The 52,186-nt window shown below is 71.3% G+C and carries 43 protein-coding genes and 2 tRNA genes (1 of these 45 running past the window's edge); 12 read left to right on the plus strand and 33 right to left on the minus strand.

Annotation, left to right across the window (positions count from 1 at the left end; all coding sequences use genetic code 11):
• The 4 genes from P3T41_RS15375 to P3T41_RS15390 form a co-directional block, all read right to left on the minus strand.
• Nucleotides 1–15, minus strand: the beginning of a protein-coding gene (locus P3T41_RS15375) for a DUF4233 domain-containing protein (RefSeq protein WP_280690391.1). 327 nt of this gene lie to the left of the window's left edge; only the first 15 of its 342 coding nucleotides appear in the window; the start codon lies at nucleotides 13–15; its stop codon lies off the left edge, out of view.
• Nucleotides 16–17: 2 nt separating this feature from the next.
• Nucleotides 18–1,421 carry a folylpolyglutamate synthase/dihydrofolate synthase family protein gene (locus P3T41_RS15380; protein WP_280690392.1) on the minus strand — a complete coding sequence of 468 codons (1,404 nt, stop codon included), beginning with the start codon at nucleotides 1,419–1,421 and terminating at the stop codon, nucleotides 18–20.
• 81 nt (nucleotides 1,422–1,502) lie between these two features.
• Nucleotides 1,503–2,009: a hypothetical protein gene (locus P3T41_RS15385; RefSeq protein ID WP_280690393.1), complete on the minus strand. Its 507-nt coding sequence runs from the start codon at nucleotides 2,007–2,009 to the stop codon at nucleotides 1,503–1,505.
• Between the two features lie 252 nt (nucleotides 2,010–2,261).
• Nucleotides 2,262–4,901 (minus strand): valine--tRNA ligase, encoded by a 2,640-nt coding sequence (locus P3T41_RS15390; RefSeq protein WP_280690394.1) that lies wholly within the window; start codon nucleotides 4,899–4,901, stop codon nucleotides 2,262–2,264.
• A gap of 151 nt (nucleotides 4,902–5,052) precedes the next feature.
• Here P3T41_RS15390 and P3T41_RS15395 point away from each other — a divergent pair, with 151 nt between their 5' ends.
• Nucleotides 5,053–5,874 carry a hypothetical protein gene (locus tag P3T41_RS15395; protein WP_280690395.1) on the plus strand — a complete coding sequence of 274 codons (822 nt, stop codon included), beginning with the start codon at nucleotides 5,053–5,055 and terminating at the stop codon, nucleotides 5,872–5,874.
• A gap of 35 nt (nucleotides 5,875–5,909) precedes the next feature.
• Nucleotides 5,910–6,740, plus strand: a complete 831-nt coding sequence (locus P3T41_RS15400; protein ID WP_280690396.1) for a hypothetical protein — start codon at nucleotides 5,910–5,912, stop codon at nucleotides 6,738–6,740.
• A gap of 68 nt (nucleotides 6,741–6,808) precedes the next feature.
• Here the strand turns inward: P3T41_RS15400 and clpX are convergent, their stop codons facing one another.
• From clpX to P3T41_RS15425, 5 genes are all read right to left on the minus strand, one after another.
• Nucleotides 6,809–8,092, minus strand: a complete 1,284-nt coding sequence (clpX, locus tag P3T41_RS15405) for an ATP-dependent Clp protease ATP-binding subunit ClpX (RefSeq protein ID WP_266297768.1) — start codon at nucleotides 8,090–8,092, stop codon at nucleotides 6,809–6,811.
• A gap of 261 nt (nucleotides 8,093–8,353) precedes the next feature.
• Nucleotides 8,354–9,013 (minus strand): ATP-dependent Clp protease proteolytic subunit, encoded by a 660-nt coding sequence (locus P3T41_RS15410; RefSeq protein WP_280690397.1) that lies wholly within the window; start codon nucleotides 9,011–9,013, stop codon nucleotides 8,354–8,356.
• A gap of 56 nt (nucleotides 9,014–9,069) precedes the next feature.
• Nucleotides 9,070–9,681 (minus strand): ATP-dependent Clp protease proteolytic subunit, encoded by a 612-nt coding sequence (locus tag P3T41_RS15415; protein ID WP_280690437.1) that lies wholly within the window; start codon nucleotides 9,679–9,681, stop codon nucleotides 9,070–9,072.
• 316 nt (nucleotides 9,682–9,997) lie between these two features.
• The gene (gene tig / locus P3T41_RS15420; RefSeq protein WP_280690398.1) at nucleotides 9,998–11,395 is read right to left on the minus strand and encodes a trigger factor; all 1,398 of its coding nucleotides are present in this window, start codon (nucleotides 11,393–11,395) and stop codon (nucleotides 9,998–10,000) included.
• A gap of 244 nt (nucleotides 11,396–11,639) precedes the next feature.
• A tRNA-Pro gene (locus tag P3T41_RS15425) sits at nucleotides 11,640–11,716 on the minus strand.
• Between the two features lie 143 nt (nucleotides 11,717–11,859).
• Between P3T41_RS15425 and P3T41_RS15430 the strand changes: the two genes are divergently transcribed.
• Together P3T41_RS15430 and P3T41_RS15435 are read left to right on the plus strand one after the other, a co-directional pair.
• Nucleotides 11,860–11,930: transfer RNA gene (locus P3T41_RS15430), tRNA-Gly, on the plus strand.
• Between the two features lie 88 nt (nucleotides 11,931–12,018).
• Nucleotides 12,019–12,828 carry a DUF6348 family protein gene (locus P3T41_RS15435; RefSeq protein ID WP_280690399.1) on the plus strand — a complete coding sequence of 270 codons (810 nt, stop codon included), beginning with the start codon at nucleotides 12,019–12,021 and terminating at the stop codon, nucleotides 12,826–12,828.
• 39 nt (nucleotides 12,829–12,867) lie between these two features.
• Here P3T41_RS15435 and P3T41_RS15440 read toward each other — a convergent pair whose 3' ends face one another.
• Together P3T41_RS15440 and P3T41_RS15445 are read right to left on the minus strand one after the other, a co-directional pair.
• Nucleotides 12,868–13,062, minus strand: coding sequence for a hypothetical protein (locus tag P3T41_RS15440; protein ID WP_280690400.1), 195 nt, complete (start codon nucleotides 13,060–13,062; stop codon nucleotides 12,868–12,870).
• A gap of 347 nt (nucleotides 13,063–13,409) precedes the next feature.
• Nucleotides 13,410–14,642 carry a PP2C family protein-serine/threonine phosphatase gene (locus P3T41_RS15445; RefSeq protein ID WP_280690401.1) on the minus strand — a complete coding sequence of 411 codons (1,233 nt, stop codon included), beginning with the start codon at nucleotides 14,640–14,642 and terminating at the stop codon, nucleotides 13,410–13,412.
• 255 nt (nucleotides 14,643–14,897) lie between these two features.
• Between P3T41_RS15445 and P3T41_RS15450 the strand changes: the two genes are divergently transcribed.
• Nucleotides 14,898–16,196, plus strand: coding sequence for a GNAT family N-acetyltransferase (locus P3T41_RS15450; protein ID WP_280690402.1), 1,299 nt, complete (start codon nucleotides 14,898–14,900; stop codon nucleotides 16,194–16,196).
• Between the two features lie 27 nt (nucleotides 16,197–16,223).
• Here P3T41_RS15450 and P3T41_RS15455 read toward each other — a convergent pair whose 3' ends face one another.
• Nucleotides 16,224–16,712, minus strand: a complete 489-nt coding sequence (locus P3T41_RS15455) for a ribose-5-phosphate isomerase (protein ID WP_280690403.1) — start codon at nucleotides 16,710–16,712, stop codon at nucleotides 16,224–16,226.
• 300 nt (nucleotides 16,713–17,012) lie between these two features.
• Between P3T41_RS15455 and P3T41_RS15460 the strand changes: the two genes are divergently transcribed.
• Together P3T41_RS15460 and pepN are read left to right on the plus strand one after the other, a co-directional pair.
• Nucleotides 17,013–18,317: an amino acid permease gene (locus P3T41_RS15460; protein WP_280690438.1), complete on the plus strand. Its 1,305-nt coding sequence runs from the start codon at nucleotides 17,013–17,015 to the stop codon at nucleotides 18,315–18,317.
• Nucleotides 18,318–18,477: 160 nt separating this feature from the next.
• Nucleotides 18,478–21,174, plus strand: a complete 2,697-nt coding sequence (pepN, locus tag P3T41_RS15465) for an aminopeptidase N (RefSeq protein ID WP_280690404.1) — start codon at nucleotides 18,478–18,480, stop codon at nucleotides 21,172–21,174.
• A gap of 76 nt (nucleotides 21,175–21,250) precedes the next feature.
• On the opposite strand, the gene P3T41_RS15470 is transcribed toward pepN, so the two are convergent.
• The 5 genes from P3T41_RS15470 to acnA form a co-directional block, all read right to left on the minus strand.
• Nucleotides 21,251–22,201 (minus strand): carbohydrate ABC transporter permease, encoded by a 951-nt coding sequence (locus P3T41_RS15470; RefSeq protein WP_280690405.1) that lies wholly within the window; start codon nucleotides 22,199–22,201, stop codon nucleotides 21,251–21,253.
• Nucleotides 22,202–22,212: 11 nt separating this feature from the next.
• Nucleotides 22,213–23,145, minus strand: a complete 933-nt coding sequence (locus tag P3T41_RS15475; protein WP_280690406.1) for a sugar ABC transporter permease — start codon at nucleotides 23,143–23,145, stop codon at nucleotides 22,213–22,215.
• Nucleotides 23,146–23,309: 164 nt separating this feature from the next.
• Nucleotides 23,310–24,698, minus strand: coding sequence for an N-acetylglucosamine/diacetylchitobiose ABC transporter substrate-binding protein (gene ngcE / locus P3T41_RS15480; RefSeq protein WP_280690407.1), 1,389 nt, complete (start codon nucleotides 24,696–24,698; stop codon nucleotides 23,310–23,312).
• A 503-nt stretch (nucleotides 24,699–25,201) separates the two neighbouring features.
• A complete protein-coding gene (locus P3T41_RS15485) occupies nucleotides 25,202–25,858 on the minus strand; it encodes a maleylpyruvate isomerase family mycothiol-dependent enzyme (protein ID WP_280690408.1) in 657 nt (218 codons plus the stop codon).
• Between the two features lie 84 nt (nucleotides 25,859–25,942).
• Complete coding sequence (acnA, locus tag P3T41_RS15490) at nucleotides 25,943–28,588, minus strand: aconitate hydratase AcnA (protein ID WP_280690409.1); 2,646 nt, start codon at nucleotides 28,586–28,588, stop codon at nucleotides 25,943–25,945.
• A 340-nt stretch (nucleotides 28,589–28,928) separates the two neighbouring features.
• Between acnA and P3T41_RS15495 the strand changes: the two genes are divergently transcribed.
• The gene (locus P3T41_RS15495; protein ID WP_280690410.1) at nucleotides 28,929–29,339 is read left to right on the plus strand and encodes a type II toxin-antitoxin system VapC family toxin; all 411 of its coding nucleotides are present in this window, start codon (nucleotides 28,929–28,931) and stop codon (nucleotides 29,337–29,339) included.
• A 90-nt stretch (nucleotides 29,340–29,429) separates the two neighbouring features.
• On the opposite strand, the gene argF is transcribed toward P3T41_RS15495, so the two are convergent.
• The 3 genes from argF to P3T41_RS15510 form a co-directional block, all read right to left on the minus strand.
• Complete coding sequence (gene argF, locus P3T41_RS15500; protein ID WP_280690411.1) at nucleotides 29,430–30,431, minus strand: ornithine carbamoyltransferase; 1,002 nt, start codon at nucleotides 30,429–30,431, stop codon at nucleotides 29,430–29,432.
• A 226-nt stretch (nucleotides 30,432–30,657) separates the two neighbouring features.
• Entirely contained in the window at nucleotides 30,658–33,339 is a 2,682-nt protein-coding gene (locus P3T41_RS15505; RefSeq protein ID WP_280690412.1) for a polynucleotide kinase-phosphatase, read from the minus strand.
• Nucleotides 33,336–34,994 (minus strand): 3' terminal RNA ribose 2'-O-methyltransferase Hen1, encoded by a 1,659-nt coding sequence (locus P3T41_RS15510; RefSeq protein WP_280690413.1) that lies wholly within the window; start codon nucleotides 34,992–34,994, stop codon nucleotides 33,336–33,338. The genes P3T41_RS15505 and P3T41_RS15510 overlap by 4 nt, the downstream gene beginning before the upstream one ends.
• Nucleotides 34,995–35,132: 138 nt before the next feature.
• Between P3T41_RS15510 and dapD the strand changes: the two genes are divergently transcribed.
• Entirely contained in the window at nucleotides 35,133–36,134 is a 1,002-nt protein-coding gene (dapD, locus tag P3T41_RS15515; RefSeq protein ID WP_280690414.1) for a 2,3,4,5-tetrahydropyridine-2,6-dicarboxylate N-succinyltransferase, read from the plus strand.
• A 191-nt stretch (nucleotides 36,135–36,325) separates the two neighbouring features.
• Here dapD and P3T41_RS15520 read toward each other — a convergent pair whose 3' ends face one another.
• The 7 genes from P3T41_RS15520 to P3T41_RS15550 all read right to left on the minus strand — a co-directional run bounded on the left by P3T41_RS15520 (nucleotide 36,326) and on the right by P3T41_RS15550 (nucleotide 42,177).
• Nucleotides 36,326–37,606, minus strand: a complete 1,281-nt coding sequence (locus tag P3T41_RS15520) for a DUF6099 family protein (RefSeq protein WP_280690415.1) — start codon at nucleotides 37,604–37,606, stop codon at nucleotides 36,326–36,328.
• Between the two features lie 159 nt (nucleotides 37,607–37,765).
• Complete coding sequence (locus tag P3T41_RS15525; protein WP_280690439.1) at nucleotides 37,766–38,095, minus strand: nucleotide pyrophosphohydrolase; 330 nt, start codon at nucleotides 38,093–38,095, stop codon at nucleotides 37,766–37,768.
• Between the two features lie 137 nt (nucleotides 38,096–38,232).
• Nucleotides 38,233–39,570 (minus strand): ATP-binding protein, encoded by a 1,338-nt coding sequence (locus P3T41_RS15530; protein WP_280690416.1) that lies wholly within the window; start codon nucleotides 39,568–39,570, stop codon nucleotides 38,233–38,235.
• Between the two features lie 191 nt (nucleotides 39,571–39,761).
• Entirely contained in the window at nucleotides 39,762–40,619 is an 858-nt protein-coding gene (locus P3T41_RS15535) for a putative RNA methyltransferase (protein WP_280690417.1), read from the minus strand.
• Nucleotides 40,620–40,659: 40 nt separating this feature from the next.
• A complete protein-coding gene (locus tag P3T41_RS15540) occupies nucleotides 40,660–41,091 on the minus strand; it encodes a fic family toxin-antitoxin system, toxin component (protein WP_280690418.1) in 432 nt (143 codons plus the stop codon).
• Nucleotides 41,088–41,333, minus strand: a complete 246-nt coding sequence (locus P3T41_RS15545) for a toxin-antitoxin system HicB family antitoxin (RefSeq protein ID WP_280690419.1) — start codon at nucleotides 41,331–41,333, stop codon at nucleotides 41,088–41,090. The genes P3T41_RS15540 and P3T41_RS15545 overlap by 4 nt, the downstream gene beginning before the upstream one ends.
• 100 nt (nucleotides 41,334–41,433) lie before the next feature.
• Nucleotides 41,434–42,177: a (2Fe-2S)-binding protein gene (locus P3T41_RS15550; protein ID WP_280690420.1), complete on the minus strand. Its 744-nt coding sequence runs from the start codon at nucleotides 42,175–42,177 to the stop codon at nucleotides 41,434–41,436.
• Nucleotides 42,178–42,478: 301 nt separating this feature from the next.
• Here P3T41_RS15550 and P3T41_RS15555 point away from each other — a divergent pair, with 301 nt between their 5' ends.
• A complete protein-coding gene (locus tag P3T41_RS15555; protein ID WP_280690421.1) occupies nucleotides 42,479–43,063 on the plus strand; it encodes a DUF308 domain-containing protein in 585 nt (194 codons plus the stop codon).
• Nucleotides 43,064–43,094: 31 nt separating this feature from the next.
• Here P3T41_RS15555 and P3T41_RS15560 read toward each other — a convergent pair whose 3' ends face one another.
• Nucleotides 43,095–44,441, minus strand: a complete 1,347-nt coding sequence (locus P3T41_RS15560; protein WP_280690440.1) for a class I SAM-dependent RNA methyltransferase — start codon at nucleotides 44,439–44,441, stop codon at nucleotides 43,095–43,097.
• 706 nt (nucleotides 44,442–45,147) lie between these two features.
• On the opposite strand from P3T41_RS15560, the gene P3T41_RS15565 reads away from it, so the two are divergent.
• Nucleotides 45,148–45,813, plus strand: a complete 666-nt coding sequence (locus tag P3T41_RS15565) for a TrkA family potassium uptake protein (RefSeq protein ID WP_280690422.1) — start codon at nucleotides 45,148–45,150, stop codon at nucleotides 45,811–45,813.
• On the plus strand, nucleotides 45,813–46,466 hold the full coding sequence (locus P3T41_RS15570) for a TrkA family potassium uptake protein (protein ID WP_280690423.1): 654 nt from the start codon (nucleotides 45,813–45,815) through the stop codon (nucleotides 46,464–46,466). Before P3T41_RS15565 ends, P3T41_RS15570 begins: the two co-directional genes overlap by 1 nt.
• A 74-nt stretch (nucleotides 46,467–46,540) precedes the next feature.
• On the opposite strand, the gene P3T41_RS15575 is transcribed toward P3T41_RS15570, so the two are convergent.
• The 5 genes from P3T41_RS15575 to P3T41_RS15595 all read right to left on the minus strand — a co-directional run bounded on the left by P3T41_RS15575 (nucleotide 46,541) and on the right by P3T41_RS15595 (nucleotide 51,947).
• Complete coding sequence (locus P3T41_RS15575; RefSeq protein WP_280690424.1) at nucleotides 46,541–47,302, minus strand: DUF3159 domain-containing protein; 762 nt, start codon at nucleotides 47,300–47,302, stop codon at nucleotides 46,541–46,543.
• Nucleotides 47,299–47,706, minus strand: a complete 408-nt coding sequence (locus P3T41_RS15580; protein ID WP_280690425.1) for an OB-fold nucleic acid binding domain-containing protein — start codon at nucleotides 47,704–47,706, stop codon at nucleotides 47,299–47,301. The genes P3T41_RS15575 and P3T41_RS15580 overlap by 4 nt, the downstream gene beginning before the upstream one ends.
• Nucleotides 47,707–47,760: 54 nt before the next feature.
• Nucleotides 47,761–48,441, minus strand: coding sequence for a response regulator (locus P3T41_RS15585; protein ID WP_280690426.1), 681 nt, complete (start codon nucleotides 48,439–48,441; stop codon nucleotides 47,761–47,763).
• Nucleotides 48,438–51,077: a sensor histidine kinase KdpD gene (locus tag P3T41_RS15590; RefSeq protein ID WP_280690427.1), complete on the minus strand. Its 2,640-nt coding sequence runs from the start codon at nucleotides 51,075–51,077 to the stop codon at nucleotides 48,438–48,440. The genes P3T41_RS15585 and P3T41_RS15590 overlap by 4 nt, the downstream gene beginning before the upstream one ends.
• Before the next feature lie 204 nt (nucleotides 51,078–51,281).
• Nucleotides 51,282–51,947: an ABC transporter ATP-binding protein gene (locus P3T41_RS15595; RefSeq protein ID WP_280690441.1), complete on the minus strand. Its 666-nt coding sequence runs from the start codon at nucleotides 51,945–51,947 to the stop codon at nucleotides 51,282–51,284.
• Between the last annotated feature and the right edge of the window lie 239 nt (nucleotides 51,948–52,186).

Consider the following 52,186-nt stretch of genomic DNA (forward strand, 5'->3'; position numbering starts at 1 on the left):
GCAGAGCGTACGCATCGTCACTTCCTTCCGAGCAGCAGACGGGCTTCGCCCACGGTGATCACCGAGCCGGTGATCAGCACCCCGGCGCCGGCCAGGTCGCCCTCCGCCTCGGCGAGGGTGACGGCGGCCTCGATCGCATCGTCCAGCCGGGGCTCGACCTGCACCCGGTCATCGCCGAAGATCTCGACGGCCTGGGCGGCCAGGAGGTCCGCCGACATCGCCCGATGAGTGGAGTTCTGGGTGATCACCACCTCGTCCAGGATCGGCTCGAAGGCCTCCAGCAGGCCGCTCACATCCTTGTCACCGCTGGTGGCGATCACCCCGACCAACCTGGTGAACGCGAAGGCCTCGCCGACGGCGGCGGCCGTGACCTGGGCGCCGGCCGGGTTGTGCGCGGCGTCCAGCACGATGGTGGGGCTGCGCCGGACCACCTCCAGACGACCGGGCGAGCTGACCCCGGTGAAGGCCTGGCGCACCTTGTCGACGTCCAGCTGCCCCTCGCGGGCCGCGCCGATGCCGAAGAAGGCCTCCACCGCGGCCAGCGCCATCGAGGCGTTGTGCGCCTGGTGCTCGCCGTGCAGCGGAATGAAGATGTCCGAGTACTCGCCGCCGCCGAGCCCGCGCAGCGTGATCAGCTGCCCGCCGACCGCGATCTCCCGGCTCAGCACGCCGAACTCCAGGCCCTCGCGGGCCACCGTGGCGTCGACCTCGACGGCGCGCGCCAGGATCACCTGGGCCGCGTCGAGCGGCTGCTGGGAGACCACCGCGAGCGCGCCGGGCTTGACGATGCCGGCCTTCTCGGTGGCGATCTCGCCGGTGGTGCTGCCCAGCTTGTCGGTGTGGTCGAGCGAGATCGGGGTGATCACGGCCACCGCCGCGTCGATCACGTTGGTGGCGTCCCAGCTGCCGCCCATGCCGACCTCGACCACCGCGACGTCCACCGGAGCGTCCGCGAAAGCCGCGTACGCCATGCCGGTGAGCACCTCGAAGAAGGAGAGCGGGATCGGCTGCGCCGCGTCGACCATCCGCACGTACGGCTCGATGTCCTGGTAGGTCTCGACGAACTTGTCGACGCTGATCGGCTGCCCGTCCAGGCTGATCCGCTCGGTCACCGACTCCACGTGCGGGCTGGTGTACCGGCCGGTGCGCAGTTCGAAGGAGTTCAGCAACTGCTCGACCATCCGGGCCGTGGACGTCTTGCCGTTGGTGCCGGTGATGTGGATCGAGGGGTAGGCGCGCTGCGGCTCGCCCAGGATGTCCATCAGCGCGGTGATCCGGTCGAGCGAGGGCTCCAGCTTGTTCTCCGGCCAGCGCTCGGCCAGCTCGGCCTCGACCGCGGCGAGGCCGTCCAGCCGCTCGACGTCGTCGTCCGCACTACTGGGACGGGTGGTGTACGGGTTCGACCCGGCGCTGCTGCTCACCCGCCCAGTCTACGAGCGCTGCCGCCCGCTTCCCGCCGCAGGGGCCGCGAGCGGGGTGCGGCGCGAAGCGGGCGGCAGCGCTCAGGCTCCGACCGGTACCGGACTCTGCCGCAGCCGCAGTTCGGCGAGCACCTCGTCGACCTCGTCCTCGGCGAGCAGCGGCAGCATCATCGCCACGGCCTGGAGCAGCCCGCCGAGCAGGAAGGTGGTGTCCGGGGTGGCTGCCACCAGCTGCCGCACGGCGGCCACCCGACCGCCGCGGACCGCGTCGATCAGCTGGGCGGCGTCCGCCGACTCCTCGTCGACCAGCACCCCGATCTCGTCCTGCGGCGCCCGGCGGGCCAGCGCTCGCAGCACCTTGTCACCGACCTCGGGGGCGTAGGCCTTGCGCACCGCCTCCGCCGCGATCCAGGCGAGCAGGGTGACCACCTCGCGCTCCGCCTGATCCGCCAACAGCCGGTCCAGGGCCGCGTCGAAGGCGACCTGATTGCCGTGCCGGAACGCCAACAACAGCGTCGCGGCTCGCCCCTTCGCCTCCTCGACCCGCTGCGCAGGAAGTTCGCCGGCCAACTTGTGAGCTGCCACCATGCCCTGCCTTCCCTTTCCCGAGTGCCCGTACCCGGAACTGCGGAACACGCTATACGGCACGCCTTCGCAGGTCACCGGACCTGGCCGCAAGAACTGGCGAAAGAACGAAAAAACCCGGTCATGGATTAAAGCAATCGGTAATTCCTCGCCCGGATTCCGAAGCGAAAAGCCACTGGCCGCACCCCGGATCGGGGTGCGGCCAGTGGCGTTTCGAGCCGTCGGCGGCGCCTGGGCTCAGTGGTGCCGAGCTGGTCAGCCCTGCGGCAGTGCCGCCAACTGCGCGGTGATCCTGGCGATGTCGGCCCCGGCCGCCTCCTGGCGGGCCCGGATCTTCACCACCACGTCGTCCGGCGCCTTGGCCAGGAAGCCCTCGTTGCCGAGCTTGGCGGCGGTCTGCGCCTTCTCCTTCTCGGCCGCGGCGAGGTCCTTGGTCAGACGCTTGCGCTCGGCGGCCACGTCGATGGTGCCGGACAGGTCCAGCGCCACCGTGGCGCCCGCCACCGGCAGGGAGGCGGTGGGCGTGAAGCCCTCCTCCGGCAGGGTCAGGCGCAGCAGCGAGCGGATCGCGTCCTCGTGCACGGCCAGCACGGTGCCGGTCAGCTCCAGCGAGGCCGGGACCTTCTGACTGTCCCTCAGGCCCTGGTCGTTGCGGAACCGGCGGACCTCGGTGACCACCTGCCGCAGGGTGGCGATCTCCGCCTCGGCCGCGGCATCGCGGAAGCCGCTGTCCTCGGGCCACTCGGCGATCACCACCGACTCGCCGCCGGTCAGCGTGGTCCACAGCGCCTCGGTGACGAACGGGACGATCGGGTGCAGCAACCGCAGCGTCACTTCCAGCACCTCGCCGAGCACCCGGCGCGCGGCGTCGGCCTGCGGGCCGCCCTTGGCCAGGGTGGTCTTGGAGAGCTCGACGTACCAGTCGAAGACCTCGTCCCAGGCGAAGTGGAAGAGCGCGTCGGAGACCTTGGCGAACTGGTAGTCGTCGTAGAGGGCGTCCGCCTGGGCGACGGTCTCGTTCAGCCGGGACAGGATCCAGCGGTCGGCCGCGGTCATCGCCTCGGGCGCCGGCAGCGGGCCCTCGACGGTGGCGCCGTTCATCAGCGCGAACCGGGTGGCGTTCCAGATCTTGTTGCAGAAGTTGCGCGAGCCCTTGACCCACTCCTCGCCGATCGGCACGTCGGCGCCGGGGTTGGCGCCGCTGGCCAGGGTGAAGCGGACGGCGTCGGCACCGTAGGCGTCCATCCAGTCCAGCGGGTCCACCGCGTTCGGGTTGGACTTGGACATCTTCTTGCCGAACTGGTCGCGGACCAGGCCGGTCAGCGCCACGGTGTGGAACGGCGCCTGGCCGTCCATCGCGTAGAGGCTGAACATCATCATCCGGGCGACCCAGAAGAAGATGATGTCGTGGCCGGTGAGCAGCACGTCGGTGGCGTAGAACTTCTCCAGGTCCGCGGTCCGCTCGGGCCAGCCCAGGGTGGAGAAGGGCCACAGGCCGCTGGAGAACCAGGTGTCCAGCACGTCGTTGTCCTGGGTCCAGCCCTCGCCGGTCGGCGGCTGCTCGTCCGGTCCGACGCAGACCACCTCGCCGTCGGGGCCGTACCAGACCGGGATCCGGTGGCCCCACCAGAGCTGCCGCGAGATGCACCAGTCGTGCATGTTGTCGACCCAGGCGAAGTAGCGGCCTTCCATCTCCTTGGGGTGGATCTGGGTGCGGCCGTCGCGCACGGCGTCACCGGCCGCCTTGGCCAGCGGCTCGACCTTGACCCACCACTGCAGCGACAGGCGCGGCTCGACGATGGTGTGGCAGCGCGAGCAGTGGCCCACCGCGTGCATGTACGGGCGCTTCTCCGCGACGATCCGCCCCTGCTCGCGCAGTTCGCCGACCACGGCCGAGCGGGCCTCCAGCCGGTCCAGGCCGAGGAAGGGGCCGTGCACGGTGATCGCGCCGTGCTCGTCCATCACGGTCAGGCTGGGCAGGTCGTGCCGCTGGCCGATGGCGAAGTCGTTGGGGTCGTGCGCCGGGGTCACCTTGACGGCGCCGGTGCCGAACTCCGGGTCCACGTGCTCGTCGGCGACCACCGGGATCCGGCGGTCGGTGAGCGGCAGCGCGATGGTGCGGCCGATCAGGTGCCGGTAGCGCTCGTCGTCCGGGTGCACCGCGACGGCGGTGTCGCCCAGCATCGTCTCGGCGCGGGTGGTGGCCACCACGATCGAGTCGTCCCCGTCGCCGTAGCGGATCGAGACCAGCTCACCCGGGCTGTCCTCGTGCTCCACCTCGATGTCGGAGAGCGCGGTCAGGCAGCGCGGGCACCAGTTGATGATGCGCTCGGCGCGGTAGATCAGGCCGTCGTCGAAGAGCTTCTTGAAGATGGTCTGGACGGCGCGGGAGAGGCCCTCGTCCATGGTGAAGCGCTCGCGCGACCAGTCCACGCCGTCGCCCAGGCGCCGCATCTGACCCAGGATCTGGCCGCCGTAGTTCTCCTTCCACTCCCAGACCTTCTCGACGAAGGCCTCCCGGCCCAGGTCGTGGCGGGACTGGCCGGAGGCGGCCAGCTGCTGCTCGACCCGGTTCTGGGTGGCGATGCCGGCGTGGTCCATGCCGGGCAGCCAGAGCGCCTCGTAACCCTGCATCCGCTTACGGCGGGTCAGGGCGTCCATCAGGGTGTGCTGGAAGGCGTGGCCCAGGTGCAGGGCGCCGGTCACGTTCGGGGGCGGGATCACGATGGTGTACGGCGGCTTGTCGCTCTTGGCGTCCGCCGTGAAGTAACCGCGCGCTACCCAGCGCTCGTACAGCTCGCCCTCTACCTCGCCGGGAGTGTAGGTGGTCGGGAGGGCTGCTGCATTGTCCGCGGACGCGTGGTCGGCGGGGCGCTGGTTCGTCTTGTCGGTCACGACGCACAGTTTACGGAACCAGAGGTCGTGCCTTGCGCGTGCGCGGCGTACGGTAGCGTGCCCGATGCTCGGACGGGTGGCCGACCGGGCCCGGCCGGGCCGGAGGAGCACGGGCGAGGGCCGCACGGACGCGGCGGGGGAGCGCAGGGGAATGTACGGCCAGGGTCAGCCGCAGTATCCGCCGCCGCAGGGCCAACCACCGTACGGCCAGCCGCCGCAGTACGGCTATCCGCAGCAACCGCCGCAGTACGGACAGCAGCCCTATCCCCCTCAGCCGCAGGCCGGTTGGGGCCAACCCCCGATGCAGCCGATGCAGCCGCAGCCGGTCTGGGGCCAGCCCGGGCCCGCACCGCGCAAGGGCAAGGGCTGCCTCGTGGTCGGCCTGCTGGTCGGCGTGCTGGTGCTGGGCGGTGGCGGCTTCGCGGTCTTCAAGCTGACCGGCGGCGCGGCCGCCAAGGCCGGCAGCTACAAGCTCACCACCCCGCAGATGCTGGCCCTGGGGGCCGACAACGGCTGGGCCCTGAAGGATTCCAAGACCGCCCCGGTGGACCCGGCCAAGGCCACCGACACCGGCACCGACATCACCTCGCTGCAGGCCGACTACACCAACGACGCCGACCGGAACAACGCGATCGCCTTCGCCGGCTACTACGGCAAGCTCAAGAATCCCGCCAAGGCGATGTCCGACTACGCGACTCAGGTCACCGCCGGCGGCGCCACCTGGACCACCCCGCTGACCAGCTACTCCGGCGGCAGCAACAAGGACGGCGCCACGCTCAAGTGCGGGGTCCTCGACTTCAAGGTGGCCGGCGCGCCGGACCCCGGCGGGCAGACCGTCTGCGTCTGGTCCAGCAGTTCGACCTTCGGCAGCGCCAGCTACTTCAAGGCCGGTTCCCAGACCCTGAGCATCACCCCGGCCCAGGCCGCCAAGACGACCGAGCAGCTCCACGACGCCATGGTGGTCGCGAACTAGTGGTCGCGAACTGACCGTTCCGGAAAGGAACGCCGATGTCCGAGCAGAACCCGTACGGTCCGCCCACCCCGCCGCAGGACGGCGGCTACGGGCAGGCACCCGGTTTCGGCCCCGTCCCGCCGCAGGCACCGGGCTACGGTCCGGTTCCGCCGCAGGCACCGGGCTACGGGCCGATCCCGCCGCAGGCACCCGGATACCAGCAGCCGGGACAGCCCGGTCAGCCCTGGCCGGGCGCCTACTACCCGGTCACGCCGGCCAAGCGCTCGCGCCGCGGCCTGTGGGTCACCCTCGGTGTGGTCGGCGGTGCGATCGTGGTGGCCGCCACGGTGCTGGTCTTCACGGTCGCGGACAAGGTCGCGACGACCACCGCCAACCTGGGCACCCAGAAGGTCGTGCTGCCGAAGACCTTCCAGAGCCTGAGCAGCGACCCGACCAACAGCCTGGCCCAGTCGCTGCAACAGAGCATGACCTCGGACCCGGCCTCGGCCAAGGAGCTGACCGCGACCGTCAGCACGGTCTACAACAGCACCTCCTCGGACCGGGCGGTGGTGGTCTACGGCGGCTACGGCAAGATCGTCTCGCCGAGCGCCGAGGAGAGCGCCTTCTGGAGCAGCTTCGAGGGTGCCGCCAAGGACAACAGCGCCACCTTCAGCCCCCGCCAGCACCCCTCCCCCGGCCCCCAGGGCGGGCTGCTGAGCTGCGAGGACGCGATCAGCGCGACCGAGACCGACGCGGTCTGCATGTGGGTGGACAACAGCTCGCTGGTCGTGATGATGCAGACCACCGCCGGCGGCAAGGCCCCCAGCCTGGACAAGGCCGCCCAGGACGCCCGCGACCTGCGCAGCACCGCCGAGGTGCCGAAGTAGCCACGCCCGACGACGAAGAGGCCCGCGACCGGTTCCGGTCGCGGGCCTCTTCGTCGGCTGACGGTGGGTCAGGCGCTCTTGTCGCGCCGCTCGCGCTTGATCATGTCGCGCGGGACCAGGGTCGGGATCGCGTGCTTGGAGACCACGTCTCCGGTGACCACCACGCGGGCGACGTCCTGACGCGAGGGGACCTCGTACATCACGGACATCAGCACCTCCTCCATGATGGCTCGCAGGCCACGCGCGCCGGTGCCGCGCAGGATCGCCTGGTCGGCGATCGCCTCCAGCGCGTCCCGGCTGAACTCCAGCTCCACGCCGTCCAGTTCGAAGAGCTTGCGGTACTGCTTGACCAGCGCGTTCTTCGGCTCGGTGAGGATCTGCAGCAGCGCCTCGCGGTCCAGGTTGTGCACGCTGGTGATCACCGGGAGGCGGCCGATGAACTCGGGGATCATGCCGAACTTGACCAGGTCCTCCGGCATCACCTGGCGGAAGTGGTCGCTGGCGTCGCTCTCCCGCTTGGAGCGGATGTTGGCGCCGAAGCCGATGCCCTTGCCGCCGGCCCGGCCCTCGATGATCCGCTCCAGACCCGCGAAGGCGCCGCCCACGATGAACAGCACGTTCGTGGTGTCGATCTGGATGAACTCCTGGTGGGGGTGCTTGCGGCCGCCCTGCGGCGGGACCGAGGCGGTGGTGCCCTCGAGGATCTTCAGCAGCGCCTGCTGGACGCCCTCGCCGGAGACATCACGGGTGATCGAGGGGTTCTCGCTCTTGCGGGCCACCTTGTCGATCTCGTCGATGTAGATGATCCCGGTCTCGGCCTTCTTGACGTCGTAGTCGGCCGCCTGGATCAGCTTCAGCAGGATGTTCTCGACGTCCTCACCGACGTAACCGGCCTCGGTCAGCGCGGTGGCGTCGGCGATCGCGAACGGCACGTTGAGCATCCGGGCCAGGGTCTGCGCGAGCAGCGTCTTGCCGGAGCCGGTCGGGCCGAGCAGCAGGATGTTGGACTTCGCCAGCTCGATCGCGTCGTCCCGGCCACCGCCGCGGCCGGCCTCGCCGGCCTGCACCCGCTTGTAGTGGTTGTAGACCGCGACCGAGAGCGCCTTCTTGGCGAGGTCCTGGCCGACCACGTACTGGTCCAGGAACTCGTAGATCTCGCGCGGCTTCGGGAGCTCCTCGAAACGCACCTCGGAGGACTCGGCGAGTTCCTCCTCGATGATCTCGTTGCAGAGATCGATGCACTCGTCGCAGATGTACACGCCGGGTCCGGCGATGAGCTTCTTCACCTGCTTCTGCGACTTGCCGCAGAACGAGCACTTGAGCAGGTCGCCACCGTCTCCGATGCGTGCCACGAGGTGCTTCCCCTTCGCCAGGGGCCCCGCGGGGGTTCCGGGGCCTGGTGCTGTGGACCGGGGCCGCCAGCGCGGCGGTCAGGTCTCGGTATCCGACGGTACTCTGCCAACTCGCAGAATCCGCCGACTTCGACAGGTCTGCCCTACGCCCTGGGCGAATTGATACCGAACAGACGCCATCGGGCGGGACTGGTCCTGGTGGGCCTGAGCCCGGCGGGCGGGGTGCGTTCGCGACACCCCGCCCCATCCATGATGCGCGAATCAGTCGGTGAGCGAAGCCTTGCGGGTCGAGATGATCTGGTCGATCAAGCCGTACTCGAGAGCCTCTTCAGCGGTCAGGATCTTGTCGCGCTCGATGTCGTCGCGGACCTGCTCGACCGGCTTCTTGGAGTGCTTGGAGAGCATCTCCTCCAGCTGCTCGCGCATCCGGAAGATCTCCTTGGCCTGGATCTCCAGGTCGGAGACCTGGCCGCGGCCGGTCTCGGTGTACGGCTGGTGGATCAGGATCCGGGCGTTCGGCAGCGCCATCCGCTTGCCGGGGGTGCCGGCCGCCAGCAGGACGGCGGCGGCCGAGGCGGCCTGGCCCATGCAGACGGTCTGGATGTCCGGCTTGACGTACTGCATGGTGTCGTAGATCGCGGTGAGCGCCGTGAAGGAGCCACCGGGCGAGTTGATGTACATCTGGATCTCGCGGTCCGGGTCCATCGACTCCAGGCAGAGCAGCTGGGCCATGATGTCGTTCGCCGACACGTCGTCCACCTGGGAGCCCAGGAAGATGATCCGCTCCTCGAAGAGCTTGGCGTACGGGTCGTACTCGCGGATGCCCTGCGAGGTGCGCTCGACGAAGCGCGGGACGATGTAGCGCCCTTCTGCCCTGGGGGCAGTGAACTCGGCGCGGGCGGAAAGGGGGTTGAGGTTCATCGCTGGTCTGTCCTCCGGCTACGTTCCGACGTGTCTGGGGTGCTGGGCCCGGGCGCTCAGGCGCCGGCGCCGGTGCCGCCGCCGCCGGGGACGTCCGCGGCGCTGTGCATGATGTCGTCGATCAGGCCGTACTCCTTGGCCTGCTCCGCGGTGAACCAGCGGTCGCGGTCGGAGTCCTTGGTGATCTGCTCGAAGGTCTGACCGCTGTGCTGCGCGATGAGCTCGGACATCCGCTTCTTGGTGCGCAGCAGCTGCTCGGCCTGGATCCGGATGTCGGTGGCCGAACCGCCGAGGCCCGCGGAGGGCTGGTGCATCAGGATGTTGGCGTTCGGCAGCGAGAACCGCTTGCCCGGGGTACCGGCGGTGAGCAGGAACTGGCCCATCGAGGCGGCCATGCCCATGGCGATGGTGACCACGTCGTTCTTGATGTACCGCATGGTGTCGTAGATCGCCATGCCGGCCGTGATCGAGCCGCCGGGGGAGTTGATGTAGAGGTAGATGTCCTTGTCCGGCTCGGCGGCGAGGAGGAGCAGCTGGGCGGTGATCTTGTTGGCGATCTCGTCGTCCACCTGCTGGCCGAGGAAGATGATGCGCTCGTTGAGCAGCCGGTTGTAGACCTGGTCGCCGAGGCCACCGAGCACGTCACCACCGGCGGCCTGCGGCGTCATCAGGCCAGGCATCTGCATCTGCGGGAACGTCACTTAGCCACCTGCTCAGTCGATTCGGACGGTCCGTCTGGTTCGACCGTCGCTACGTCACATACGAGGATCGGGGCGGGCGTCCCGGGCACGCGCCCGCATCGGGCCACCCCGCCCGCGCTGTTCAAAGCTTGCTTCCGTCGACCCTAACGCGCAGGCCGGGCCCGACCATCCCCCACGCTGAACTGTTCGCTGTGAGCGCAGGGTGACGCCGCTGGTCGGGAGATGCGGACAGGCCCGGACGCGAGTGCGCGTCCGGGCCTGCTCGAGCGGTACCGCTGGAGGCTCAGGCCTCCTCGGTGGCCTCGGCCTCGACGGCGGGGGTCTCCTCGACGGAGGCCTTGACGGTCTCGGCCGTCTCGTCCTCCTCGTCGAAGTTGATCTCCTCGCCGTTGGTGTCCTTCACCAGCGCGGCCTCGACGACCAGGGCCAGCGCCTTGCCGCGGGCGACCTCGCCGACCAGCAGCGGAACCTGGTTGCCCTGGACGACCTGCTGGGCGAACTGGTCCGGGGTCAGGCCCGAGCCGGCGGCGCGGCGGATCAGGTGCTCGGTGAGCTCCTCCTGGTTGACGCCCACCTCCTCCTTGGCCACGATCTCGTCCAGCACGAACTGGGTCTTGATGCCCTTCTTGGCCTGCTCCTCGGTCTCCGCGTCGAACTCCTCGCGGGTCTTGCCCTGGGTGGCGAGGTAGCTCTCCAGGGTCTGACCGATCGGCTCGAGCTGGTGGTGCTCCAGGTTGTGCCGGCGGGTCTCGATCTCGTCCTTGAGGAGCTTCTCCGGGAAGTCGATCTCGACCTTCTCCAGCAGCGCGTCCAGGACGCGCTCCTGGGCCTGGGTGGCCTGGTCGAACTCCTTCATCCGGCCCAGGCGGCCGCGCGAGTCCTCGCGCAGCGCCTCCAGGGTGTCGAACTCGCTGGCCAGCTGGGCGAACTCGTCGTCCAGCTCGGGCAGCTCCTTCTCCTGGACGGCGGTGACGGTGACGGTCACCTCGGAGCTCTGGCCGGCCTGGGTGCCGCCCTTGAGCTCGGTGGTGAAGGTCTTCGCCTCGCCGGCGGACAGGCCGACGACGGCCTCGTCGATGCCGTCCAGCAGGCGGCCGGAGCCGATCTCGTAGCTCACGCCGGTGGCGGTGCCGTCCTCGGGGACCTCACCGTCGACCTTGGCCTCCAGGTCGACGACCACGATGTCGCCCTCGGCGGCGGCGCGCTCGACGTCCTTGACGGAGGCGAAGCGCTCGCGCAGCTGCTCCAGCGACTTCTCGATGTCCTCGTCGGTGACCTCGATCGGGTCGACCTCCACGGAGATCTCGGAGAACTCCGGCAGGGTGATCTCCGGGCGGACGTCCACCTCGGCGGTGAAGGTCAGGCCGCTGGCGGCGAGGTCCTCCACACCCTTGATGTCGGTGATGTCGGGCTGGCCGAGGACCTCGATCTTGCCCTCGTCGACCGCCTGCGTGTAGAAGCGCGGCAGGGCGTCGTTCACGGCCTCCTCGAGGACCGCGGCACGGCCGAAGCGCTGGTCGATGACCCGGGCCGGAATCTTGCCCTTGCGGAAACCGGGAACCGTGACCTGCTGGTTGATCTTCTTGTACGCCGCGTCGAGGCTGGGCTTGAGCTCCTCGAAGGGCACCTCGACGGTGAGTCGAACCCGGGTCGGGTTCAGAGTCTCGACGGCGCTCTTCACGGTTTGGTCTCCTATGGGGCTTGCGGTCGGCTGGTCTGCCTACGCACCGAGTCCCTCGCGGGCCTTGGGCCGGGCAGACGGGTGATGAGCCACCTGGTGCGGCATCTCCCGTGTGGGGTGGACGGCGAGCGGCCCGGTCCCCGACTGCCGGGGAATGGGCGGTGGCTCTTCCGCCAGCGGCCCATCCTACCGGGTACCACAAAGCCACCTCGCCGATGGCCGTGGCCACCGGCTGTGATGGTGATGGTCGGGGTGACCGGATTCGAACCGACGGCCTTCCGCTCCCAAAGCGGACGCGCTACCAAACTGCGCCACACCCCGCACTTTGCGAGAGGAAGCGTACACGCCGGGCCCGTCCGGCTCGCCGATATTCAGGAGTTGGCAGGCGCGTGCGCGCCGGTCGCCCGACCAGGTACGCTGATCCCCGTCCAGTCCGGCCGAATCAGCCGGGCGCGGACGCCTGTGCGGGCGTAGCTCAATGGTAGAGCCCTAGTCTTCCAAACTAGTCACGCGAGTTCGATTCTCGTCGCCCGCTCTGTCCCCAAAGGCCCCGGCTTTTCCGAGCCGGGGCCTTTGGCATGCCCGGGTGTGGCATGCCCGGGTACGACACAGGAGGAGGGCGGGTGGACCCCGAGCAGCGGCTGGCGGTCATCCAACGCGGCGTGGTGCGCGAAATGGCGCGTTATGGACGGGAGTTCACCGTCGACGGGGCCGTGGTGCGGGGCCCGGGCAGCACCGCGGTGGCCGTGCGCGACCATCCCGGACCGGACGGTGGCCATGTCGACCTCGGCTTCGTGCTGACCCTGGGCAGCGCCGAGGCGCCGGTGCTCTGGGACTGCACCGCGGGGCTGGGCACCACCGAGGAGGAGAAGCTCGACAGCGCGGTGCGGATGTGGGCCGGCACCACGGCGGCCGCGGTGGTGGAGTTCCTGGAACGCGAGGGCCGGCACGGCGACCACCTGCGGCTGCCCGCGCTGCCCGGCTGGCAGGCGGTGCAGGGCCCGGCCACCGTCTTCGGCTTCCAGAGCGCCCGGCTCTCCACCTGGTTGGGCGGGCGCGAGCTGATGGCCGAACTGGCCCCCGCGCTGGCACCGGAGTTGACGGACCCTCGGCTGAACGGCGTGAAGCTCTTCCTCGGCGGCCGGGCGGGCGACGAGGTGGCCGAGGTCCGGGTGAACGGCACGGTGGCGCAGACCGCCTCCCAGGCGCTGGGCAGCCTGGACTGGCCGCGCGGCGAACGGTTCTGCTGGGCGCGGCTGTTCGTGCTGCTGGCGGCGGACCGGCCCGGCCTGGCGGCGGTGCGCGCGGCCGAGACCGAACCGCCGTTGCCGCTGGCATACCCACCGGCGCACGACCCTGCCGCCGCCGGCACGATGGCACGGCGGCGCGAGGCGATCGGACGCTGGTGGCGGACCAGACGCGCCGGGCAGTGAGCCCGGGCGGATCCGCGCCGGACCTACCGGCCGATGTTCCTACTGGCCGATGTTGGACAGCGTCTTGGCCATCGTGCTCAGGAAGTCCTGGATCGGCTTCGCCGCGGTCGACTGGTTCAGCATGAAGCCGAAGAGTGCGGCCAGGATGGCGTGCGGGATCTTGATCTGCTTGTTGCGGATGAAGATGATGAGAATGATGCCGAACAGGACCAGCGCGGAGACGGAGAGTGCCACCCGGACTCACTTCCTCATTGTCGTGGCGGTACGGACCACGGCCTGTCCGACGGTCCAAAGGCGCAACCCGCCGCCACCCCCGTGCCCCCCGAGATCCGGCCAGTCCCGCCCCGACTCAGTGTGGTCGACCGTGCCGACTGCGTAAAGGACTTGCCGCTGACCCGTGCCGAACATCCTGCGATGTGAGACGAGTTTCCGCCGGACGAGACGATAGCCCACGGAAGTTGACGGAGCGTCGGCAGGGGCGCCCAGCTGGGCCGTTCGTCTACCGATCGACCGCCGGACAGGGCAACCGGATTTGGCCGAAGATCACCGTTGATCGTTGACAGCGACGATCAAGGCCTGTTCTAGGTTCGCCAGAGCAGCAGCACGGCCCGGTCGTCGTTGATGTCCTTGGCCACCGTCTCGATCAGCCGCACCGCCGCGCCCGCGCTGTCGCTGCCGAGTTGGGCGCCGGCCACCAGGCGGTCGGCCTCGCCCATCAGCCGGTCCATGCCCTCGGAGAGGTCCCGCCCGGGCGCCTCGACCATGCCGTCGGTGCAGAGCAGCAGCACGTCCCCGGGGCCCAGCCGGCCGCGCACCCCCTCGAACTTGGCGCCGTCGTACAGGCCGAGCAGCGGGCCCTCGGTGGACTCCTTGACCTCCCAGCGCCCCGCACCCGCCAGCCGCTGCATGCCGGGCAGATGGCCGGCCGAGAGCAGCTCGTACTCCCCGGTGTCCAGGTCCAGGGCGAGCTGCACCGCGCTGGCGAAGCCCTCCTCCCAGTCCTGGCGCAGCAGGTAGCCGTTGGCGGCGGGGAGGAACTCGTGCGGCGAGAGCGAGCCGAGCAGCCCGCCGAAGGCACCGGAGAGCAGCAGCGCCCGCGAGCCGGCGTCCATCCCCTTGCCCGAGACGTCGGCCAGCACGACTTCCAGCATCCGGCGCCCGGGCCCGGTGCGGGCCGCGACCACGAAGTCGCCGGAGAAGGACTGCCCGCCCGCCGGACGCAGCGCCATGTCGGCGTGCCAGCCGTCCGGCAGCTTCGGCAGCCGGCTCTGCACCTTCAGCCGCTCGCGCAGGTCGAAGAGCATCGAGCCGCCACCGCGCCAGGGCACCCCGACCCGGCTGCGGAACTGGGCCAGCAACAGTCCGGCCACCCCGACCGCGCCGACCACCAGGGCGGCCCCCGGGGTGACGCCGAAGACGTACTCCTCGGGCCGGCTGCTGGCCGCCCGCTCGCCGGTGTGGATCACCGACTCGGTGGACAGGCCCAGCGCGGCGGTCGCGTAGAGCAGCACCAGCGAGACCGGGCGCAGCAGCAGCGAGCCCACCAGGATCGGCAGCACCAGGGCGGTCGGCGGGACCCAGGCGGGGATCGCGACGTTGAGCGCGACCAGCAGCGGGACCAGCAGGAGCAGCACCGCGAAGGCGAGCCAGTCGGCGGCGTCGCCGCGGAAGTAGTCCACCCCGGTCCGGCGCAGGGTCCGCCGGGCCCGGTAGAGGCGCTTGCGCAACCGGGCCGTGAGGGGATCCGCGGCCGCTTTCGCCGTGGTCCCCGTCGCACTCGTCTGGGGCGGTGTGCCCGGCGTGCTGCCAGCCATGGGGCCCGACCTTATCCAGCGGGGACGTCCCGCGTCGACGGGCGTTCACCGGCAGTCCGCGCGGACGCTCGATTTCGGCCGGGCGGCGCGGGCCGCGCGGGGGTCACCGGGGGCTCACCGGGGGCTCACCTCAGCCGCGCCGGGAAGCGGCGAGGGGCGCGTCATCGCAGCGTGCGCCGGTGTCCGAGCCCTCCGCCGCGCGGGTCGGCCCGCGACCGGCTCGCCCGCGAGCGGCCCGAGTGATAGCTGTGGCATATGACACAGCCTGCCGGCCCCCAGGACGCGTCCGACGACGCGCCCCAGGAGGCACTCAGCCTGCGGCCGCTCGCGGCGGCCGACTGGGACGCCTGGTACGACGCGCTGGAGGTGGCCTTCGGCGAGGTGGAGTCGCCCGAGCGCCGGGCGCTGTGGCGCGCCCTGACCGAGGTGGACCGCGCGCTCGGGGTCTGGGAGGACGCGGTGCCGGTCGGCTCGGCCGCCGCCCACTCGTTCCGGATGGCGGTGCCGGGCGGCGCGGTGCTGCCCACCGCCGCGGTGACCATGGTCGGCGTGGCGCCCACCCACCGCCGGCGCGGGGTGCTCACCGCGCTGATGCGCCATCAGCTGGACGAGATCCACGAGCGCGGCGAGTCGCTTGCGGTGCTGGAGGCCTCCGAGCCGGCCATCTACGGCCGGTACGGCTACGGACTGGGCAGCTGGAAGCTCGCGGTGCGGATCGCCCGGCCCCGGGTGCGGCTGGACCGGCCGGCCCGGCTGCTGGCGGACCAGGAGCGGATCCGGCTGCGGCTGGTCGACCCGGCGCGGGCCGCGGCGGCCTGCGAGCGGCTGTACGCCCGCCAGGTGCCGCTGCGCCCGGGGATGCTGGCCCGCCGGCCCGGCTGGGACCGGCTGGCGCTGCTCGACCCGCCCGCCGAGCGGCAGGGGCAGACCGGACTGCAGTGCGTGCTGGCCGAGGACCGTCGGGACGGCGAACTGCTCGGCTACGCGCGCTACTCGACCAAGGTGGAGTGGCTGCAGGGCGGCGCGGCGGGCGAGGTGCGGGTGCGCGAGGTGACGGCCAACGAGCCCGGGGCGCACGCGGCGCTCTGGGCGTACCTGCTGGACCTGGACCTGACCGACACGGTGGTGGCGGAGAACCTGCCGGCGGACGATCCGCTGCTGCACCTGGTCTCGGACCCGCGCCGGCTCTGCCCGCAGCTCGCCGACTCGCTCTTCGTGCGGCTGGTGGAGGTGGGCGACGCGCTGCGCTCACGGCGCTACGCGGCGCCGGTGGACGTGGTGCTGGAGGTGACGGACGAGTTCTGCCCGTGGAACACCGGGCGCTGGCACCTGCACAGCGCGGGTCCGGCCACCGCCGCGGCCTGCGAGCCCTCCGACGCGCCGGCCGATCTGGCGCTCTCGGTGCGGGAGCTGGGCTCGGCCTATCTCGGCGGCGCCACGCTGGCCGCGCTGGCCCGGGCCGGGCTGGTCGGCGAGCTGCGCCCCGGCGCGCTGGCGGCGGCCTCGCACGCCTTCGCCTGGGATGTGGCGCCCTGGCTGCCGCACGAGTTCTGAAGGCCCGTGCGGCGGCCGGGGTGTGGGTCAGCCCTGCTGCGGGTGGTGGGCCGGGATCGGCGGGAGCTCGCCGGTGATCTCATAGGCCGTCAGCATCTCGATCCGGCGGGTGTGCCGCTCCTCGTTGCTGTACGGGGTGTTGAGGAAGATCTCGACGAACTTGGTCGCCTCCTCCTGGGTGTGCATCCGCCCGCCGACGCTGATCACGTTGGCGTTGTTGTGCTCGCGGCCCAGCGCGGCGGTCTGCTCGCTCCAGGCCAGCACGGCGCGCACGCCCTTGACCTTGTTGGCGGCGATCTGCTCGCCGTTGCCCGAGCCGCCGATCACGACGCCCAGCGCCTCGGGGTCGGCCGCGGTGCGCTCGGCGGCGCGCAGGCAGAACGGCGGGTAGTCGTCCACCGCGTCGTAGACGTGCGGGCCGCAGTCGATCGGCTCGTGGCCGGCCTCCTTGAGCCACTCGACGAGGTGGTTCTTCAGTTCGAATCCGGCATGGTCGGAACCCAGATACACGCGCATGGGGAGAAGTGTGGCACGCGGGTCGGCGCTCATCGTCGAAGGGCGGGCACCACGTCACATCGGCGGCACCGCACACGGACCATTACGTTCGGTCATGGCCCGTTCCGGATGGTGAGCCCAGCGGCCGGCTGCTTGGCGCCCGGTCGCCACCCCCGGATAGTGAGACGGATCGTCCGCTCACCGAACGTCTGGATCACCCCGATGACCACCACCGCCCCGTCGGCGCCCAGCGCCGACCCCGAGGCGACGGCCACCGCCGGCCCGCAGCTCACTCATGGTCTGAAGCAGCGTCACCTCTCGATGATCGCGCTCGGCGGAGTCATCGGGGCCGGCCTCTTCGTCGGCTCCGGCGCGGGCATCGCCGCCGCCGGCCCCGGGGTGATCCTCGCCTTCACGCTCTCCGGCCTGCTGGTCATGCTGATCATGCGGATGCTCGGCGAGATGTCCGCCGCGCACCCCGCCTCCGGCTCCTTCTCGGTGCACGCCGAGCGGGAGATCGGCCCGTGGGCCGGGGTCACCGCGGGCTGGATGTACTGGGTGATGCTCTGCTGCGGAGTGGCCGCCGAGGCCACCGCGGCCGGCTCGATCATGAACTCCTGGCTCCCCGGGGTGCCCGGCTGGGCCTGGGTCGGCGTCTTCATGGCCTTCTTCTGCGCCAGCAACCTGACCGCGGTGAAGAACTTCGGCGAGTTCGAGTTCTGGTTCGCCGCCATCAAGATCACCGCGATCGTGGCCTTCCTGGTGCTGGGCGTGCTGGGCGTCACCGGTGTGCTGGGCAGCGCGCCCGGTACGGCCAACCTGACCGGGCACGGCGGCTTCCTGCCGCACGGCACCAGCGGCCTGATCACCGGCCTGCTCGCCTCGGTCTTCGCCTACGGCGGGCTGGAGACGGTCACCATCGCCGCCGCCGAGTCCGACGACCCGCGCCGCAACGTGGCCAACGCGGTGCGCACGGCGGTCTGGCGGATCGCCGTCTTCTACATCGGCTCGATGGCCCTGGTGGTCACCCTGGTGCCCTGGAACGATCCCGATGTGGTCAAGCTGGGCCCGTATGTGACGGTGCTTCAGTTCCTGCACGTGCCGGGCGCCGCCCAGGTGATGCGGGCCGTGGTGCTGATCGCACTGCTGAGCGCGATGAACGCGAACATCTACGGCTCCTCCCGGATGGCCTTCTCGCTGGTCTCCCGGGGCCAGGGACCGCGCGCGCTGGCGAAGGTGAGCGGCGGCGTGCCGCGCCTGGCGGTGCTGGCCTCCTGCGGCTTCGGCTTCGCCGCCGTGCTGGCCGGCTACTGGTGGCCGGACACCGTGTTCAGCTGGCTGATGAACACCACCGGCGTGGCGATCCTGGTGGTCTGGCTCTTCATCGCGGTGGCCCAGCTGCGGATGCGCCGCCGGCTGGAGCGGGAGGCGCCCGAGCTGCTGACCGTGCGGATGTGGGCCTTCCCGTACCTGACCTGGGTCGCGCTCGCGGCCGTGGTCGGCGTGCTGGCCCTGATGACCACCACGCCCGGCGACCGCGACCAGCTCTACGCGGCCGGTGTGCTGGTCGCCGCGCTGAGCGCCGCCGGCTACTGGCGCCAGCGGCGGGTGGCGGCGCGCGGCTGAGCGGGGCGGGCGGGGCGGGCGGTAGGCCGGTCGGTCGGTAAGCGGCGCGCAGCCAGGTTGCCCGGTACGTCCCGGGGTGCGCGTGAAAGGATGCGCCCCGGGGCAGGACCTGCCCCGACACCTGCACAGCACCGTGCGAGCCGGACAAAGGAGTACCGCAGTGCCGGGCAAAAACCTCAGCCGGGACGAAGCGCAGGCGCGCGCCGGCATCCTCAGCGTGGACGGCTACGAGGTCCACCTCGACGTCACCGGCGCTCCGGACGCCTCGAACGCGACCTTCCGCTCCGTCACCACCATCCGCTTCCGCTGCACCGAGCCCGGCTCCGCGAGCTTCGCCGACCTGCTGGCGCCGAGCGTGCGGGCCGTCACCCTGAACGGCCGCCAGCTGGACCCGGCCACCACCTTCGACGGGACCAGGGTCGCGCTGCCCGAACTGGCCGTCGAGAACGTCCTGGTGGTCGACGCCGACTGCGCCTACAGCCGGACCGGCGAGGGGCTGCACCGGTTCACCGACCCGGCGGACGGTGAGACCTACCTCTACACCCACTACGAACCGGCCGAGGCCCGCCGGGTGTTCGCCAACTTCGAACAGCCGGACCTCAAGGCGCCCTACCGGTTCACCGTGACCGCGCCCGCCGCCTGGGACGTCTACGCCAACGAGGCCGAGGAGAGCGTCGAACAGGACGGCGCGGCGAAGACCTGGCGCTTCCTGGCCACCCAGCCGATCTCCACCTACCTGACCGCCGTGGTGGCCGGCCCGTACCACGTGGCACGCGACCACTGGAGCCGTGAACTGCCCGACGGCAGCACGCTGGAGATCCCGCTCGCGGCCACCTGCCGCAAGTCGCTGGCCCCGTACTTCGACGCCGACGAGATCTTCGAGGTCACCAAGCAGGGCCTGGACTTCTTCCACGACGAGTTCGACTACCCGTACCCGTTCGGCAAGTACGACCAGTGCTTCGTGCCGGAGTACAACATCGGCGCGATGGAGAACCCGGGCTGCGTCACCTTCCGCGAGGAGTACGTCTTCCGCTCGAAGGTCACCGAGGCCGCGTACGAGGCCCGGGCCAACGTCATCCTGCACGAGATGGCGCACATGTGGTTCGGCGACCTGGTCACCATGAAGTGGTGGGACGACCTGTGGCTCAAGGAGTCGTTCGCCGACTTCATGGGCGCGTTCGCGCAGCGCGAGGCGACCAAGTACCAGGCCGCCTGGGTGACTTTCGCCAACCAGCGCAAGGCCTGGGCCTACCGGCAGGACCAGTACCCGACCACCCACCCGATCACCGCGGACATCCGCGACGTCGAGGACGCCAAGCTCAACTTCGACGGCATCACCTACGCCAAGGGCGCCTCGGTGCTCAAGCAGCTGGTCGCCTACGCGGGCCGGGACGCCTTCTTCGAGGGCGCCCGCCGCTACTTCAAGGCGCACGCCTTCGGCAACACCGTGCTCGGCGACCTGCTGGAGGTGCTGGCCGTCACCTCCGGGCGCGGCGAGCAGGCGATGGCCGACTGGTCCAAGGCCTGGCTGCAGACCGCCGGCGTCAACGCGCTCACCCCGCAGCTGACCGTGGACGCCGAGGGCCGGATCACCGAACTCGCGGTCCTGCAGGACGGCGACACCCTGCGCCCGCACCGGATCGCGATCGGCCTCTACGACCGCGAGCCGGACGGCTCGCTGCTGCGCACCGCGCGGGTCGAGCTGGACGTCACCGGCGCCCGCACCGTGGTCCAGGAGCTGGCCGGCCGGCCGCGCCCGGCGCTGGTGCTGGTCAACGACGACGACCTGACGTACTGCAAGATCCGCTTCGACGAGGAGTCGCTGGCCACCCTGCGCGGCTCGCTCGGCTCCATCGAGGACACCCTGGCCCGGGCGCTGGTCTGGTCGGCCTGCTGGAACCTGACCCGGGACGCCCTGCTGCCGGCCCGCGACTACCTGGACCTGGTGCTGCGCTTCGCCGGCCAGGAGTCGGACATCGGCGTGCTGCAGACCCTGCACAGCCAGGCCTTGGCCGCGCTGGACCTGTTCGTCGACCCCGGCTACCGGGCCGAGGGGGCCGCGCTGCTGGCCTCCTGCGCACTGCGCGAACTGCGCGCGGCGGCGCCGGGCAGCGACCACCAGCTGGCCTGGGCCCGCTTCCTGGCCCAGACGGCGGATCAGGACCCGCTCCGAGCCGAAGAGCCCGCCGGTGTCGAAAGCGACGAGCGACAAGCGACCGAGGAACGAGGGAGTGCCGGAGCGAGGAACGTCGACACCGGGTCCGAGGGCCCGGAGGCGAGCGAGCGAATCACAGAACTCGGGTTGCTGGCGGAGCTGCTGGCCGGCACCGCCCGGATCGACGGTCTGGAGGTGGACCAGGACCTGCGCTGGTCGTTCTGGATCGCGCTGGCCGCCGCCGGGCAGGCGACCGTCGAGCAGCTGGATGCCGAGCTGAAGCGGGACCACACCGCCAGCGGCAACCAGAAGGCCACCCAGGCACTGGCCGCCCGGCCCACCGCCGAGGCCAAGGCGGCTGCCTGGTCGGCCGTGGTGGACGACGACTCGCTGCCCAACGCGATGGTCGGCGCGCAGACCGCGGGCTTCGCCCAGGCCGGACAGCGGGAGCTGACCGCGCCGTACACCGCGCGCTACTTCGAGCTGCTGGAGCGTATCTGGGCCGAGCGGAGCATCGAGATCGCGATCCGCTTCGTCAGCGGCTTCTTCCCGCGGCTGCAGACCGACCAGGCGACGCTGGCCGCCGCCGACGCCTGGCTGGACGGGCACCGGCAGGCCGCGCCGGCGCTGCGCCGGCTGGTCCTGGAGTGCCGCGACGAGCTGGCCCGCGCGCTGCGGGCGCAGGCGGCCGACCGGGCCTGACGCCCGGCCTGGTGCCCAGCCGACCATGACGCGGCCCGCCCCGGGTGCACCGGGGCGGGCCGCAGCGTGTCCGGCGCTACTTGAGGGTGGCCGAAGTGAGGCCGGCCTGCACCTGGCGCTGGAAGGAGAGGTAGACCACCAGCACCGGCAGCATGGCGATGGTCATCCCGGCGAACAGCGCCGGGAAGTTGCTCGCGTAACCGGACTGCTGCGCCAGGTTGATCAGGCCCTGGGTCAGCACCGAGTGGTCCGGGTCCCCGCCGTGCTGCTGCTGCATCAGGGTGACCGGCAGCAGGTACTGGTTCCACTGCCCGAGCACGTTGAAGATGCCGACGCTGATCAGCCCGGACTTCGCCATCGGCACCATGACCTGGAAGAACGCCCGGGTGTGCGAGCAACCGTCGATCATCGCCGCCTCGTGCACGGCGGTGGGCAGCGAGCGGAAGAAGGAGTACATGAAGAAGACGGTGAACGGCAGCGAGTAGGCGACGTACACCAGGATCAGGCCCAGGTAGCTGTTCAGGCCCAGCAGCGGGGAGATCTGCCCGAGGTTCTTCACCATGAAGAAGAGCGGCACCAGCGCCAGGTAGACCGGGAACATCGCGCCGGCCACGAAGAAGAAGTAGATGATCCGGTTGCCGGGGAACGCGTAGCGGGCCAGCACGTAGGCCGCCATCGAGCCGAGCAGCATCGTCAGGGTGACCGAACCGACCAGCACGATCAGGGTGTTGGCGAAGTAGTGGGCGATCCCCTGGTGCCAGGCGTAGCTGAAGGCGCTGAAGCCCCAGTGCGCGGGCCAGGCCCAGGCGCTGCCGCCGATCTGCGCGTCGGTCTTGAAGGAGCCGAGCACGATCCAGACCAGCGGGCCGATGATCATCACTGCCCAGAGCGCCAGGAAGCCGTGCGAGAAGACGTTGAGCACCCCTCCCCCGTCGGCGAACCGCTGCTCCCTGGCGGGCTTGCGGGCCGGCGCGGGGTGGTCGCGCGGCGCGGGGACCTCGGTGGTCAGGTCGGCGTTGGTGGTCATCACGGCCCCGCTCAGTACTCGATCCGCTCGCGCCGGGTGACCCGCAGCGAGACGACGGACAGGATCAGCGTGATGAAGAAGATCACCACGCCCATGGCGCAGGCGTAGCCCGCCTTGCCGAAGGTGATGAAGTTGCGCATCAGGTAGGTCGACATGACCTCGGAGTGGTAGTTGGGCCCGCCGCCGTAGTAGGCGCCCTGGGTCATGGTGGAGACCAGGGCGAAGGCGTCCATCGCGGCGATCGCCAGGTAGACCCAGGCGGTCTGCACCGTCTCCCAGAGCAGCGGCAGGGTGATCGTGAAGAAGGTCTGGGTGCGCTTGGCCCCGTCCAGCAGCGCGGCCTCGTAGATGTCCTTCGGGATGGACTGCATCGCGGCCGAGAAGAGCACCAGGTAGAAGCCGACGCCCGACCAGACCAGCACGCCCATCACGCACCAGAGGGCGAGGTTCGGATCGGCCAGCCACTGCCAGGGGTGGTTCGCGTTCTCCAGACCCAGCTTGACCAGCACGCCGTTGAGCAGCCCGCCCTGGTCGGTGCGGTAGACCGCCTGGAAGAGCACCGACAGGATGGCCACCGAGAGCACCTGCGGGAAGAAGAAGATCACCTTGTAGAACCCCGCGCCGCGCACCCCCTGCACACCGCCGGTGCCGCCCCGGCCGCCGACGTTGAGCATGAAGGCGAAGAACAGCGACAGCAGGATGGTGGCGATCGGCAGCAGCACCAGCAGCAGCAGGTTGTGCAGCAGCGCGGTACGGAAGACGCTGTCGCCGAAGAGCTGGGTGTAGTTCCGCAGCCCGACGAAGTGCATCGTCTGCGAGGCCCCGGACCAGTCGGTCAGGGAGTAGCCGAAGGTCTGCAGGTACGGCCAGATGACCAGCACCAGGTAGAGCACGATCGGGATGATGAGGAACCCCACGATGAAGGGGTACTTGCGGTGACGCATGCGCCTGCTCCTGTCCGCCACAGCCTGTGTCCGACAGGCTTGGTACCGCGGTGTCGCCCGAGGGTGGCACCCGAAGGTGCCGCCTGAAGGTGTCGCCCGAACACGCCAGGAGCACCGGGGCCCGTGAGCGGGCCCCGGTGTCCCTCCACTGAGCTGACCGCCGCTCAGACCTTCGAGCTGGTGGCGGCCTTGCCTGCCGCCACCCACTGCTGCGGGGTCATCCGGCTGTTGACCAACTCGTTGGTGGCGTTCTGCAGCGCCAGGTCGTAGGCGGTCTGCAGGTCGCGGTAGGTGTAGTTGAAGGTGGCGGCACCCGCCGCGGTGACCGCCGCCGCCGAGGACTTGGTGCCCGGCTTGAGCGGCACGCTGGGGTCGACCCCGTCCTTGAGCACGGTCAGCGAGTTGGCGGTCGAGGCGAACTTGCCGGAAGCCTCCTTGGTCAGCATGACCCGCAGGAACTCCAGGCCGCCCGCCTGGTTCCTGGCCTTCGTCGGCACGACGAACGGCTCGCCGGCGCCGGCCTGCACCGCGTTCTGCGGCATCTTGGCGCCGGCCAGCACGGGGAACGGCAGGAAGGCCATGTCGAAGTCGGCCGGGGTGATCTTGATCATCTCGTTCTCGAGCCAGGAGCCGCACGGGATGAAGGCGGCCTTGCCCTGGCACCAGGCGGTCTGCGACTCGGTGTGGGTCATGCCGTTGGTGCCGGGCAGCAGGTAGTCCTTCTGCATGATCTCGTAGAAGGCGCTGATCCCCGCGAGCACGGCCGGGTCGTCCCAGGCGGCCGGGTCCAGCGCGTCGATCCGGGCCACCAGGTCGGGGCCGCCCTGCTTGGCGATCATCCCCATGATCATGAAGTTGGCGTAGTACGGGTACTTGCCCTGGTGGCAGAAGGGGGCGATGCCGGCCTGCTTGATCGTGGCGCTGAGCGAGACGAAGTCGTCCCAGGTCTTGGGCGGGGTCCAACCCTTCTCCGTGAAGAGCTTGTTGGAGTACCAGAGGCCGTAGACGGTGTAGACGTAGTTGAGCGAGTACATCTTGCCGGCGATGGTGCCCTGGTCGATGGTGCCCGGCAGCAGCACGTCGCGGATCTTCTTGGACGGGTCGTCGCGGTAGGGCGCGTCGAGCAGCACGGTCAGGTCGGTCAGCTGGCCGGCCTTCTGCAGCACGTCGATCTTCATCTGCTGGGCGCCCGAGTCGTCGATGACGTCCGGCGGGTTGCCCGCGTTGAAGCGCGGCTGGAGCTTGCCGCTGATGTCCTGGGTGGCCAGCTGGCTGATCGTGGAGCCGGCGTAACTCCGCTTGTAGATGTCCTCGATGGGCTTGGCGTAGTCGGCGCCGTAGCCGCCGTCGAAGATCACGACGTCGAGCGGGTCGCTCGACTTCACCCCGAAAGGGTTGTCGGCGGAGCCGGTGGTCGGCGCGCTGCCGCCGCTACCGCTGCCGCCGGAGGCGGCACAGGCCGCGACCAGGGGGCCGCCGGCCGCCGCCATCACGGTCAGGGCGGCGGCGCGCTTGAAGATGTCGCGGCGGTTGTATTCGGTTGCAGAGCCCATGTGTGTGCTGACCCCTCGCTGTCAGGTGGTGCCACGATGCGGTGAACTCCGCTCCCGGGCAGGCTGGTTGCCGGGGCGGGTGACTGAGCAACGGCTCGACGGACGACCAGGCGAACAGCTCTGGTGGATCGTCAATTTGCCTGTCCCCCAAGCACTTTGGCTTTTCGTCAAGACCAAGGTGCTGGTCAGGACGGGGTTTTGTCGATGCGAAAAGGTATAGTCCTCTGTTCACTCGGCGGCAATAGTCTCCCCGTCGCAAGCGGTCCGGAGCACTCAAAGCGTTGCCGGCGGTGCAGCATGTGCAATGTTCAGGGAACCTGCATATTTGCCGGACTCCGCTCGGCTGCCGCCTCGGATGCCCTTTGCGTCGAGACCCTAGCGCGATCCTGATCACTTGGCCATAGAAATGAGCAGCTTCGAGCAGAAGTGGGCATGAAGGCATGAAGGCATGGGGGCATGCGGTGATTGCGGGTCCGGGTCCGGGTCCGGGTCCGGGTCCGCGGTCAGTGCGCGGGCAGCCGCTCGGCCAGGGTGGCCACTCCAGGGCCGGTCAGCTCAGCCAGGCCCGCCCGGCGCCCGGCGATCACCACCAGCAGGTCGAGCAGCGGGCCGCTGACCCCGTTGCCCTCAGCCGGCTCGCCGGCCGACCAGGCGGCGTCGGTCGCGGTCAGCTGAAGCCCGGCGATCCGCTTCTTGCCGCCGATCAGCAGGTTGGAGCCGCGGTAGAAGTCGGCGCAGCGGATCAGCGCCTCCTGGGGGTACTCGTGCGCGATGCCGAGCGGGCGCCGGATGTCCTCCGCGTGCACCACGGTCTCGCCCAGCCAGCTCTCCACCGGGCCCGGCGGGTGGTCGGTCGAGTCGATCTGCGCGGCGAAGGCGTTCACCGTGGTCGCCGGGCGGCCCCGGGTCAGCTCATGGATCTCGCGGTCGGTCATCACGTCGAACCGGAATCGGGCGCGGGCCAGCTTGGCGAAGAACGCCGGGGGCGTCATCCGGGCGGTCGCGGCCAGGTGCGCCAGGGTGTCACGGACCGTGCGTCCCGCACAGAGCGAGAAGACGACCCACTGCTCGGGGGTCAGCTGCTGCACGTCGGCGAGCAGCGCGCGCCGCTCGGCGTGGATCAGCGCCCAGGTCTCGGAGGGATCGGATCGCGTCGCCATGCTTCCGGAATAGCACGGGCCGCGCCCCTCCACAGGAGGAGCGCGGCCCGTGTGTCACCGGCTACTGTCAGCCGCTGTGCTCGATCAGCCGATCAGGCTGCGCAGCACGTACTGCAGGATGCCGCCGTTGCGGTAGTAGTCCGCCTCGCCGGGGGTGTCGATGCGCACCACCGCGTCGAACGTGATGCCACCCGCGGTGACCTTGACGGTCTTCGGCGTGCGGCCCTCGTTCAGCTCGGTCACGCCGGTGATGGCGAAGGTCTCCTCGCCGGTCAGGCCCAGCGAGTCGGCGTTCTGGCCCTCGGGGAACTGCAGCGGCAGCACGCCCATGCCGATCAGGTTCGAGCGGTGGATGCGCTCGTAGGACTCGGCGATGACGGCCTTGACGCCCAGCAGCGCGGTGCCCTTGGCCGCCCAGTCGCGCGACGAGCCGGAGCCGTACTCCTTGCCCGCCAGGACGACCAGCGGGGTGCCGGCGGCCTGGTAGTTCTGCGAGGCGTCGTAGATGAACGCCACTGGCGCGTCGGCCTGGGTGAAGTCGCGGGTGTAGCCGCCCTCGGTGCCCGGCGCGATCTGGTTGCGCAGGCGGATGTTGGCGAAGGTGCCGCGGATCATCACCTCGTGGTTGCCACGGCGCGAGCCGTACGAGTTGAAGTCCCGCTTCTCCACGCCGTGCTCGGTGAGGTACTGGGCGGCGGGCGTACCGGCCTTGATGTTGCCGGCCGGGGAGATGTGGTCGGTGGTGACCGAGTCGCCCAGCTTGGCCAGCACGCGGGCACCGGCGATGTCGTTCACCGGGCTCGGGGTCTTGGCCATGCCCTCGAAGTACGGGGGCTTGCGGACGTAGGTGGACTCGGCGTCCCACTCGAAGGTGTTGCCGGTCGGGATCGGCAGCGACTGCCAACGGTGGTCACCGGCGAAGACGTCGGCGTAGTCCTTGGTGAACATGTCCTGGTCGATCGAGCTGGCGACCACCTCGGCCACCTCCAGCTCGGACGGCCAGATGTCGGCGAGGAAGACGTCGTTGCCGTCGGCGTCCTGACCCAGGGCGGCGCGGGTGATGTCGACGTTCATGTTGCCGGCCAGGGCGTAGGCGACCACCAGCGGCGGGGAGGCCAGGTAGTTCATCTTGACGTCCGGGTTGATCCGGCCCTCGAAGTTGCGGTTGCCGGAGAGCACCGACACCACGGCGAGGTCGGCCTCGTTGACCGCGGCGGAGACCTCCTCGGGCAGCGGGCCCGAGTTGCCGATGCAGGTGACGCAGCCGTAGCCGACCAGGTTGAAGCCCAGCTTCTCCATGTAGGGGAGCAGGCCGGCCTTCTCGTAGTAGTCCATGACGACCTTGGACCCGGGGGCCAGGGTGGTCTTGACCCAGGGCTTGACGTGCAGGCCCTTCTCCACGGCCTTCTTCGCCAGCAGGGCGGCGCCCAGCATGACGGAGGGGTTGGAGGTGTTGGTGCAGGAGGTGATCGAGGCGATCACGACCGCGCCGTTGTCGATCTCGTACGACGAACCGTCAGGAGCGGTGACGGCGGTCGGCTTCGAGGCCTCGGCGGCGTAGGAGGGCAGCGCCTCGGCGAACTTGGCGGCGGCCTCGGCGAGGACCACGCGGTCCTGCGGGCGCTTCGGGCCGGCGATCGACGGCACGACGGTGGCGAGGTCCAGCTCCAGGTACTCGGAGTAGACCGGCTCGACGGACGGGTCGTGCCACAGGCCCTGCTCCTTGGCGTACGCCTCGACCAGGGCGAGCTGCTGCTCGCTGCGGCCGGTCAGGCGCAGGTAGTGCAGGGTCTCGTCGTCGATCGGGAAGATCGCGCAGGTCGAGCCGAACTCCGGCGACATGTTGCCGATGGTGGCGCGGTTGGCCAGCGGGATCGCGGTGACGCCGGCGCCGTAGAACTCGACGAACTTGCCGACCACACCGTGCTTGCGCAGCATCTCGGTGATGGTGAGCACCAGGTCGGTGGCGGTGGCGCCGGCCGGCAGCTGGCCGTTGAGCTTGAAGCCGACCACGCGCGGGATCAGCATGGAGACCGGCTGGCCGAGCATGGCCGCCTCGGCCTCGATGCCGCCGACGCCCCAGCCCAGCACGCCCAGGCCGTTGACCATGGTGGTGTGCGAGTCGGTGCCGACGCAGGTGTCGGGGTAGGCCTGGCCGCCGCGGACCATGATGGTGCGGGCCAGGTGCTCGATGTTCACCTGGTGCACGATGCCGGTGCCCGGCGGGACGACCTTGAACTCGTCGAACGCGGTCTGGCCCCAGCGCAGGAACTGGTAGCGCTCCTTGTTGCGGCCGTACTCGATCTCGACGTTCTGGGTGAAGGCGTCCTTGGTGCCGAACTTGTCGGCGATCACCGAGTGGTCGATGACCAGCTCGGCCGGGGCCAGCGGGTTGATCTTGGCCGGGTCGCCGCCCAGCTCCTTGACGGCCTCACGCATGGTGGCGAGGTCGACCACGCATGGCACGCCGGTGAAGTCCTGCATGATCACGCGGGCCGGCGTGAACTGGATCTCCTCGCTCGGCTGGGCGTTCTGGTCCCAGTTGCCGAGGGCGCGGATGTGGTCGGCGGTGATGTTCGCGCCGTCCTCGGTGCGCAGCAGGTTCTCCAGCAGCACCTTGAGGCTGTACGGCAGCCGCTCGGAACCCTCGACGGCGGAGAGCTTGAAGATCTCGTACGACTCGTCGCCCACCTGCAGCGAGCTGCGGGCGTCGAAGCTGTTCGCGGACACGACTGACTCCTTCTAGGTGCTTCGTGCGGCTACTAGGGCTCGGGTGGGGGCTCGAGTGGACCACACGCTGAAGCCCGGGATCGCCTCTCGGCATTTATCTTGACGTCAAGATAAACCCTAGCGCGGAGTTATCTCGATGTCGAGATAAACCATAGTGCATGGGCAGACGCAGAGTGACCTCAGGCAGCCTGCGGCGCGCCCGCCCGGCCGCCGCCGCGCTCCGGCCGCGTGCCGGCGGTGCTCCGGCGGTGCTCCGGCCGCATGCCGGCCGCGTGCCGGCGGTCGAGTACCGGCCCGGGTCGATGGATTCCGGCCGGTTCCGGGTCGCTAGCGTGGGGGCATGATCGTCGTCGATGCCTCCGCACTCGTACTCGCACTGGCGGACCAGGGCGAGCGTGGAGTGGCGGCCCGGGCCGCGCTCGCGGCCGACCCGGAGTGGGCCGCGCCCGAACACCTGTTGATCGAGGTGATGCAGTCGCTCCGGGGCCGCTACCTCGCCAAGGAGAACACCGCCGAGCAGGTCGCGGCGGTGGCGGCCGAGCTGCCCCGGATCGCGTTCCGCAAGATGGAGCTGGCCCCATTGCTCGGCCGCGTCTGGGAGTTGAAGGACAATCTGACCCCCGACGACGCCGCCTACGTGGCGGTGGCCGAGCTGCTCGATGCGCCACTGGTCACCGCCGACCTGCGGCTCGCCCGGGCCAGCGGGCCACGGTGCGAGATCCGCGGGATCCACGGGGCCGCGAACCGCTGAGGCGGGGCCGCAGGGCAGCAGCGGCCCCGCCTCAGCGCCGCTGCGGGTGCGGGGGTGCGGGGTGCGGGGGTGCGGGGTGCGGGGTGCGGCTCAGCTGCCGAGGGTGGCGACCAGCACGGCCTTGATCGAGTGCAACCGGTTCTCGGCCTGGTCGAAGACGATGGAGTGCGTCGACTCGAAGAGCTCGTCGGTGCACTCCAACTCGGCCATGCCGGTGGCCTCGAACAGCTGCCGGCCGAGCTTGGTGCCCAGGTCGTGGAACGCCGGCAGGCAGTGCAGGAACTTGACCCGCGGATTGCCGGTGGCCCGCACGGTGTCCATCGAGACCTGATAGGGCTTCAGCAGCTCGATCCGCTCGGCCCAGGCCTCCTTGGGCTCCCCCATCGACACCCAGACATCGGTGTAGAGGAAGTCGGCGTCGGCAACGCCCGCGGCAACCTCCTCGGTGAGGGTGATCCGGGCGCCGCTTGCGGCCGCGAGCTGTTCGGCGGCCTTGCGGACCTCCTCGGCCGGCCACAGTTGCTCAGGGGCGACGATCCGGATGTCCATGCCGAGCAGCGCACCGGTGACCAGCAACGAGTTGCCCATGTTGGAGCGGGCATCGCCGAGGTAGGCGAGGGTCACCTCGGTCAGCGGCTTGCGGCAGTGCTCCTGGATGGTGAGCACGTCGGCCAGCATCTGGGTGGGGTGCCACTCATCGGTCAGCCCGTTCCAGACCGGCACCCCGGCGTGCGCCGCCAACTCCTCGATCAGTGCCTGGCCGTGCCCCCGGTACTGGATGCCGTCGAACATCCGGCCGAGCACCCGGGCGGTGTCCTTGACCGACTCCTTGTGACCGATCTGCGAACCGGCCGGGTCCAGGTAGATGGCGTTGGCGCCCTGGTCGGCGGCGGCCACCTCGAAAGCGCAGCGGGTCCGGGTCGAGGTCTTCTCGAAGATCAGCGCGATGTTCTTGCCGCGCAACCGGGGCTGCTCGGTACCCGCGTACTTGGCGGCCTTGAGCTGGGCGGCGAGGTCGATCAGGAAGTGGAACTCCTGAGCCGTGAAGTCGAGCTCCTTGAGGAAGTGCCGATTCCTGAGGTTCAAAGCCATGGCCGGGCTCCTGGGTGGGACGGGGACAGGGGACAACGAAGAGAGGCCAGGCAATAGTATACGAGGACATGAATTTCTATACATCGGGCTGCCAGTGCCGGCCACCCTGGTCACTCCAGGGTGGCCGGGCGCGGTCACCCTGGAGTGACCGCACCGTCGCGCCGGACTGCCACCTGCCAGCCCGCCGGCTCCCCCGCCGGACAGTCCGCCGGCTCGCCGCCGGCCGCTACAGGCGCGGGTCCACCGGCTCCGACTCCAGCGCCAGCACGGCGAACACCGGCTCGTGCACCCGCCAGAGCGGCTCCCCGCCCGCCAGCCGGTCCAGTGCCTCCAGGCCCAGCGCGTACTCGCGCAGCGCGAGCGAGCGCTTGTGGCCGAGCGAACGCTGACGCAGCGCACCGAGGTGCTCGGTGTAGTCGGGGCCGTAGATCAACCGCAGGTACTCCCGGCCGCGGACCTTCAGCCCCGGCTGCACCAGCCCACCGGGCCGCCCCTCCCCCGGTGCGCCCCGCACCAGCGAAGCGAGCGGCTTGACCACCATGCCCTCACCGCCGGCCTCGGTCAGCTCCTCCCACCAGGCGATGCCGGCGGCGATCGAGGCCTCGTCCTCGGTGTCGACCAGCAGACGCCCGGTGGCCCGCAGCAGGGGCTCCGGCTGCTGCTGCGCACCCGGCTCGACGCCCACCGCCGCGGCGTCCTTGACCCACTCCTCATCGGCCGCGACCAGGCGGTCGAGCCAGGCGAGGTGTTCGTCGTGCGGACGCACCGCGAGGTTGGCGCCCTCGGCGGCCAGCAGCTGGAACGGCGCCAGCCGGACCCCGTTCAGCCCCTCGGTGGGCCAGCAGTAGCGACGGTAGGCCGCACTGAACGCCTCGGCGTCGACCGCTCGGCGGCGGTGCCGTTCGGTCAGCTCGGTCAGGCCGTCGATCCCCCGGGCGGCCGCCTGCTCCAGCGCCGCGAGCACCTCGGGCAGCGCGGAGCGGGCCGCCGCCCCCACCGCCGCGTACTGACGGCGCAGCAGCTCCAGCGCCTTGAGCGACCAGGGCAGCAACTCGGCGTCCAGCAGCAGCCAGTCGGTGGCCAACTCGGCGAAGAGCCCGGCACGCTCGGCAGCGACCCGCACCCGTGTGAGCAGTGCCTCGGTCAGCTCCTGGTCACCGAGGAAGGCGCGCCCCGTCCTGGTCCAGATGGCGCCGGGACCGGCCAGGCCGAACCGCTGCTCCAGCGCCTGCGGATCACGCGCCACCAGCAGCACGGCTCGCGAGCCCATGTGCTTCTCCTCGCAGATCACCTGCCGCACGCCGTCGGCGCGGTAGGCGAAGAAGGCCTCCTCGGGGTGCTCCAGGTAGCTCTCGCGCCGGGAGGTGGCGCTCGGGGCCATGGTCGGCGGCAGGTAGGCGAGCAGCCGCGGGTCGAGCGCGAAGCGGCTCATCACCTCCAGTGCGGCGGCCGCGTTCTCCTCGCGGACCGAGACCCGGCCGGCCAGCGAGGTCTCCACCACCCGGCGCCCGGCCACATCGGCGAGGTCCAACGGGCGGCCCTCCCTGGCACCCGGGGCATCGCTGATCATCGGACGCACCGGCGCGTACCACTCCCGCTCGGCCGGGACGCTGACCAGCTCGCGCTCCGGGTAGCGCAGCGCGGTCAGGCTGCCGCCGAAGACGCAGCCGGTGTCCAGGCAGATGGTGTTGTTGAGGAAGCTCGCCACCGGCACCGGCGTGTGGCCGTAGACCACCAGCGCCTTGCCCCGGTACTCCTCGGCCCACGGGTAGCGGACCGGCAGCCCGAACTCGTCGGTCTCGCCGGTGGTGTCCCCGTACAGGGCGTGCGAGCGCACCCGGCCGGAGTTGCGGCCGTGGTACCGCTCCGGCAGGCCGGCGTGGCAGACCACCAGGTCGCCGCCGTCCAGCAGGTAGTGGCTGACCAGGTCGCGCATGAAGGCCCGGACCTCGGTGCGGAACTCCTCCGGCTCGGCGGCCAGCTGGTCCAGCGACTCCCGCAGGCCGTGCGCGACGGTGACCTGACGGCCGCTCAGCGCGCGTCCCAGCTTGTTCTCGTGGTTGCCGGGCACGCAGAGCGCGTGCCCGGCCGCGACCATGCCCATCACCAGGCGCAGCACGCCCGGGGTGTCCGGGCCGCGGTCGACCAGGTCACCGACGAAGACCGCGGTGCGGCCCGCGGGGTGCGCGGCGTCCACCGGGCGGCCCTGGTCGTCACGGGTGAGCTGATAGCCGAGGCGGGTGAGCAGGGTCTCCAGCTCGGCCCGGCAGCCGTGGATGTCGCCGACGAGGTCGAACGGACCGGTGCGCTCGCGCAGGTCGTTCCAGCGCTTCTCCAGGACGATCTCGGCGGCCGCCACCTCGGCCACCCCGCGCAGGTGGTGGACCTTGCGGAAACCCTCACGCTCCAGGCCGTTCAGCGAGCGGCGCAGCTCGCGGTGCTGACGCGGGATCACATGCGCGCCGAACGCGCAATCGGGTCGGCTGCGGTTGCGCTCGGCGCAGACCCCCTGCGGGACGTCCAGCACGATCGCGATCGGCAGCACGTCGTGCGCCCGGGCGAGCGCGACCAGCTGCTTGCGCGCGGCGGGCTGCACATTGGTCGCGTCGACCACGGTGAGCCGCCCGGCCGCCAGTCGCTTGCCGACGATGTAGTGGAGCAGCTCGAAGGCGTCGGCGGAGGCCGACTGGTCGTTCTCGTCGTCCGAGATCAGGCCGCGGCAGTAGTCCGACGAGATCACCTGGGTGGGCGCGAAGTGCCGGCGGGCGAAGCTGGACTTGCCCGAGCCGCTGATGCCGACCAGCACCACGAGGGAGAGGTCGGTGACCGGCAGCCGCCGGGGCGCGGAAGCATCCGGCTCCGTCGGGGTGTGCGGGTCCGTCGGGGTGTGCGGTGTCTGGTCGGTCATCGGGATGCACTCCTCTCGGGGGTGGCGCCGGCGGGTTCGACACCGCGGCGGAACAGGGCGAGCTGGGTGGGCGGGCCGACCTGCGGGTCGTCCTGGCCCACCGGGCGGAAGGCGACGGTGTACCCGTAGTTCGCCGCCACCAGCTCGGCCCAGGAGCGGAACTCGGCCCGGTCCCACTCGAAGCGGTGGTCGGCGTGCCGGTGGTGACCCGCCGGGAGGGTCTCCCACCGCACGTTGTACTCGACGTTGGGCGTGGTGACGATCACGGTCGCCGGGCGCGCGGCACCGAAGACCGCGTGCTCGAGCGCCGGGAGCCTGGGCAGGTCCAGATGCTCGATCACCTCGCAGAGCACCGCCGCGTCGTAGCCCTTGAGCCGGGCGTCGGTGTAGGTCAGCGCCCCCTGCACCAGCCGCACCCGAGCCGCCTGACGCTCCGACAGCCGCTCCAGCCTCAGCTTGCGGGCGGCCGCCGCCAGCGCGCTGGAGGAGACGTCGACGCCGAGGACCTCGGTGATCCGCTTCTCCTTGAGCAGCGCACCGACCAACTCCCCCTGGCCGCAGCCGAGGTCGAGCACCCGGACGGCGCCCACCTCGGCCAGCAGCCCGACGATCGCCTCACGGCGCTGCCGCGCGAGCGGGACTGGCTTGGCAGCATCGGCCTCCAGCGACTCGGGGTCCTGCGGCTCGGGATCCTGCGGTGGCTGCGGTACCTGTGCAGCTGCGGTTGCCTCGGTCGGTGCGATCGGTGGGATCGCTTCGGCGGTCTCCGGCAGCCCCGGCGTCCCGCTGTCCGGCTCCAGAGTGACGGCGTTGTCCAGCTCCTCGGCCTCGCTGTCATCGGCCTCGGCGAGCCGGGCCAGCTCCAGGCGGCGCAGCGCCTCGTTCGCCAGCGACCAGCGGCGGTGCAGGTAGCGGCGGGTGATCAGGGCCCGCTCGGGGTGGTTCGCGAGCCATCCCTCCCCCGCGTCGAGCAACTTGTCGACCTCGTCCGGCGCCACCCAGTAGTGCTTGGCACCGTCCAGCACCGGCAGCAGCACGTAGAGCTGCTGGAGCGCGTCGGACAGCAGCAGGGTGCCGGTGAGCTCCAGGCGCTGGTAACGCGAGTCGCCCCAGGCCGGAAAGGTCTCGTCCAGCGGGATCGCCGAGCTGGTGACCTCCCAGCCGAGCGGCTCGAAGAGCCGGTTGACCAGCGACGGCGCCTCCGACGCCGGGTCGGGCCGGCGACTCTCGCCGCCGCCCACGGCGACCGCAGGCAGCCGCACGGTCAGCGTCCGCGCCTGCTCGGCCAGTCCCGGCCGCTGCTCGCAGACGCCCTTCATCGCCGTCCGGAACACCGTGCGCAGCGCCACCGCGAGCAGTGAGGAGGCCGCGTACGGTCGGTCGTTGACGTACTGGGAGAGTGCGGCGGCGCCCGCGGTCGCGCTCGGGGAGCCGGACCGTCCCTTGCCCCGGCCACGCCGGACCAGCGAGATCGGGTCGACGTCGAGCAACAGCGCGGCTGTGCACCGCTGCTCGCTCGCCTCGGGATAGAAGACGTGGGCATCGCCGTGTGACGTGCTGAAGCGCTGTGCCTTCCCGGGGTGCTTGTGCAGCAGGTAGCCCAGGTCGGTGGCCGGGTGCTCGGCAGTTCCGGTGGTGGAGATCGAAATGAACACCTGCTCGAGTATTCCGGTCGTCCGGTGCCCGAAGCACGTGGTTTTGTCGCGGCCGGGGCTGTCCGTGCGTGGCAGGCAGGTCGCCACACCTGTCCGCTGCATGGGCCGCTTCGGCAGGCCTGGCCGGAATTGGTTACCGTGCACGATGTGACTGCTGAAACGACCTCCGCTCCCGCCCGTGGTGCCATCGCCGCCGGTCTGGCGACCATCGCCGCCGACGGCACCGTTCTCGACACCTGGTTCCCCGCCCCCGTGCTGACCGACGAGCCGGGCCCCACCGGCACCGTCCGGCTGACCGCCGAGCAGGCCGAAGCCGAGCTCGGCGCCGGTGCGGCCGCCGCGCTGCGGACCGACGCCCGGCGCGGTGTCGAGGTCGTCGCCGTGCGAACCGTGATCGGCTCGCTCGACGAGAAGCCGCTGGACGCCCACGACATCTACCTGCGCCTGCACCTGCTGAGCCACCGCCTGGTCCAGCCGCACGGGCAGAACCTCGACGGCATGTTCGGCCTGCTGGCGAACGTGGCCTGGACCAGCATCGGCCCCGTTCCGGTGGAGCTGGTCGAGCAGGCCCGGCTCGCGGTGCGCGCCGAGGGCGGCCAGCTGGCCGTCTACGGGATCGACAAGTTCCCGCGGATGACCGACTACGTCGCGCCGAGCGGCGTGCGGATCGCGCACGCCGACCGGGTCCGGCTGGGCGCTCACCTGGCCGCCGGCACCACGGTGATGCACGAGGGCTTCGTGAACTTCAACGCGGGCACGCTGGGCACCTCCATGGTGGAGGGCCGGATCAGCGCCGGTGTGGTGGTCGGCGACCACAGCGACATCGGCGGCGGCTCCTCGATCATGGGAACCCTGTCCGGCGGCGGCAAGCAGACCATCTCGGTGGGCGAGCGCTGCCTGCTGGGCGCCAACGCGGGCATCGGCATCTCGCTGGGCAGCGACTGCGTGGTCGAGGCCGGCCTCTACGTGACCGCCGGCACCCGGGTCACCCTGCCGGACGGCACGGTCGCCAAGGCGGTCGAGCTCTCCGGTCAGGACAACCTGCTCTTCCGTCGGAACTCGCAGTCCGGCGCAGTCGAGGTGATCGCCCGTTCCGGTTCGTGGGGTGGCTTGAACGCCGATCTGCACGCGCACAACTGACCTCCTCTCAGGTCGAGGCGCTCCGGTGTCCTGATGGCCTGAGCCGCAGCGGGCCCCCGCCGTGCTCCCCAGCACCGGCCGGGGCCCGCTGTCGTGCGGGTGGCGCGAGCAGCGTGGACAGCGCGCGCAGCGTGGCTGGTCCGAGCGGCGCGGGCGCATAGGGCAGTGGGCCGAGGTGGAGCAAGCCCAGGTCACCCGGGGGGCTGAGACACGGAGGCAGGTGGACCGCATCGGGTGGTGCGCGGTGACCGGGCGGAGCGTTGGGTCGTTGGGGTGATGGGGTCACGCGCCCCCACCCGCCGCACCACACCGCACTCCCGAGCTGGAGGGTCCGCCTTCATGTCCGAGCCCAGGTACGAGGCGCCCGTCGCACCGCCGCAGCACCCGGCCAAGAGTCTGCTGGACCAGCTGCAGGAGCTGCTCGCCTCGGTCAACGCGGACCTGGCCGACCTCGCCGGGCTGGGTGCCGAGCTCGGCCCGGCCCGTGGTTCGGCGTCGGGCGTGGAGCTGACCGACGGGGAGCTCTGCGATGAGCTGGAGGCTTCCGGTGCCCGGCGGGCAGCGGACCGCTCCGGCGCCACCGAGACCGGGAACGGCGCCGTCGGCTGGTAGCCCTGCCCGGGCGGCGGGGTGAGGGTGATCACCAACCGCAGCTCGTCCCCGGCAGGATCGACCTCCCGCCCCCGCGCCACGCCGGCGTGACAGACCTCGGCGGGATCACCGTCAGCGGGATCACTGTCGGCGGTCTCTCCCTCGGCCGGCGCGGCAGCCACCGACTCCGCGGCTGCGGGATCCTCCGCTGCCGACGTCTCCTCCATCGGCTCGTCGAAATTCGCCGGGCCCGGCACCCGGCTCGGCGGCCCGCCGGCCCGCCCACCCGCCGACCACGACGCCGGCCCGGGCGGCCCACCCCACCTGGCCGAGCCCCAGCTCGCCTCCCACCTCTCACCACGCGGCGGGCCGCCGTCGGCCGAGTCGGCGTCCAGTTCTTCCAACGGCTCGACGACGGCGCGGCGGCGCAAGGTCCGGAGCAGCTCGATCACCAGCGCACGGCACTCCCCGCTCGCGTCGAGCCCGTCGATGGCGAGCCAGTAGACGCCCTGGGCCGCCGAGTCGGTGGAGTCGGCGATGGCGACCAGTGCCTCGGCGACCTCGGCGAACAGCAGCCGCAGCTGCTCCAGCACCGGCCCGAGCTCGCCGATCCGAGTCAGCCGGTCGGCCCGCCCGAACGTCACCCGGTCACCACCGTCCGGCGGGTCGGCCACCGCCTCCAGCAACCCCACGGCGTGGCCGCCGGCCCGGGCGAGCAGCCGGGCGACCGTGGCCACCTCCTCGGCCGGGTGGCGGCTCAGGCGCTCGGCCAGCACCGCGGTGAGCGAGGCCGACTGCCAGGCCTCGGAGAGCACGTCCGCCACCGTGCGGGCCTCGGCGAGCGCGTGGCGGGTGGTCTTGATCAAACGCAGTGCGTCCATGACGACGTCCTGCCCTTCACTCCTGACGGGGCCTCGGACCGTTCCGCTGAACGGTCCGTCAGAAGTAGAGGGTGCGCCGGGTTCCCGGCCCGCGCGGCGAGCAGCCGGGAATCTGTGGACAACCCCGGGGGTGTGGACAGTCGCGTTCCCTCGAACGGCTCACTCCCGGGGCGCCGCCGGGAACCGCAGCTCGTTCCGATCGATCTTCTCGTCCAACGCCACCAGCGGATCGACCCCGACCGCCGTGCAGAACTGCAGCAGGTACGCGAGCACGTCCGCCACCTCGTCGCGCACCCGGTGCGCGCTCTTCGGATCGTCCATCACCGCGGCGGCCTGCTCCGGGGTGAGCCACTGGAAGATCTCCAGCAACTCGCCCGCCTCGACGGTGAGCGCCGCCGCGAGGTTCTTCGGGGTGTGGAACGGCTGCCAACGGCGCGCGGCGGCGAAGTCGCTCAACCGCCCCGCGAGTTCGCCGAGCGTGGGCGGCACGGCAGCCCGCTCGTGCTGGTCGAACCGGTCAGGTCGGTCGGGCTGGTCCGGCCGGGCGGAGCGGCTGGGCTGGTCCGGCCGGGCGGAGCGGCTGGGCTGGTGCGGCTGGTCCGCGGGGCGCGGAGCTGCGTTCTCGGTCACTCTGCCAGGTCTACCGCATCGCCCGGCCCGCCCGTCGCCGCGCCCACCACGTGCTGGGCCGGCACCCGGGCCGCCGGCGTCAGCACGCTGTGCCCGCTCATCGGATCCCGCCGGCACTCCACCAGCTCGATCCCGTCCACCTGTTGGGCGGCAGCAGGCTCCTGCACCGCGGCCAGCAGCCGCAGGTGCTCCTTGTCGCACATCTCCCTGGCCAGCCGAAGCAGCGAGGCGGTCTGCTCGGCGCCGAGGCCCGCACCCAGGTCCTCGGCGAGCACGGTCAACTGGCGACGGGCCCAGGGCACTTCGACCGCCGGGTCGACGTCCAACACCCCGGCCCCGGTCAGCAGCACGGCGGCGAACGCCAGCAGCCGCAGCATCCCGTCCGAGGCCTGGTCCGCTCCGGTGCGCCCCAGCACTCCCTCATCGAAGACCGCGATCAGGCGCTCCTGGGCCTGCGTGCCGCGCCGCGCGACGTCCAGGCCCAGCAACGGGTGCGGCGCCGCGGCCTGCACCGCCCTGAGCAGGCGGCCGTAGCGGCGGGAGCACTCGCCCTGCAGACGGGCCAGCACCGCGGAGACGTTGGCCGCGGTGGGCAGCAACCGGGCCTGCGGGTCGGGCCCCACCCAGCCGCGCATCAGCGCCGGCACCGGATGCACCGGGAAGACCTCGCGCAGTGCGGTGAGCAGCTGCTCGGTGGCGTCCAGCACCTTGCGCTCGCCCGGCGAGGAGCCGGCCACCCGCAGCGGGATCTGCGTGGTGATCAGGCTGCCGCTGGGGAACGGTGCCCGGATGTCGCCCTGCCGGGTGTCGTTGTGCCAGCTGACGTTGACCCGGCCGCCCGCGACGTCCTGCTCGCCGGTCTCCACCAGCGTCTGCCCGGCGCAGGCGAGCCACTCGCGGGCCACCCGGACCCGCCCGTCGGTGCGGATCACCAGCTCCAGCCGGATCGGACCGGCGCCGGAGCGGACCGTGCAGCCCAGGATGATCGCGTTGCGCCCGTGCGGGACGCAGCCCACCAGCCCGCCGCGCACCGGGGCCGCCAGCGGGCCGGTCGCGCCCCCGATGCCGTCCAGCGACGGCCCGATCTCCTCGCCGATGGCAAGCCGGGAGAGCACGGCGAGGGCGTCCAGCGCGTTCGACTTGCCGACCCCCGAGGGGCCGTGCAGCACGGTGAGCGGGGAGAGCGAAAGACTGGCGCGGCGATAGGACTTGAACGACGTGAGGCGCAGCTCCTCGACGGTCGGCCGGTGCGCCGGGCGGGTCTCGGCGCCGGGCAGGGCCGGCGCGGCTGCGGAGGGGCGTGGAACGACTTCGCTGGTCGCAGAGCTGGTCACCGAGCCGACGCTACTGACGGCCGGTCAGTTCCTCGGCGGCAGAAACGTGCCTGCGCTCGGCGATTCATCCCAACGGGGAGTCAGATCGGATGCGGAAGTCGGCCAGGCTGACGCCTCGCACCGGGATTCGGAACACCGGGATTCGGAACACCGGGATTCGGAACACCGGATTCAGAACACCGGGATGCGGATCAGCCGCCCGGCCGCGCAGCCCGCTGGTACACCGCGACCCGCACCGACCCGGTGACCGCCACCGGCTCGGGCAACGCCGCGAGCGCGTCCGCGATCCGGGCCCGGTCGGTGTGCCAGGCGTTCGGTCCCATGCCCACCACCGCCGCCGCGTCCTGGTGGGACAGCCGCAACTCGAACTCCACCTCACGCGCCGCGACCGGGCTGAGCCAGGGGCTGAGCTTCTCGTCGATCCGCCGCTCCTTCTCCTCGTCGACCGAGAGCAGGCCCAGTGCGTCGACCAGTTCGCGCAGGTGACGTGAGGTGGGCGAGACCAGCAACAGGCTGCCGCCGGGCCGCAGCACCCGGTGGATCTCGGCGCCGTTGCGGGGCGCGAAGACGTTGAGCAGCAGTTCGGCGCAGCCGTCGGCGAGCGGCAACGGGCGCCAGGCGTCGCAGACCACGGCACCCGCCCTCGGGTGTGCCTTGGCCGCCCGGCGCAGCGCGAACTTGGAGATGTCCAGCGCCGCGCCCACCGCGCCGGGCAACGCGTCGAGGACCTGGGCCAGGTAGTAGCCGGTGCCGGCGCCGAGGTCCACCACCAGACCATCGGCGCCGCTCGCGTTGCCCGCCGCCTCGGCGAGCGCCGCGGCGATCGGGTGGTAGTGCCCGGCGGCGAGGAAGTCGGCGCGAGCGGCCACCATCTCGGGTGTGTCACCGGTACCGGTGTGCGCGTCACCGGGCAGCAGGCTGACGTAGCCCTGCTTGGCGAGGTCGAAGGAGTGGCCGCCGGGGCAGCGCAGGGCGCGCCCGGTCGCCTCGAACGCGAGGCCGCGGGCGCAGTGGGGGCAGGTCAGGTACCGCTCGATGTCCCGGAGCACCGCCCCACCCTAACCGCGCTCCGACCAGGCCCGGCACGGCTCATTCCGCGTCGGAGTCGTCCTCCCCGTCGTCGCCCGCGACGCCCTCGCCCTCCGCCTCGTCGACCACCCAGCCGTTCAGCCGTTCGGCCACCCCGTCCACGCCCAGCTTGCCCTCCCGGATCGCGCGGGCCAGGCTGCGGACCTCGCGTGCGGTGGTGGCGACGTTGCAGCCGCTGGCCACCAGGTAGGCATAGGCGACGGCGGTGGCGAAGAGTTCGTTGGTGCGCTCCAGGGCCGGGACCCGGATCAGCTGGTGCATCAGGGCGGCGGCCCGGTCCTGCGGCTCGGGGTAGACGGCGATGTCGAAGATCTCCGCGTGGTGGCGCGCGACGGCCGCGAGCAGCGAGCCGTAGTCGGTCACCTGCGGGTCTCCGGGCGTGTACTGCTCGGCGGTCATGAGCAGCCAGGAGAGGTCGACCTCCAGTTTCAACGACGTCCGCCCTGGCGCTCGTCGGCCGGCACCCGCTCGCCGAACTCGGCGAGGAACTCGCTCTCGTACTCCTTCATGAACTGGGCCGCCGCATCGACGAAACGCAGCCCGGCCTCGCCCATGTCCTGCTGGACGAGCCGCTCGATGTACTGGTTCATGCTGATCCCCTGCTGCTCCGCCCGCTCGCGGGCCATCTCGGCGGTGGTGACGTCCACCCGCACGTTGAGCTGCTTCTTACCCATGCACTCGAAGCTAGCGCGCACTTGCTAGCACCACAAGGGCGCGTGCGGGGCCCAGTCGCACGCCCCCTGTCGCACGGCGGGAAGGACCGGTGGAGGCGACTCAGGTCCGTCCGGAGCGGTCGTGAGCCCTGACGGATGGTGCGAGGACGCAGTCCCCGCAGAGAGCGCCCGCGCGATCCGGGGCGGCCCGGTAGATGAGGCAGCAGCTGCGGCGGAACCCGCCATAGGCACCCGCCGTTGTGCTGGTGCCGCGCAGCGGCGGCTGGTCCAGCAGCAAACCTGCGAACGCACGCGCCGGTCCCGCCAGTGCAGGCGTCGTGCGGGTGATGGCCGACGCCGCGCCGTTGACGGCCGAGGCGACGTTGCCCCAGAGGATGTGCGGCGAGACCGAGTATGCCCGGGTGGCCTCGACCAGCTCGCGGATCGGTCCGTCAAACAGTTCCTTGCCGAGCCGGACCGCGCGTTCGACCGGGTCGGCCACCGGTACAGGCGTACGGTCGGGCAGCGACAGCGGGAATGTCCCGCCGGGTGTCGGCTGCCACCTGAGCTCCCGCAGACCGTACGGGAGCACCGCACCGGCCAGCACCGCCACGGCGAACGACGGAGAGAGCAGGCGCGAGGCCAGACCCAGCTGGGTCACCGAGGCTGCCACCCGCAGCTCGACCGCCTCGGCGGACTGTCCGCCGCCAGCCGCCAGATAGCCGCGCACGGCGGCCACCCGGCCGCCCAACACCGAAGGATCGTCCAGCAGTTCGGCCATGCTCCGCCAGGGCTCTGCGGCCGGGCTCGGCCCGTGGGTCTCGAAGGCGAAGAACGGCCCGAGGGCCGTGATCCTGTCCGGCACCGCGCCCCTCGGTTCCGCTTGCGTCGGGTCCGACCGACGTTCCGGCTCGGTCATACCGCTCCGACCCCTCGGCTGGACAGACTGCTCACAGTTGAGCCTCCTTCAAGGGACCGTGCGTCCCAGCGGTGAGGGCGTCCTACCTGACTCACGGACCGCCGGGGGCGGTTCGATCACAGTGGCGCGACCATGCTGGAGCCGTCAATCCTCCCCGTCCCGCCGAGCGGCTCCCGCGAGGGACGTCCGACGCCCCCTTCGCGCGGCCCGGGTCGCGGGCGGCCGGGGCCGCTCGGAGGGTAGGAGTATGACTTTCTCTCCCAACGATTCCCTCCCCGATCCCTTTCAGCCGCTGGCCCGCGCCGCCTGGCAGGCGCTGCTCGCGGCGGGGATCGCCGCGGCGGTGCTCGGGGTGCTGGTGCTCGCCTGGCCACACGCGACGCTGATCGTCATCGGGGTGCTCTTCGGGCTGTTCCTGCTGGTCAGCGGGCTGGTTCAGCTGGTCTCGGCGTTCGGTACGCACGGCAGCACGGCACTGCGGGTGATGGCGTTCATCAGCGGGGCGCTGTCGATCGTGCTCGGGCTGTTCTGCTTCCGCGGCACCCTGGAGTCGATCCTGCTGCTGGGGCTGTGGATCGGCATCGGGTGGCTGTTCCGCGGGATCACCCAGGTGGTCGCGGCCGCCCATGATCCGGGGACCCCGGTACGCGGCTGGCTGGTCTTCCTCGGGCTGGTCAACGTCGCGGCCGGGATCGTGCTGATCAGCTGGCCGATCAAGTCGGTCACGGTGCTCACGGTGGTCGCGGGCTGCTGGCTGCTCGCCGTCGGCCTGGTCGAGGCGATCGCCGCGCTGCGGCTGCGGCACGCGTCGAAGCGGCTGGGCGGCGTTTGACCGCCCAGCCGCTTCGACGAGCGGCGGGCCGCTACGACCAGGGGTCGGCCGGCTGCTCCTGGGCCACCGGCTCCAGGATCGCCACGCACTCGAAGTGGTGGGTCATCGGGAACAGGTCGAAGGCCCGCAGCGAGACCACGCGGTAGCCGCCCTCACGGAAGAAGGCCAGGTCACGGGCGAGCGCGGCGGGGTCGCAGGCCACGTAGGCGATCCGGCGGGCGGCCAGGCCGGCCAGGTGCCGCACGGTCTCGCGGCCGGCCCCGGCCCGCGGCGGGTCCAGCACGATCAGGTCGGTGGAGGTGATCCCGGTGCGCGGCAGCAGGGTCTCGACCTTGTCGCACTCGATCCGGACGTTCTCCAGCTCGGCCAGGTTGTGCCGGGCGTCCAGCACCGCCTGCTTGGCCGACTCGATGCCCAGCACCGCGCCGTCCTCGCCGACCCGGTCGGCCAGCGCGCCGGCGAAGAGGCCGACCCCGCAGTACAGGTCCAGCGCGTTCTCGCCCCACTGCGGGTCGAGGCCCTCCAGCACCGCGTTCACCAGGGTCTCGGGCGCCTCGGGGTGGATCTGCCAGAAGCCGCCGTTGCTGACCCGCCAGGTCCGCCCGGCCGCCCGCTCGCGGACGAAGGTCCGCCCGTGCACCCGGTGGAACAGCTCCTGCTCGTCGATCCGGGAGATCGACACCGGCTTGTCCAACTCGACCAGCGGCAGCTGCTCGCCCGGCAGCGGACGAAGGATCAGCTGGCGGTCCGAAGAGCCGCTGGAGGCGATCGCCTCGACCGAGGCCAGGCCGGTCCAGTCCCGGGACTCGATGCCCAGTTCGGTCACCTCGTCGGCCGCGATCAGGCAGCGGTCGATCAGCTGGACCTCGTGCGAGCGGTGCTTGCGCAGGCCGACCTGGCCGCTCTCCTGGTCCACGGTGTACTGGACCCGGGTGCGCCAGGCGGGCACCTGACCGGCCGGCAGCTTGCCGCCGACCGGCTCGACGCTGCCGTCCCAACCCGCCTCGGCCGGGGTGAGGCCGGCCAGCTTGGCCAGCTGCTCGGTCAGCACCTGCCCCTTGAGCTTGCGCTGGCCGCCCGGGCTGACGTGCTGCCAGTCGCAGCCGCCGCACTTGCCGGGACCGGCGAACGGGCAGGGCGCCTCGATCCGGTCCTTGGCGGGGGTCAGGATCTCGACGGCGTCGGCGCGCAGGAAGCGCGACTTGGTGGTGCCCTCGGTGACCTGGGCGATCACCCGCTCGCCGGGCAGCGCGTGCCGCACGAAGAGCACCCGGCCCTCGTGCCGGGCCACGCAGTGCCCGCCGCCGTGCGCGACCTCGCCGATCTCGACCTCGTAGCGCTCACCGACCAGCGGCTCGCCACCGGGGCCCTTGGGCACCTGCGGCTTGGCGGGGCGCGGCGCACGAGCCGGGCGCGGGGCCTTGGCGGTCTTGGCGGGCTTCGCCGGGTCCTTGGCCTTGGCGGTGTCCTTGGCCTTGGCCGCGCCCTTGACCTGCTTCGCGGCGCCGGGCCGGACGCCGCCGACCGGTGCCGGTCCCGGCTGCTCGGCGCGCTGCTCGGCCGGGGCCAGCGGCGCGGTCTGCGCGGTGAAGCCGTCGCGGTCGGTGGCGGCCGGGCGGGCCTGCTTGGCGCCCCAGCGCGGCCGGGCCACCTGGCCGGGCTTGCCCGGCTGCCCGGCCTTCCCGGCCTTCCCGGACTGCGCCCCCGAGCGGGACGATCCTGACTTGCCCGAAGAGCGGGGCGGGGTGTTGCGACTCACGAAGCGGTGTCCTTGCTGGGCTCGGCGGGATTCGGCACGACATCGAGTTGCTCGACCGGACCAGGCTTCTCGACGGAACCCGACGGTACCGTGCGCCGCCCCTGATCGCCGCGCCTGACCGGCTTCACTCCGCCGCCCGCCGCGTCCGGTCCGATGAACCGGATAGCGTGTCGGATGATGAACTTGCGGGCAACACTCCGGTTGCCAGGCCGCCCCCCGAGCTGCGGGAGTGGCACCCAGTCGCCCCGGCCAACGGGCACGGAAGGATGATGAGCGGTGTTTGCACAGGTCAGGACCCCAACGGACCGGGTGAGGTAAGAACACCGTGCACATCGTCATCATGGGTTGTGGACGCGTGGGCTCCGCGCTGGCCAGAGCCCTGGAGAAGCAGGGACACTCGGTGGCCGTGGTCGACCAGGACCCGACCGCCTTCCGCCGCCTCGGCGCCGGGTTCAACGGCCGCCGGGTGACCGGCGTCGGTTTCGACCAGGACACGCTGCGCGAGGCCGGTATCGAGGAGGCCGGTGCCTTCGCGGCCGTCAGCAGCGGCGACAACTCGAACATCATCGCGGCCCGGGTGGCTCGGGAGAACTTCGGCGTCGAGCACGTCGTGGCCCGGATCTACGACCCTCGTCGCGCCGAGGTCTACCAGCGGCTGGGCATCCCGACGGTCGCCACCGTCCGGTGGACCGCCGACCAGATGCTGCGCCGGCTGCTGCCGAGCGGCGCCGAGCCGCTCTGGCAGGACCCGAGCGGCACCGTCCAGCTCGCCGAGGTGGCCTTCGCCCCGTCCTGGGTCGGTCATCGGGTCGGCGAGCTGGAGGAGGCCTCCGGCGCCCGGGTGGCGTTCGTCACCCGGCTCGGCGAGGGCGTGCTGCCCAACCCGCAGATGGTGGTGCAGGAAGGCGATCTGGTGCAGGTGATGCTGCGCCGGGCGGATCAGGCGACGGTCGAGGCCGCGTTCGCCAAGGGCCCGGAGGAGGGTCACTGATGCGGGTAGCGATTGCGGGAGCGGGCGCGGTCGGGCGGTCCATCGCCGGCGAGCTGCTGGAGAACGGCCACGAGGTGCTCCTCGTGGACAAGAACCCGAACGCCATCTCGGTGGAGCGGGTCCCGATGGCGGAGTGGCTGCTGGCCGACGCCTGCGAGATCACCTCGCTGGACGAGGCGGCGCTGCAGCACTGCCACGTGGTGATCGCGGCGACCGGCGACGACAAGGTCAACCTGGTGGTCTCGCTGCTGGCGAAGACCGAGTACGGGGTGCCGCGGGTGGTCGCCCGGGTGAACAACCCGAAGAACGAGTGGCTCTTCAACGAGTCCTGGGGCGTGGACGTGGCTGTCTCTACCCCGCGCCTGATGTCGGCGCTGGTCGAGGAGGCGGTGAGCGTCGGCGACCTGGTCCGGCTGATGCGCTTCAGCCAGGGCAACGCCAACCTGGTCGAGCTGACCCTGGCCGAGGACACCACGCTGGTCGGCACCCGGGTCGGGGACGTCAGCTGGCCCACCGACACCGCGCTGGTGACGATCATCCGCGAGGGCCGGGTCCTGGTGCCGAGCCGGGACGACACGCTGGAGGGCGGCGACGAGCTGCTCTTCGTGGCCGCGCAGGAGCGCGAGGAGGAGCTGGAGCAGTTGCTCTCCTGATCCCCGTCCGCCCGCGCGACAGACGACAGGGCCCGCCTCCCGATGCCGGGAGGCGGGCCCTGTCGGTGCCGGAGTCAGTCCTCTTCGGGCTGCTCCGCCTTGATCGGCGCCGGAGCGGTGAGCAGGATCCGCCAGGTCACGTACATCGCCAGCAGCATCGGCGGGATGCCGAGCGCGACCTTGAGCCAGCCGAGCAGGTTGACGTTGCCGGTGAAGTAGAGCGGGAAGAGGATCACCGGCTTGATGCCCATGATCACCACCCAGGCCCAGGTGGCCTTGGTGTAGGCGGCCAGGCGGCCGGGGTTCTGGGTGCGCCAGGTGAACATCTCACCGGTGACCGGGCCCAGCGTCAGGCCGATCAGCGGCCAGCGGACCAGCGCGGAGACGGCCAGCGCCAGCGCGTAGCCGACGTTCCAGAGCAGACCGGGCAGGTAGAAGTCCTGCGCCTTCCCGGTGTGCATCGAGATCCACGCGCCGATCGCCACTCCGAAGACGCCGCTGAACGCGTGCTGGATGGTCTCCCGGCGCAGCAGCCGGACCACCACGAAGACCGCGCTCAGCGCGAGCGCCCCCCACGCGGCGGTGGACACCTGGTGCGTGAGGTTGTACGTGACGATGAAGACCAGACCCGGCAGGGTCATGTCGATCATGCCGCGGACGCCGCCGAACGCCTGGATGATCGAGTCGGCTGCCTCCTTGCGGGCGGCCTCGTCCCGGGCCGCGGCCTCCTCGGCGGACTCCTCGGTGGCCGCGGCGGACTCCTCGGGTTCGGACTGCTGGTTGTCAGTGATCAGTGCGTGCGGGGCGGCGTGCTCGCCGCCGGGCGGATTGGTCACTGGTGTTCGCTCCCATGTCCCACTGGACGCAGCTCGTAGCGAGGGTTGAAGAGCACGCGACGTCCGCGTGCGTGGCTGACCCGGCCGCAGGCGGTCAGCCGGCGGCCCGGCTCTATGCCCGCGATCGAGCGGCGGCCCAGCCAGACCACGTCCAGCGCGTCCGTCCCGTCGAAGAGCTCGGCCTCCAGCGCCGGCACGCCCGCCCTGGGACGGAGCGTCACGGTGCGCAGGGTGCCGGAGACGGTCACCACTTCGCGGTCGCTCGCCTGGGCGATCGGTGTGCAGCCGGAGACCGCGGCATCCTGGCGCAGCTCCTCGGCCTGGAGCTCCTCGGGGCTGGAGGTGAGCCGGGTGAACATCCGGCGCAGCCGGCCCTGAGGCTGGTCGCTGCTGTTACCACTCATGCGGAAAGGCTACCGGCTACAACCCCGTCGGCGGGGTGAACGGCGGTGTCGCCTTCACGGTTCGAAGCGGTACCCCATGCCCGCCTCGGTGATGAAGTGGCGCGGGTGCGAGGGGTCCACCTCCAGCTTGCGGCGCAGCTGGGCCAGGTAGACCCGCAGGTAGTTGGTCTCGGTGCGGTACGCCGGGCCCCACACCTCCTGCAGCAGCTGAGTCTGGCTGACCAGTCGGCCCGCGTTGCGCACCAGCACCTCCAGCAGGTGCCACTCGGTGGGCGTGAGGCGGATGTCGACGCCGTCCCGGTTGACCTTCTTCGCCGCCAGGTCGACGGTGAACGCGTCGGTGGTCACCAGCGAGTCGTCCTCGCCGGCCACCGGCTCCGCCCGGCGGACCGCCGCGCGCATCCGCGCCAGCAGCTCGTCCATGCCGAACGGCTTGGTCACGTAGTCGTCGGCGCCGGCGTCCAGCGCCTCGACCTTCTCGTCCGAGGCGTGCCGGGCCGACAGCACGATGATCGGGACCCGGGTCCAGCCGCGCAGACCCTTGATCACCTCGACGCCGTCCATGTCGGGCAGGCCGAGGTCGAGCACCACCACGTCGGGGTGGCGGGCGGCGGCCAGCTCCAGGGCGCTGGCGCCGTCGTGTGCGGCGTCGACCTCGTACTTACGGGCCTTGAGGTTGATCACCAGGGCGCGGACGATCTGTGGTTCGTCGTCCACGACGAGGACCCGGGTCATGCGAGCTCCGTCTTTCGGGGGGCCTGAGAAGCCGTGGGCAGGGAGGAATCGGCGGTGGGCGCCGGCGCGAGGGCCGTGGCCGGCTCGACGGCGGCGGTGTCCGCTTCGGGCGGGTGGTCGACCGCGGGCAGCGAGACCACCATGGTCAGGCCGCCGCTCGGGGTGTCCTCGGCCCTGATGGTGCCGCCCATCGCCTCGACGAAGCCGCGCGCCACCGCGAGGCCGAGCCCGACCCCCGCGCCGCGCGGCGCGTCGCCGTAGCGCTGGAACGGCGCGAAGATCTTCTCCTTGGCCTCCTCGGGGACCCCGGGTCCGCGGTCGACCACCCGCAGTTCGACCCGGCCCGCACCGGCCGCCGCCTCCAGCGCATCCGCCTTGACCAGCACCTTCACGTCCGGCGGGCTGTACTTGACGGCGTTCTCGATCAGGTTGGCCAGCGCCCGCTCCAGCAGCCCGGCGTCGGCCGGGACCATCGGCAGGTACTCCGGAATGTCCAGGCGCACCGACTCCAGCGGGACGCCGCCGAGCGCGTACGGCACCACCTCGTCCAGGTCCACCGCGCGGATCAGCGGGGTGACGGTGCCGGTCTGCAGGCGGCTCATGTCCAGCAAGTTGTTGATCAGATGATCGAGCCGGTCGGCGCCCGCCTCGATGCCCGCGAGCAGCTCCTGCTCGTCGGCCTCGCTCCACTGGACGTCGTCGGCCCGCAACGAGGTGACATTGGCCTTGATCCCGGCCAGCGGGGTGCGCAGGTCATGCGAGACGGCGGCCAGCAGCGCCGTGCGGATCCGATTGCCCTCGGCCTGACGACGGGCCGCGGCGGCCTCCTTGGCCAGCCGACGGCGTTCCAGCAGGACCGAGGCCTGGGCGGCGAAGGCGCCGAGCAGTCTGCGGTCGGCGGCGGGCAGGACCCGGCCGCTGAGCACCAGCGCCAGGTGCTCACCCACCGGCACGTCGACGTCCCCGTCATCCGGGCGGGTCGGCGGGTTGTCGCCCGCGGAAGCGGTGCAGGACCACGGCGCGTGCTCGTCGGCGCGCTCCAGCAGCGCCACCGCGTCCTGCCCGAAGGTCTCCCTGACCTGCTCCAGCAGCGCGGCCAGGCCCTCGCCGGTGGGCGCCCGCAGCACCGTGCCGGCCAGCGCGCTCAATGTCTGCGCCTCGGTCTGGCTGCGGGCCGCCTCATGGGTACGCCGGGCGGCCACATCGACCAAGGTGGCCACCGCGATGCCGACCGCCGTGAAGATCGCCACCGCCAGGATGTTCTGCGGATCCGAGATGGTCAGCTTGTGGATCGGTGGCGTGAAGTAGTAGTTCAGCGCGGTGGAACCGACCAGCGCCGAGGCGATCGCCGGGAGCAGGCCGCCGACCAGGGCCGCGCAGATCGTCACCGAGAAGAAGAGCAGCATGTCGGTGGGTACCGCGGTGTCGTTCAGCTGGGTGAGCAGCAGCGCGAGCAGCGGCGGTACGCCCACGCCGATCAGCCAGCCGGCGATCGCCCGCGGCCGCCCCAGGTCGGTGATCTTGCGGATCGGCAGCCGACGACGACGGCCGTGCGCCACGTGCTCGTGGGTGACGATGTGCACGTCGATGTCGGCCGAGTCGCGGGCCACTGTGGAGCCGACGCCCGGGCCGTAGATGTACTCCCAGGCCTTGCGGCGGCTGGAGCCGAGGACGATCTGGGTCGCGTTCACACCCCGCGCGAAGTCCAGCAGCGCTTGGGCCGGCTCGTCGCCGAGCACGGTGTGGAAGCTGCCCCCCAGGCTCTCCACCAGCGCCCGCTGTTCGATCAGGGCCTGCGGGGAGCCGCCGTTCGTGAGGCCGTCCGAGCGCGAGATGTGCACCGCGAGCAGCTCGCTGCCCGAGCCCTTGGCGGCGATCCGGGCTGCCCGGCGGATCAGCGTGGCCCCCTCGGGACCACCGGTCAGGCCGACCACGATCCGCTCGCGGGCCTGCCAGGTGCTGTCTATGCCCTGCTCGGCACGGTAGGTCTGCAGGTACTCGTCGACCCGGTCGGCGGTCCAGAGCAGAGCCAGCTCGCGCAACGCGGTCAGGTTGCCGGGGCGGAAGTAGTTGGAGAGCGCGGCGTCGATCTTCTCCGGCGCGTAGACGTTGCCGTGCGCGAGTCGGCGGCGCAGCGCCTGGGGCGACATGTCGACCAGCTCGATCTGGTCGGCTCGGCGGACCACCTCGTCCGGTACCGTCTCGCGCTGGCGCACGCCCGTGATGCCCTCGACCACGTCGCCCAGCGACTCCAGGTGCTGGATGTTGACGGTGGAGATCACGTCGATGCCGGCCGCCAGCAGCTCCTCGACGTCCTGCCAGCGCTTGGCGTTGCGGCAGCCCGGCACGTTGGTGTGGGCCAGCTCGTCGACCAGCGCGACCTGCGGCCGGCGGGCCAGCAGGGCGTCCAGGTCCAGTTCGGTGAACTCCGCGCCCCGATGCTCCATCACCCGGCGCGGCACCGCCTCCAGGCCGTGCAGCAGATCGGCGGTGTTCGAGCGGTTGTGATGCTCGACGAAACCGACCACCACATCCGTGCCGCGCCCCAGCCGCCGGTGCGCCTCGCAGAGCATCGCGTACGTCTTCCCCACCCCGGGGGCCGCCCCGAGGTAGATCCGCAGCCTTCCGCGTGCCATGCGTCCCATTCTTGATCGAGCCCGTCCCGGGGACCACCCCCGGACACCTGTTCGCGCAGACGAGACTACGGGGTGAGCGGACTCTCACCTTCGATCGGGCTGATCACAAGGCAGATTTAGCGCCATCTTGACGGAATTTCCGGGCCTCTGACCAGGCGTTCTCACTCGGCCGCAGTCGCCCGCGGTCACTCCTCGGTGCCGCCGTCACTCCACGATGTGACCGTCCCTGAGCTCCACCACGCGGTCGGCCAGCTCCATCAGCTGCGGGTCGTGGGTGGCCACCAGCACGGTCACGCCCTCACTGCGCACCACCGCGCGCAGCAGCTCCATCACCGAGTGCCCGGTCTCCGAGTCGAGCTGACCGGTCGGCTCGTCCGCGATGATCAGGGCCGGCTCGTTCGCCAGCGCCCGGGCGATCGCGACCCGCTGTTGCTGACCGCCGGACAGCTCGGCGGGCCGCTGCTCGGCATGGTCGGTCAGACCCACCAGGGCGAGCAGGGTCGCCACCCGCTCCTCGCGCTGAGCGCTGGGTACCTTGCGCAGGCGCATCGGGACCCCGACGTTCTCGGCCGCGCTGAGGATCGGGATCAACCCGAAGGACTGGAAGACGAACCCGATCCGCTCGCGCCGCAGCGCCAGGCGTCCCGCCTCGTCCAGCGCGGCCAGATCCGCGCCGTCCAGCGTGATCTGCCCCGAGGTCGGCGCGTCCAGACCGCCGACCAGGTTGAGCAGCGTCGTCTTGCCGGACCCGGAGCGGCCGCGGAGCGCGGTCAGCTCGCCGCGTCGGGCGGTGAACGACACCCCGCGCAGGGCGTGGACGGCGGTCGCCCCGCTGCCGAAGCTGCGCCAGACGTCCGCCACCTCGACCATCGGCGCGAGTGTGCTGGTCGAGGTGCTGCTGCCGATGCTCTGCTGCTGCTCGCTCACTGTGGATCCCCCCGGTTGCCCTGCGTGATTCCTAAACGGCCAGTGGGAAGTACGGTAACGCGAGCCGGGCGCTCGGTGAAGGTGCTGAACGCAGAGAAGCCCCCTTCCCGAAGGAAGAGGGCTTCTCTAGAAGAATTGTTCGGCGGCGTCCTACTCTCCCACAGGGTCCCCCCTGCAGTACC

The sequence above is a fragment of the Kitasatospora sp. GAS204B genome (genome assembly GCF_029892155.1).
Lineage (GTDB): Bacteria > Actinomycetota > Actinomycetes > Streptomycetales > Streptomycetaceae > Kitasatospora.

Bases quoted from the DNA above. Each gene is read 5' to 3' on its own strand.
- P3T41_RS15385 (WP_280690393.1), bottom strand. From the start codon at position 2,009: ATGGTGGCAGCTCACAAGTTGGCCGGCGAACTTCCTGCGCAGCGGGTC.
- P3T41_RS15395 (WP_280690395.1), top strand. From the start codon at position 5,053: ATGTACGGCCAGGGTCAGCCGCAGTATCCGCCGCCGCAGGGCCAACCA.
- P3T41_RS15400 (WP_280690396.1), top strand. From the start codon at position 5,910: ATGTCCGAGCAGAACCCGTACGGTCCGCCCACCCCGCCGCAGGACGGC.
- P3T41_RS15410 (WP_280690397.1), bottom strand. From the start codon at position 9,013: ATGAACCTCAACCCCCTTTCCGCCCGCGCCGAGTTCACTGCCCCCAGG.
- P3T41_RS15415 (WP_280690437.1), bottom strand. From the start codon at position 9,681: ATGACGCCGCAGGCCGCCGGTGGTGACGTGCTCGGTGGCCTCGGCGAC.
- P3T41_RS15445 (WP_280690401.1), bottom strand. From the start codon at position 14,642: ATGGCTGGCAGCACGCCGGGCACACCGCCCCAGACGAGTGCGACGGGG.
- P3T41_RS15450 (WP_280690402.1), top strand. From the start codon at position 14,898: ATGACACAGCCTGCCGGCCCCCAGGACGCGTCCGACGACGCGCCCCAG.
- P3T41_RS15455 (WP_280690403.1), bottom strand. From the start codon at position 16,712: ATGCGCGTGTATCTGGGTTCCGACCATGCCGGATTCGAACTGAAGAAC.
- P3T41_RS15460 (WP_280690438.1), top strand. From the start codon at position 17,013: ATGATCGCGCTCGGCGGAGTCATCGGGGCCGGCCTCTTCGTCGGCTCC.
- P3T41_RS15470 (WP_280690405.1), bottom strand. From the start codon at position 22,201: ATGACCACCAACGCCGACCTGACCACCGAGGTCCCCGCGCCGCGCGAC.
- P3T41_RS15475 (WP_280690406.1), bottom strand. From the start codon at position 23,145: ATGCGTCACCGCAAGTACCCCTTCATCGTGGGGTTCCTCATCATCCCG.
- ngcE (WP_280690407.1), bottom strand. From the start codon at position 24,698: ATGGGCTCTGCAACCGAATACAACCGCCGCGACATCTTCAAGCGCGCC.
- P3T41_RS15485 (WP_280690408.1), bottom strand. From the start codon at position 25,858: ATGGCGACGCGATCCGATCCCTCCGAGACCTGGGCGCTGATCCACGCC.
- P3T41_RS15495 (WP_280690410.1), top strand. From the start codon at position 28,929: ATGATCGTCGTCGATGCCTCCGCACTCGTACTCGCACTGGCGGACCAG.
- argF (WP_280690411.1), bottom strand. From the start codon at position 30,431: ATGGCTTTGAACCTCAGGAATCGGCACTTCCTCAAGGAGCTCGACTTC.
- P3T41_RS15505 (WP_280690412.1), bottom strand. From the start codon at position 33,339: ATGACCGACCAGACACCGCACACCCCGACGGACCCGCACACCCCGACG.
- P3T41_RS15520 (WP_280690415.1), bottom strand. From the start codon at position 37,606: ATGGACGCACTGCGTTTGATCAAGACCACCCGCCACGCGCTCGCCGAG.
- P3T41_RS15545 (WP_280690419.1), bottom strand. From the start codon at position 41,333: ATGGGTAAGAAGCAGCTCAACGTGCGGGTGGACGTCACCACCGCCGAG.
- P3T41_RS15555 (WP_280690421.1), top strand. From the start codon at position 42,479: ATGACTTTCTCTCCCAACGATTCCCTCCCCGATCCCTTTCAGCCGCTG.
- P3T41_RS15570 (WP_280690423.1), top strand. From the start codon at position 45,813: ATGCGGGTAGCGATTGCGGGAGCGGGCGCGGTCGGGCGGTCCATCGCC.
- P3T41_RS15580 (WP_280690425.1), bottom strand. From the start codon at position 47,706: ATGAGTGGTAACAGCAGCGACCAGCCTCAGGGCCGGCTGCGCCGGATG.
- P3T41_RS15585 (WP_280690426.1), bottom strand. From the start codon at position 48,441: ATGACCCGGGTCCTCGTCGTGGACGACGAACCACAGATCGTCCGCGCC.
- P3T41_RS15590 (WP_280690427.1), bottom strand. From the start codon at position 51,077: ATGGCACGCGGAAGGCTGCGGATCTACCTCGGGGCGGCCCCCGGGGTG.
- P3T41_RS15595 (WP_280690441.1), bottom strand. From the start codon at position 51,947: ATGGTCGAGGTGGCGGACGTCTGGCGCAGCTTCGGCAGCGGGGCGACC.